At 63.5% G+C, this 57,259-nt stretch carries 52 protein-coding genes (1 of these 52 cut by a window edge); 41 read left to right on the forward strand and 11 right to left on the reverse strand.

The features are described from left to right. The 3 genes in view from rplC to rplW are tightly spaced (at most 34 nt apart) and all read left to right on the forward strand, a layout consistent with a single transcriptional unit that may run on beyond the window. A protein-coding gene (gene rplC / locus NE591_RS06400) for a 50S ribosomal protein L3 (RefSeq protein WP_256156486.1) crosses the window boundary here: on the forward strand, positions 1-91 show its 3' portion. The gene continues 530 nt to the left of window position 1, outside the view; the window shows 91 of its 621 coding nt (coding positions 531-621); its start codon lies beyond the left edge, outside the window; the stop codon is at positions 89-91. A gap of 34 nt (positions 92-125) precedes the next feature. Next, on the forward strand, positions 126-752 hold the full coding sequence (rplD, locus tag NE591_RS06405; RefSeq protein ID WP_114539968.1) for a 50S ribosomal protein L4: 627 nt from the start codon (positions 126-128) through the stop codon (positions 750-752). After that, the gene (gene rplW, locus NE591_RS06410) at positions 752-1,039 is read left to right on the forward strand and encodes a 50S ribosomal protein L23 (protein ID WP_022740348.1); all 288 of its coding nucleotides are present in this window, start codon (positions 752-754) and stop codon (positions 1,037-1,039) included. Before rplD ends, rplW begins: the two co-directional genes overlap by 1 nt. Positions 1,040-1,593: 554 nt before the next feature. Here the strand turns inward: rplW and NE591_RS06415 are convergent. Continuing rightward, entirely contained in the window at positions 1,594-2,088 is a 495-nt protein-coding gene (locus NE591_RS06415) for a hypothetical protein (protein WP_256156487.1), read from the reverse strand. A 19-nt stretch (positions 2,089-2,107) separates the two neighbouring features. Next, a complete protein-coding gene (locus NE591_RS06420; RefSeq protein ID WP_256156489.1) occupies positions 2,108-3,694 on the reverse strand; it encodes a molybdopterin-dependent oxidoreductase in 1,587 nt (528 codons plus the stop codon). Between the two features lie 326 nt (positions 3,695-4,020). Here NE591_RS06420 and NE591_RS06425 point away from each other — a divergent pair, with 326 nt between their 5' ends. Together NE591_RS06425 and NE591_RS06430 are read left to right on the forward strand one after the other, a co-directional pair. Continuing rightward, positions 4,021-5,616 (forward strand): helix-turn-helix transcriptional regulator, encoded by a 1,596-nt coding sequence (locus NE591_RS06425; RefSeq protein WP_256156513.1) that lies wholly within the window; start codon positions 4,021-4,023, stop codon positions 5,614-5,616. A gap of 14 nt (positions 5,617-5,630) precedes the next feature. Further along, positions 5,631-6,305, forward strand: a complete 675-nt coding sequence (locus tag NE591_RS06430) for a molybdopterin-dependent oxidoreductase (RefSeq protein ID WP_161127320.1) — start codon at positions 5,631-5,633, stop codon at positions 6,303-6,305. Between the two features lie 176 nt (positions 6,306-6,481). On the opposite strand, the gene NE591_RS06435 is transcribed toward NE591_RS06430, so the two are convergent. Both NE591_RS06435 and NE591_RS06440 read right to left on the reverse strand, forming a co-directional pair. Further along, positions 6,482-6,979: a hypothetical protein gene (locus NE591_RS06435; protein ID WP_147272703.1), complete on the reverse strand. Its 498-nt coding sequence runs from the start codon at positions 6,977-6,979 to the stop codon at positions 6,482-6,484. A gap of 19 nt (positions 6,980-6,998) precedes the next feature. After that, the gene (locus NE591_RS06440) at positions 6,999-8,594 is read right to left on the reverse strand and encodes a molybdopterin-dependent oxidoreductase (RefSeq protein WP_022740342.1); all 1,596 of its coding nucleotides are present in this window, start codon (positions 8,592-8,594) and stop codon (positions 6,999-7,001) included. Positions 8,595-8,874: 280 nt separating this feature from the next. On the opposite strand from NE591_RS06440, the gene NE591_RS06445 reads away from it, so the two are divergent. The 3 genes from NE591_RS06445 to NE591_RS16240 all read left to right on the forward strand — a co-directional run bounded on the left by NE591_RS06445 (position 8,875) and on the right by NE591_RS16240 (position 14,485). Beyond that, positions 8,875-10,407: a response regulator transcription factor gene (locus NE591_RS06445; RefSeq protein ID WP_022740341.1), complete on the forward strand. Its 1,533-nt coding sequence runs from the start codon at positions 8,875-8,877 to the stop codon at positions 10,405-10,407. 102 nt (positions 10,408-10,509) lie between these two features. Continuing rightward, positions 10,510-11,211 (forward strand): ABC transporter ATP-binding protein, encoded by a 702-nt coding sequence (locus tag NE591_RS06450; protein ID WP_114539963.1) that lies wholly within the window; start codon positions 10,510-10,512, stop codon positions 11,209-11,211. Position 11,212: 1 nt separating this feature from the next. Further along, positions 11,213-14,485, forward strand: a complete 3,273-nt coding sequence (locus NE591_RS16240; RefSeq protein ID WP_256156490.1) for an FtsX-like permease family protein — start codon at positions 11,213-11,215, stop codon at positions 14,483-14,485. A 76-nt stretch (positions 14,486-14,561) separates the two neighbouring features. Here the strand turns inward: NE591_RS16240 and NE591_RS06460 are convergent, their stop codons facing one another. Both NE591_RS06460 and NE591_RS06465 read right to left on the reverse strand, forming a co-directional pair. Then, positions 14,562-15,176, reverse strand: coding sequence for an IS3 family transposase (locus tag NE591_RS06460; protein WP_173112322.1), 615 nt, complete (start codon positions 15,174-15,176; stop codon positions 14,562-14,564). After that, positions 15,176-15,550, reverse strand: a complete 375-nt coding sequence (locus NE591_RS06465; protein ID WP_173112325.1) for an IS3 family transposase — start codon at positions 15,548-15,550, stop codon at positions 15,176-15,178. Before NE591_RS06465 ends, NE591_RS06460 begins: the two co-directional genes overlap by 1 nt. A gap of 992 nt (positions 15,551-16,542) precedes the next feature. Here NE591_RS06465 and NE591_RS06470 point away from each other — a divergent pair. Further along, on the forward strand, positions 16,543-17,889 hold the full coding sequence (locus NE591_RS06470; RefSeq protein WP_173112328.1) for a trigger factor: 1,347 nt from the start codon (positions 16,543-16,545) through the stop codon (positions 17,887-17,889). Between the two features lie 99 nt (positions 17,890-17,988). Next, the gene (locus NE591_RS06475) at positions 17,989-20,019 is read left to right on the forward strand and encodes a YgiQ family radical SAM protein (protein ID WP_173112331.1); all 2,031 of its coding nucleotides are present in this window, start codon (positions 17,989-17,991) and stop codon (positions 20,017-20,019) included. A gap of 121 nt (positions 20,020-20,140) precedes the next feature. Here the strand turns inward: NE591_RS06475 and NE591_RS06480 are convergent, their stop codons facing one another. Then, positions 20,141-21,013 (reverse strand): winged helix DNA-binding protein, encoded by an 873-nt coding sequence (locus NE591_RS06480; protein WP_173112334.1) that lies wholly within the window; start codon positions 21,011-21,013, stop codon positions 20,141-20,143. 313 nt (positions 21,014-21,326) lie between these two features. Between NE591_RS06480 and NE591_RS06485 the strand changes: the two genes are divergently transcribed. Together NE591_RS06485 and NE591_RS06490 are read left to right on the forward strand one after the other, a co-directional pair. After that, entirely contained in the window at positions 21,327-23,159 is a 1,833-nt protein-coding gene (locus tag NE591_RS06485; protein ID WP_173112337.1) for an FAD-binding protein, read from the forward strand. 22 nt (positions 23,160-23,181) lie between these two features. Continuing rightward, positions 23,182-23,877: a succinate dehydrogenase/fumarate reductase iron-sulfur subunit gene (locus tag NE591_RS06490; protein ID WP_173112340.1), complete on the forward strand. Its 696-nt coding sequence runs from the start codon at positions 23,182-23,184 to the stop codon at positions 23,875-23,877. 209 nt (positions 23,878-24,086) lie between these two features. Here NE591_RS06490 and NE591_RS06495 read toward each other — a convergent pair whose 3' ends face one another. Beyond that, complete coding sequence (locus NE591_RS06495; protein WP_173112343.1) at positions 24,087-24,962, reverse strand: MarR family winged helix-turn-helix transcriptional regulator; 876 nt, start codon at positions 24,960-24,962, stop codon at positions 24,087-24,089. A gap of 293 nt (positions 24,963-25,255) precedes the next feature. Here NE591_RS06495 and NE591_RS06500 point away from each other — a divergent pair, with 293 nt between their 5' ends. Together NE591_RS06500 and NE591_RS06505 are read left to right on the forward strand one after the other, a co-directional pair. Continuing rightward, complete coding sequence (locus tag NE591_RS06500; RefSeq protein ID WP_173112346.1) at positions 25,256-27,091, forward strand: FAD-binding protein; 1,836 nt, start codon at positions 25,256-25,258, stop codon at positions 27,089-27,091. Positions 27,092-27,114: 23 nt separating this feature from the next. Continuing rightward, a complete protein-coding gene (locus NE591_RS06505) occupies positions 27,115-27,810 on the forward strand; it encodes a succinate dehydrogenase/fumarate reductase iron-sulfur subunit (protein ID WP_173112349.1) in 696 nt (231 codons plus the stop codon). A 161-nt stretch (positions 27,811-27,971) separates the two neighbouring features. On the opposite strand, the gene NE591_RS06510 is transcribed toward NE591_RS06505, so the two are convergent. Continuing rightward, positions 27,972-29,084 carry an ATP-binding protein gene (locus tag NE591_RS06510; protein ID WP_173112352.1) on the reverse strand — a complete coding sequence of 371 codons (1,113 nt, stop codon included), beginning with the start codon at positions 29,082-29,084 and terminating at the stop codon, positions 27,972-27,974. Between the two features lie 172 nt (positions 29,085-29,256). Between NE591_RS06510 and NE591_RS16245 the strand changes: the two genes are divergently transcribed. Both NE591_RS16245 and NE591_RS06520 read left to right on the forward strand, forming a co-directional pair. Then, positions 29,257-29,688: a DUF3362 domain-containing protein gene (locus NE591_RS16245; RefSeq protein WP_173112355.1), complete on the forward strand. Its 432-nt coding sequence runs from the start codon at positions 29,257-29,259 to the stop codon at positions 29,686-29,688. Between the two features lie 111 nt (positions 29,689-29,799). Then, on the forward strand, positions 29,800-31,209 hold the full coding sequence (locus tag NE591_RS06520; protein ID WP_256156492.1) for a LuxR family transcriptional regulator: 1,410 nt from the start codon (positions 29,800-29,802) through the stop codon (positions 31,207-31,209). 171 nt (positions 31,210-31,380) lie between these two features. On the opposite strand, the gene NE591_RS06525 is transcribed toward NE591_RS06520, so the two are convergent. Continuing rightward, positions 31,381-33,069, reverse strand: a complete 1,689-nt coding sequence (locus NE591_RS06525) for an FAD-dependent oxidoreductase (RefSeq protein WP_173112363.1) — start codon at positions 33,067-33,069, stop codon at positions 31,381-31,383. 610 nt (positions 33,070-33,679) lie between these two features. On the opposite strand from NE591_RS06525, the gene rplB reads away from it, so the two are divergent. From rplB to NE591_RS06625, 20 genes are all read left to right on the forward strand, one after another. Beyond that, complete coding sequence (rplB, locus tag NE591_RS06530; RefSeq protein ID WP_022740333.1) at positions 33,680-34,510, forward strand: 50S ribosomal protein L2; 831 nt, start codon at positions 33,680-33,682, stop codon at positions 34,508-34,510. A gap of 20 nt (positions 34,511-34,530) precedes the next feature. Continuing rightward, positions 34,531-34,803, forward strand: a complete 273-nt coding sequence (gene rpsS / locus NE591_RS06535; protein WP_022740332.1) for a 30S ribosomal protein S19 — start codon at positions 34,531-34,533, stop codon at positions 34,801-34,803. A gap of 19 nt (positions 34,804-34,822) precedes the next feature. After that, complete coding sequence (rplV, locus tag NE591_RS06540; RefSeq protein WP_022740331.1) at positions 34,823-35,164, forward strand: 50S ribosomal protein L22; 342 nt, start codon at positions 34,823-34,825, stop codon at positions 35,162-35,164. A gap of 5 nt (positions 35,165-35,169) precedes the next feature. After that, positions 35,170-35,883, forward strand: a complete 714-nt coding sequence (rpsC, locus tag NE591_RS06545; RefSeq protein ID WP_022740330.1) for a 30S ribosomal protein S3 — start codon at positions 35,170-35,172, stop codon at positions 35,881-35,883. Further along, positions 35,884-36,306, forward strand: a complete 423-nt coding sequence (gene rplP / locus NE591_RS06550) for a 50S ribosomal protein L16 (protein ID WP_016309215.1) — start codon at positions 35,884-35,886, stop codon at positions 36,304-36,306. Beyond that, positions 36,306-36,500: a 50S ribosomal protein L29 gene (gene rpmC / locus NE591_RS06555; RefSeq protein WP_016309214.1), complete on the forward strand. Its 195-nt coding sequence runs from the start codon at positions 36,306-36,308 to the stop codon at positions 36,498-36,500. The genes rplP and rpmC overlap by 1 nt, the downstream gene beginning before the upstream one ends. A gap of 19 nt (positions 36,501-36,519) precedes the next feature. Further along, entirely contained in the window at positions 36,520-36,780 is a 261-nt protein-coding gene (gene rpsQ, locus NE591_RS06560; protein ID WP_016309213.1) for a 30S ribosomal protein S17, read from the forward strand. 50 nt (positions 36,781-36,830) lie between these two features. Next, the gene (gene rplN, locus NE591_RS06565) at positions 36,831-37,199 is read left to right on the forward strand and encodes a 50S ribosomal protein L14 (RefSeq protein WP_022740329.1); all 369 of its coding nucleotides are present in this window, start codon (positions 36,831-36,833) and stop codon (positions 37,197-37,199) included. A gap of 28 nt (positions 37,200-37,227) precedes the next feature. Further along, the gene (rplX, locus tag NE591_RS06570; RefSeq protein ID WP_084280901.1) at positions 37,228-37,548 is read left to right on the forward strand and encodes a 50S ribosomal protein L24; all 321 of its coding nucleotides are present in this window, start codon (positions 37,228-37,230) and stop codon (positions 37,546-37,548) included. Between the two features lie 191 nt (positions 37,549-37,739). Beyond that, on the forward strand, positions 37,740-38,291 hold the full coding sequence (rplE, locus tag NE591_RS06575) for a 50S ribosomal protein L5 (RefSeq protein ID WP_041714614.1): 552 nt from the start codon (positions 37,740-37,742) through the stop codon (positions 38,289-38,291). Between the two features lie 97 nt (positions 38,292-38,388). Then, a complete protein-coding gene (locus NE591_RS06580; protein WP_013980746.1) occupies positions 38,389-38,574 on the forward strand; it encodes a type Z 30S ribosomal protein S14 in 186 nt (61 codons plus the stop codon). Between the two features lie 101 nt (positions 38,575-38,675). Continuing rightward, positions 38,676-39,074, forward strand: coding sequence for a 30S ribosomal protein S8 (gene rpsH / locus NE591_RS06585; RefSeq protein WP_022740326.1), 399 nt, complete (start codon positions 38,676-38,678; stop codon positions 39,072-39,074). An 18-nt stretch (positions 39,075-39,092) separates the two neighbouring features. Further along, the gene (gene rplF, locus NE591_RS06590) at positions 39,093-39,632 is read left to right on the forward strand and encodes a 50S ribosomal protein L6 (RefSeq protein ID WP_256156500.1); all 540 of its coding nucleotides are present in this window, start codon (positions 39,093-39,095) and stop codon (positions 39,630-39,632) included. A gap of 36 nt (positions 39,633-39,668) precedes the next feature. After that, positions 39,669-40,037, forward strand: coding sequence for a 50S ribosomal protein L18 (gene rplR / locus NE591_RS06595; protein ID WP_016309207.1), 369 nt, complete (start codon positions 39,669-39,671; stop codon positions 40,035-40,037). A gap of 15 nt (positions 40,038-40,052) precedes the next feature. Further along, on the forward strand, positions 40,053-40,583 hold the full coding sequence (gene rpsE, locus NE591_RS06600) for a 30S ribosomal protein S5 (protein ID WP_256156501.1): 531 nt from the start codon (positions 40,053-40,055) through the stop codon (positions 40,581-40,583). Next, a complete protein-coding gene (rpmD, locus tag NE591_RS06605) occupies positions 40,583-40,774 on the forward strand; it encodes a 50S ribosomal protein L30 (RefSeq protein ID WP_114548596.1) in 192 nt (63 codons plus the stop codon). Before rpsE ends, rpmD begins: the two co-directional genes overlap by 1 nt. Before the next feature lie 151 nt (positions 40,775-40,925). Then, positions 40,926-41,375: a 50S ribosomal protein L15 gene (gene rplO, locus NE591_RS06610; RefSeq protein WP_022740322.1), complete on the forward strand. Its 450-nt coding sequence runs from the start codon at positions 40,926-40,928 to the stop codon at positions 41,373-41,375. Next, entirely contained in the window at positions 41,369-42,649 is a 1,281-nt protein-coding gene (secY, locus tag NE591_RS06615) for a preprotein translocase subunit SecY (protein WP_173112366.1), read from the forward strand. Before rplO ends, secY begins: the two co-directional genes overlap by 7 nt. Positions 42,650-42,686: 37 nt before the next feature. Continuing rightward, the gene (locus NE591_RS06620) at positions 42,687-43,316 is read left to right on the forward strand and encodes an adenylate kinase (RefSeq protein WP_157012270.1); all 630 of its coding nucleotides are present in this window, start codon (positions 42,687-42,689) and stop codon (positions 43,314-43,316) included. 119 nt (positions 43,317-43,435) lie between these two features. Further along, on the forward strand, positions 43,436-45,613 hold the full coding sequence (locus NE591_RS06625; RefSeq protein ID WP_173112369.1) for a cytochrome C oxidase Cbb3: 2,178 nt from the start codon (positions 43,436-43,438) through the stop codon (positions 45,611-45,613). Here NE591_RS06625 and NE591_RS06630 read toward each other — a convergent pair. Further along, positions 45,610-47,265, reverse strand: coding sequence for an ABC transporter substrate-binding protein (locus NE591_RS06630; protein WP_173112372.1), 1,656 nt, complete (start codon positions 47,263-47,265; stop codon positions 45,610-45,612). The genes NE591_RS06625 and NE591_RS06630 overlap by 4 nt on opposite strands. Positions 47,266-47,581: 316 nt before the next feature. On the opposite strand from NE591_RS06630, the gene nifJ reads away from it, so the two are divergent. The 5 genes from nifJ to NE591_RS06655 all read left to right on the forward strand — a co-directional run bounded on the left by nifJ (position 47,582) and on the right by NE591_RS06655 (position 57,112). Next, positions 47,582-51,133 carry a pyruvate:ferredoxin (flavodoxin) oxidoreductase gene (gene nifJ, locus NE591_RS06635; RefSeq protein WP_256156502.1) on the forward strand — a complete coding sequence of 1,184 codons (3,552 nt, stop codon included), beginning with the start codon at positions 47,582-47,584 and terminating at the stop codon, positions 51,131-51,133. Positions 51,134-51,346: 213 nt separating this feature from the next. After that, the gene (locus tag NE591_RS06640) at positions 51,347-53,977 is read left to right on the forward strand and encodes a molybdopterin-dependent oxidoreductase (RefSeq protein WP_173112378.1); all 2,631 of its coding nucleotides are present in this window, start codon (positions 51,347-51,349) and stop codon (positions 53,975-53,977) included. Between the two features lie 12 nt (positions 53,978-53,989). Beyond that, positions 53,990-54,565, forward strand: a complete 576-nt coding sequence (locus NE591_RS06645) for a 4Fe-4S dicluster domain-containing protein (protein WP_157012260.1) — start codon at positions 53,990-53,992, stop codon at positions 54,563-54,565. A 119-nt stretch (positions 54,566-54,684) separates the two neighbouring features. Next, positions 54,685-56,415: an ATP-binding protein gene (locus tag NE591_RS06650; protein WP_157012258.1), complete on the forward strand. Its 1,731-nt coding sequence runs from the start codon at positions 54,685-54,687 to the stop codon at positions 56,413-56,415. Next, a complete protein-coding gene (locus NE591_RS06655) occupies positions 56,396-57,112 on the forward strand; it encodes a response regulator transcription factor (RefSeq protein WP_173112383.1) in 717 nt (238 codons plus the stop codon). Before NE591_RS06650 ends, NE591_RS06655 begins: the two co-directional genes overlap by 20 nt. Positions 57,113-57,259: the final 147 nt, after the last annotated feature.

Raw genomic sequence — 57,259 nt, forward strand, 5'->3', positions numbered from 1 at the left:
TGTTCGCATCGACGAGGAGCAGAACCTCATCCTGGTCAAGGGTGCGGTGCCCGGCGGCAAGAACGGCATCGTCCGCGTCCGCATGGCTTAATTGGAACGATCGGTAACAAGGAGTTACAGCAACTATGGCAACTATTGAGATTAAGGACGTGAAGGGCGCTGCCGCCGGCACGGTCGAGCTTTCCGACGCCGTGTTCGCCATCGAGCCGAACGTGCCTGTGATGCATCGCACCGTGAAGGCGCAGCAGGCATCCTGGCGCCAGGGCACCGCCAACACGCGCACCCGCGGCATGGTTCGCGGCGGCGGCAAGAAGCCGTGGCGTCAGAAGGGCACCGGCCGTGCCCGTCAGGGTACCATTCGCGCTCCCCAGTGGGTCGGCGGCGGTACCGTGTTCGGCCCCCACACCCGCAGCTACGACCAGAAGGTCAACAAGAAGGAGATCAAGCTGGCTATGCGCTCGGCTCTCTCCGCCAAGCTGGCCGACGGCGAGCTGTTCATTGTGAAGGACATGGACTTCGAGAAGCCCTGCACCAAGGACGCCGTGGCGCTCATCAAGGCGCTGGGTCTCGAGGGCAAGCGCATCTGCGTGGTCATCGGCAACGAGGACATCGAGGCTTTCCTGTCTTTCCGCAACATCCCCGAGGTGAACATTCTGCCGGTGGGCGATATCAACACCTACGAGCTGGTCGACAACAAGGCCCTCGTTATCGCCGAGCCGTGCCTGGCCCGCATTGAGGAGGTGCTTGCATAATGGAGAAGGATCCCCGCGACGTCATCATCCGCCCCGTCATCACGGAGCACAGCTACGACGCTATGGAGAACAACGTCTACACCTTCGAGGTGGCCAAGGACGCCAACAAGGTTGAGATTCGCCAGGCTATCGAGGCTATCTTCAACGTGAAGGTGGTCAAGGTGAACACCCTGAACGTGAAGTCGAAGCCGAAGCGCGTTCGCTACCAGGAGGGTCGCACCCGCACCTGGAAGAAGGCCATGGTCACCCTGGCCGAGGGCGAGACCATCGAGATCTTCGCTTCCTAGCTTCAAGCGCTCATCGCGCCAAGGGCCGATAGCCCGAGAAACCAAGGCCGGCTCCCGCAAGGGGCCGGCCTTTTTGCTGCAATTGCGGCTTGATCTGCTTCAACGGGACTGGCCTGTGAGCTCACTGGAAGCACTTCGATTTCTCGCTAGCTTTGGCATGGCTGCATGCAAGGAGGCTTCTGAAAGCAGAGGAGGCCTTGGATGCAAAAAGCACTAATTTCGGAAATAGATGGAAGTTTCGAGCGCCGAGAGCGCTGGATTCGGAAATAGATGCGAGTTTCGAGCACGAAAGAGCTGCATTGTGCCTAAAATGACGCTCTAAACTCGTAACTGTTTCCGGGGAGGGTCGCTTCAGCGCTCTAAACTCCCATCTATTTCCGAAAGATGCTGCTTTGCCGCTCAAAATTCCTGTCTATTTCCGGGGGCGGTGTCTCAAGAGTCTGAGAACCAAGGGGATATGAGAAAGGCCCCGCAAACACGAGGGCTTGCGAGGCCGATGAGGTTTCCGCATCCAGGGTGTCGCGGGCGATGGCCTGGATGCGGGCGATGACGGCCTAGGCGCAGGCCATCTGAACGAGGGTTTCCAGAGAGACGCCCTCGACCTCGGCGTTGGCGATGGCGCCGCCGCCGGCAACGTTGGTAGCGCAGGAGCAGGCCATCACGTAGGAGGTCGCTTCCTCCTCGCCGGCCAGCTCGTCCACGGTGGTCGTGAACGAGGCGTTGGGGCCCGCCACGGTGACGGCCGCGGCCTTGACGGCCTCGCAGCCGTACGTGGGCAGCGACGCGCACAGCGTGGCGGCCGCCTTGCAGAAAACGCCGCTTATCTCGGCGTTGGAGGACACGGCGTCCTGCGTGTAGCTAAAGGTTCCCTCCACGGCGCGCGCCGGGGCCTCGGTGTCTGCGGCGTCTGCGGCAGCCAGGGTGGTCGCAGATGCCGGAGCGGCTGCCGCAGGCTCGATGGTAGCGGCCTGGGCTACGCCGGCGCCTCCGGAGATGAGGGCCACCGCGCTCATCACGCCGCCGATGGTCTTAACAGTCTGAGATTTCATGGAATGTCACCGTCCCTTTCTATTCCTCGACGTTCACGAACAGCGTGACGGGCTTCTTCATCTGGACGCCGTTCACGTCCGTGGCCTGCAGCTTCACCTGGTACTTGCCCGCCTTGCTCGGCGTCCAATCCAGGGAATAGGTGACCCACTGGAACGGATCGAAGTCGGTGACCTGATCGGCGATCTTCACGTCTTGCCAGGTCTTGCCCATGTCGAAGCTGAAGTTGACGCTGGCCAGGTCTCCCACGACGCGGTTCCAACTATACACGGCACCGGTCAGGGTCACCGGCTCGCCCACCTTGGCGGTGATGCCGTCCTCCTGGAACCACATGCCGTTGATGGGGTAGCTCGGGGAGGGCTCGTCGGATTCGGCCATCATGGGGCCCTCGAAGTAGGTCTCGTCCTGGGTGAAGTCGATGGACTGGATGTGCTTCACCTGGCGGGCACCCGGGTTGCCGAGCGTTACGAGCGTCATGGGAGCGCCGTCGTCGTCAGTCAGGTCCTCGCCGTAGTACTTCAGGGCGATATAGGCGTTCTCGGTGTAGGTGCTCGCCTCGAGGTTCATGGGCGGGAAGGCCTTCCAGCCGTCGGCGGCGGTGGCGTTCACGGCGTTCACGCCGTCGGCCAGGCCGCCGCACTGCTCGATGAGGTAGGCCACCGACACGCCGGACATGGGGATGTTGGACACGAGCGAGCCGCCGCGGCCGTTGGTGGCGCAGGCGAGCGCCATGGTGAACTCGGTCTGGGGCATGGCAAGAAGTTCGGCCTTCGTGAACGAGCGGGGGTTCTTCACGCCGGTGAGGCTTACGGTGTTCTCCTCGCTGCACACGGCATCGAAGCTGAAGGGCTCGCCGTTCTTCTCGGTGACCTCGGGGCCCCAGTTGTTCACGATGAACACGTCGTCGTGATCAGTGACGGCCTGGTCGAGCTTGACATCGGTGGCGGGCGCCTCGTCCTGGGTCATGCCGTTCACAAATCCGCCGAAGAAGCCGCGGGAGTCGACCCAAGCCTGCTCCATCTCGTTGCCGTCGATGTTCGGGTAGCCGCCCAGCGCCGGCTCATCGTAGAAGTCGTCCCACAGCACCAGCTGATAGTCGCCCTGGCCGCCGGCGGAGTTCATGGCATGGCAGCTCCAGCAGTTGCCGTTGGCCTCTTGGAAGACCTTGCTGCCATAGTGGGCCGCATGGATGAGGTCGCCCAGATACGGGCCGGTGAGCGCCGTATGGCCGCGATGGCACGGCTCGCAGTCCTGGTAGGTGAGGGCCTTGTCGTAGCCCACGTGGGTCAGGATGTGCTTGTAGCCGTCCTTCATGTTCATGACATCCCACAGATCCTCGTGGCACGCATTGCAGCCGCGGTTGCCCGCGTTCAGCATGTCGGTGGTGCTGAAGGTGTCGTTGAAGTTCCCAGAGGTCCTATCAGTGAAGTCCGGGTACATTGACGGCGCGGCCTCCTCCGTCGCCTCCGCATCTCCGCCCGTCGCGGCCATGCTCGTGGTGGCTTGGGGCGCGCACCCCCACAGCGCGAGCGCCAGGGCTGCTACGGCCGCCATCACGGCTACGGCCACGAGCAAGCGGGACGTGCCCTTGCTTTCTTGTGCCTTCATCCTCTTCTCCTTCCTTTCCGGTGAAGATGTTTGCCTTTCGCCGATCGGGGCGCATCAAGGGAGGCGTGGTGCGCCCCAGCCGGCAAGCGTCACTTTAAATGCGGGCGGCCGATTGAAAATCAGCAATGTTTGTTGAGGTTGGTCAGCCATCTCAACAACTCTTGTTGATTTCAGGGAAATGCCAGATGATATGATTGAGTCGGCTGAATAGCGCTCGGCGAGGCGCCTCGAGGGTCGCAAGAGGTTGCGTCGGCGATGGCGGCCCGCGGGCGCTTCGTGTTGCGCTGGAAAGAGAGAACCGGTTGCGAGGGGTGGGGTTGAGGAACGTGGATGAGGCAGGGAAGACGACGGCCCGCGCGCTGAGGACATTCGAGGGGGCGCCGAAGGGCTATTGGTGGATCGTCGGGGCGCTCGTGGCGCTGGCGTCGGCCGCCATGCTTCTGCACGAATCGGGAAGCTGGATGCTCGATCTCGCGCCGCTGTGGGGCGCGTCGGTCAACATCCGCGCCTTCTCCTGCGACGCCCATTCGCTCGGACTCGTCTTCGGCTATGCGGTAACGCAGATCAATGGACGGAAGTTCGCCCGCCTGGTCGGCGACGGCCTGTTCTGGCTCATCTTCTTCATCGCGCAAGTGGGCAACGTCCTTCTGTTCTATGGCTGTCTTACGGTGCTGGACGCGCCCTTCGCCATCGTTGCCGTGCAGTTTGTTGGCGCCGCCTCGGGGGCATGGTTTTTCGTGGCCGCCAGCCAGGTGGCGTGCATGGTCGGCCCCGCGCTGTTCATGGGCACCATCGTGGCCGTGGTGTCGCTGACCACCCTCATCGTCCAGGGCCTGTTCAGCATGCTGGAGGCCACCTCGCCTCTGCTGGTCTCAGAGCTTCTGCATCTGGGGCTGGTGGTGGCAGCGGGGCTGTGCCTCGTGAAGGCCATGGCGCCGGGCTCCTGCTTTCCCGAGAGCTACCGTCGCTCGTTTGCGCCCATTCGCACCCGCGAGGACGGAGGAGGGGAGACGACGGAAGAAAAAGGGGGAAGTGCTTCCAGCGACCGACGGCCGGATGACCTCGCGCCCTCGCGCCGACGGGCGCCCCTGTGCGTCCGACTCTTCGTCATCGTCGGCTCCTACGGTATAGTGTTCGGCTTTCTCCACGTCATTCCGCTGGCGCTGCCCTTGGGCGTCGTGGCGCGGGTGGCCTCGTTTCTGGTGGGGGCTGTCGTCGCGCTTGCGCTCTTCATCGTTACGCTCCGTCGCGGGCGCCCCGTGGACGTGTCGCTCATTTGGAACCGCTTCTACCGCTTCGTGTTCCCCGTGGTCTGTGTGGCGGCGCTCTTGGGTCCTCTCACCAACAGCAGCGAGTTTCTGCCGGCTCTTATCATGCAGGCCTGCGCCCTCTACTACTTCGATGCGCTGCTCGCCATGGCCTGCTCGGTCATCGGCCAGGCCATTAACGCCGCTCCGTCCCAGGTGTTCGGACGGGCCTTCCTCATTCGATCGATCGGCTTTCTGCTCGGCAATCTCGTCGGCAGCACGGTGTACGAGCGCGTAGTGCTGGATGCCGCGGCCTTCTCCGTCATCGGCACGGCGGTGTTCGTCCTGCTTGTGCTCGTCACCTTCAACATGAACTCGGAGAAGTACGCCAAGACGGTTTGGGGCCTTCTGCCCCACGAGGATCCGCGCGGCCGCTACGAGCGCACCCGCGATGAGCGCTGCGCGGCTCTGGCGGATCAGTTCGGCCTGACCGAGCGCGAGGCCGAGGCGCTGCGCCTGCTCGCCCGCAACAAGCGTCCCCGCGAGATCAGCGACGTGCTGGTGGTGTCGGTGGCCACGGTGCGCTCGCACGTTCATGCCATTTACACGAAGACGGGCGTGCACTCGGCCGCCGAGCTGGTGAAGCTTGTAGAATGTCCCCAGGACAAAAACTAGAGAAGGGGATTGCCGTGGAAAAGGAGCGTGCGGAAGGCCTGGCGGCTCGTGCGGAGGAGGCCGTGGAAGGCGCGACGGCTCGGGTTGCTGCCGAGGGAGGCGACGGTGCCGCGGTCGTTAGCGACCCGGAGAAGTGCAACACCGTCACGTTCGTGGGGGCCGACGGGATGGAGCAGAGCTTCCCTCTGGACTTTTTGCTGGAGCGCGGCGCCATCGTGGCCAACCGCGTGAACGGCGAGGACATCATGAGCGTCATGGGCGCTACCAATCAGCTGTGGGTGCCGGGGCTGCCGGCCAAGTACTTCGTGCGCGACATCCGCGAGATCCGTTTCACCAATGAGGAGGTGCCCCCGGTCATCGGGCCGTTCGTCGACGACGGCCACGACTACACCAACCGCCCCAACGTGGCGGCGAAGGCGGAGTACGTGGGGCGCGTTGGCGAACCCATGGAGTTTTCCGGCTGGGCCCACGACTTCGACAAGCGCATCATCGCCGTGGAGTTCTCGCTCGATAACGGCGAGCATTGGACGCGCTACGATTTGGGCGACACCACGGCCGACCGCTGGGTGTCCTGGACCTTCGCCTGGACGCCCGAGGCCTCTGGCGCCTACCAGATGAAGGTGCGCTCGGTGAACGAGGACGGCGACGCGTCCCCTATCGCCGCCGTGCACACCTTCGAGGTGTTGTAAGACGCGAGCTGCGTTGATCTATGCTAACGAGGGGTATCTCTCGATGACGCGACTCGATCTTTCTGCAGGGCCGCAATAGGGCCGTAATATCCGCGCAGCGCGCAAACGGGCCCCGGAAGGGGGAGGCTTCCGGGGCCCGTAGGGGAGGGGTAAGGAAAGGTTTGGTGTGAGGCGCTCTAGGCGCAGGCCATCTGCACAAGGGTCTCCAGCGAGACGCCCTCGACCTCGGCGTTGGCGATGGCGCCGCCGCCGGCGACGTTGGTGGCGCAGGAGCAGGCCATCACGTAGGAGGCCGCCCCCTCCTCGCCGGCCAGCTCGTCCGCGGTGGCCGTGAACGAGGCGCCGGGGCCCGCCACGGTGATGGCCGCGGCCTTGGCGGTCTCGCAGCCGTAGGTGGGCAGCGACGCGCACAGCGTGGCCGCCGCCTTGCAGAACACCCCGCTGATCTCGGCGTTGGCGGTCACGGCGTCCTGATCGTAGCTGAAGGAGCCCTCCACGGTGCGTGCGCCGGGGGCCTCGGGGGCCGCGGAGTCCGAGGCAGCCGTGACGACCGGCATGGCCGGCGCGGGCGCGGCCGAATCTACCGTGGCGGCCTGGGCCACGCCGGCGCCCCCGGAGATGAGGGCCACGGCGCTCATCACGCCGCCGAGTGTCTTAATCGTTTGGGATTTCATGAACGTCACCGTCCCTTTCTTACTCGGAAACATGGACGAACAGAGGCACGGAGAAGGGCATCTCGTTGCCAAGGTCGTCCGTGGCTGCCATCTTGACCAAGTAGGTACCGGCCTTTGCGGGCGTCCAGTCCATGGAGAAGTTGACCCATTGGTAGGGATCGAAATCGGGCACTTCCTTGTCCACGTCGTACTCGACCCAGGAGGTTCCCATGTCGAAGCTGAACTTGATCGTATCCAGGTTGCCCCACATGCGGTTCCAGCTGTACATGGCACCCGTGAGATTCACCGGCTCGCCAACTTTGGCCTCGACGCCGTGCTCCTGGAACCACATGCCGTTGATGGCGTAGTTGGGGGTGGGCTCGTCCGATGCGCCCATGAGTGCGGCCGTGAACGGCTCGTCATCGTGCATGAAGTCGATTTGCTCGACGTGCTTGACCTGCCATGCGCCGATATTGCCAAGGGAGATGAGTACCATGGGGGCGCCGTCGTCTTTGGAGAGCTCCTCGCCGTAGTACTTGAGGGCGATGTAAGCATCTTTGGAATAGGTGCTGGCCTCTACGGGCATTGCGAAGGACTTCCAGCCGTCGGAGGCGGTGGCCACAACGGCGTTGCTGTCGTCGAGAAGGCCGCCGCACTGTTCGATGAGGTATTCCATGGAAACACCCGACATGGGGATGTTCGACACGAGCGAGCCGCCGCGTCCGTTGGTGCCGCAGGCCAAGGCCATGGAGAACTCGGTCTGGGGCATGGCGAGCAGCTCTTCTTTCGTCCACGTCTTCGGATTCTTCACGCCGGTGATCGTCAAGGTATTGTCCTCGCTGCACACTTCGTTGAAGTCGAAGGGCTCGCCGTTCTTCTCGGTCACTTCCTCGCCCCAGTTGTTCACGATGAAGACATCCTCATGATCGGTGACGTCTTGGGCGAAGCTGACGGATATGGTGGGGTTCTGCTCGGTGTCCATGCGATTGTTGAATCCTATGGCATCGCTGGAATCCTTGCCACGAACGCTCAGCCAGTAGCGGGTGGTCTCGTCGTTGGCGATGTTGGGGTAGCCGCCCAGCGCCGGGCTGTCGTAGAAGTCGTCCCAGAGCATGAACTGGTAGTCGCCTTGGGAGCCGGCGGAATCCATGGCGTGGCAGCTCCAGCAGTTGCCGTTGGCCTCGACAAACTGCTCGCTGCCGTAATGGGCGGCATGCAGCAAGTCGCCGAGGTAGGGCCCGGTGAGCGTCGTGTGACCGCGATGGCATGGCTCGCAGTCCTGGTAGGTGAGCGCCTTGTCGTAGCCCACGTGGGTCAGGATGTGGTTGTAGCCCTCCTTCGTGTTCATGATGTCCCACAGATCCTCGTGGCACGAGTTGCATCCGCGGTTGCCGGCGTTCAGAAGCTCGGTAGTCTGATAGGTGTCGTTGAAGAGCCCCGAGCTCTTCTCGGTAAAGTCGGGGTACAATCCGACTACTGCCTCCTCGCTCGCCGCTGCTTCTTCGGCGCCTCCTGTGCTGCTGAGCTCGGCATGGGGCGCGCAGCCCCAAAGGGCCAGGGCGAGGCCGATGACGGCCGCCATGACGCCGAGGGCTGCGAGCAGGTGCCTGCGTCGCTGGTTTGCTGTCGTGTCCATCCTCTTCTCCTTCCTTGTTAGGAACCAACTCTGTCCGCCTTCGCCTGGCTGCTTGGTGGCGCAGCTGCGGGAGGCGGTGCTTAAAAGTCTAGGGAGAGGGCGCCCTCGCCGTGATCGCCAAAGAATGCGGAGATGGCAAAATCTCCTCCTCAATTTTTGAGGATATCGAGAAAAGCCTGATGAGAGCCTATGCCTGAGCCGTATTTTCGCTGGGGTTGTGTGGTAGTCTCCTCTTGTGCGATAGGGCTCGAATGCGCTGGTGACGAGGAGGGCGAGGGTTGTGGAAGCTTTGTTGGGAAAGGCGGAAGAGCGCAAGAGCGGGAAATCGTCAGCGTCGCGCCCCAAGGGCTATTGGGCCGCCTTCGGCGCTTGTGTCCTGCTCGTCTCGTCGGCCCAGCTGCTGCACGAGTCGGCGAGCTGGTCTCTGGACTACGGCACGGTGCTCGGGACGTTCATCAATCTGCGCGCCCAGTCATGCAACGCCCACGCCGTCGGACTCATCTTGGGCTACGCTTTGGCTCAGATGCGCCCCGACCGACTGAGGGCTATCGCTCTGAACGACCGCTTCTGGGTGTTTTTCTTCGCGCTGCAGACGGCCAATGTCATGGCGTTCTATTGGTCGGTGGGGACCTCCAATGTGATGACTATGATAATTGTGCAGGTGGCGGGGGCTGCTTCGGGTGCCTTCTTCTTCGCGCTGAGCTGTCAGGCGACTGCCGGAGTGGGCGCGCGAGTGTTCCTCGCGACCGTCGTAGCGCTTGTGGCTCTTACTACGCTCACGGTCCAAGGACTGTTCAGCATCTTGGAGGCCGGTGCCCCGGCTTTGGTTTCCGAAATACTCCATATGGCGCTTGTTGCCGGATCTGCCGCCTGTTTTGTTCGGGCTATGGGGGCGGGTGCCTGCTTGCGAGTGCAATTCGAACGCGAGCCCTATGCTCCGATGGGAGCGCCGCGACGCAGGGGGGAATCGCAGGGTCGTCATCGTGGAGCGCCCTCTTTCGCCCTGTTCCTCATCATAGGCGCCTACGGGGCAGTGTTCGGATTCCTCCACGTGGTACCTCTAGCTCTGTCCCTAGATGTCTCGAGCCGTGTCACGGCGTTCCTCTTCGGTGCGGTAGCGGCCCTCGGGCTGTTCTCGGCGACGCTTCGGCAAAGTGACGGCACTGATGTGGTGCGTCTCTGGAACCGTTTCTATCAATACGTTTTCCCCATCGTCACGGTGGCGGCTCTCCTCGGTCCTCTTACCATGGACACGGAGTTTCTTCCGCTTCTCATTTTGCAGGCGTGCGCCCTGTACTATTTCGATGTTCTGCTCGCCGTTGCGAGCTATACCATTGCTCGTGTCATCAAAGCCTCTCCGACGCAAGTGTTCGCCCGCGCGTTTCTCGTCAAGTCAGCGGGATTCTTTCTGGGGTGCTTAGTGGGATTCGGTGTGCATGAGAGCGTCGTTCTCGACGAGACCGCTTTCAGCGTCATCGGTGCTGCCATCTTCGTGATACTGTCCCTGGTCACTTTCCACACCAATTCGGAGAAGTTTGCCAAAACGGTTTGGGGCCTTCTTCCTCACGAGGACGCCCATGGAAAGTTGGCGAGCCGGCGGGCGGAGTGCTGCCGCCGTCTGGCCCGATCTTCTGGCTTGACCGACCGTGAGGCGGAGATACTCGAGTACCTAGTCGCAGGAAAGAGGCCGAAGGAAATCAGTGAAATGTTGGTGGTGTCCATCACCACGGTGCGGTCTCATGTGCGAGCTATTTACGCGAAGACCGGGGTTCACTCCCATGGCGAGTTGATGCACCTTCTGGACGAAAAGTAGGTGTGGAGGGTATTTGCGGGGGTGCCCTCTTGGTTCCTTATCGTGTATCTTAAGGATCGAGAGAAAAGCGCCCGGGCGGGGCGCCGGGTGTTGGGAGGAACCATGGCCTTCGTGGAATTCGCCGACGTGAGCAAGATCTACCAGATGGGCGAGGTGGAAGTGGCCGCCGTGCGCGACATGAGCTTCACTATCGAGCGGGGCGAGTTCGTGGTCATCGTGGGGCCCTCCGGCGCCGGCAAGACGACGCTTTTGAACATGCTCGGCGGCATGGACTCGGCCACCTCCGGCACCATCACGCTGGACGGCGCGCGCGTCAGCTCCTTCAACCGCAAGCAGCTCACCCAGTACCGCCGCCACGATATCGGCTTCGTCTTCCAGTTCTACAACTTGGTGCAGAATCTGACGGCCCGCGAGAACGTGGAGCTGGCAAGCCAGATCTGCCGCGACCCCCTTGATGCCGACGAGGTGCTGGCAGCGGTGGGCCTGGCCGACCGGGTGCGCAACTTCCCCGGGCAGCTGTCCGGCGGCGAGCAGCAGCGCGTCGCCATCGCCCGCGCCTTGGCGAAGAACCCCAAGCTCCTTTTGTGCGACGAGCCCACCGGTGCTCTGGACTACGAGACGGGCAAGGCCATCCTGAAGCTTCTGCAGGACACCTGCCGCGACACGGGGCGCACGGTCGTGGTCGTCACCCACAACAGCGCGTTCACCGCCATCGCCGACCGTGTCATCCACGTGCGCGAGGGCTCCGTGGCCGCCGTGGAGCTGAACGAGGCGCCCCTTTCCGCTGACGTGCTGGAGTGGTAGCGTGAAGGCGTTCAACAAAGATATTGTCCGCTCCATCCGCCACTCGCTCGGGCGCTTTGTCGCCATTGCCGCCATCGTGGCGCTGGGCTGCGGCTTCTACGCCGGGCTGCGCATGACGGCGCCGGATATGAAGCTGGCGGCCGACGCCTACTACGACAGCACCGATCTCATGGACATCCGCGTCGTCTCTACCTTGGGTCTCACGGATGAGGACATCGAGGCCCTGCGCGATGTGCCTGGCGTCTCGGGCGTGGAGGCGGCCTATTCCGCCGATGTGCTGGCCACCCTGAACGACGAGCAGTACGTGATGCGCGTGCACTCGCTGTCGCCTTCGGCGGCGACGGCGGTGAAGACGGACGCGGGCGCCATCTCCTCCGATGACGCGAATTATCTCAACCGGCTCGATCTGGTGGAAGGCCGTTGGCCCACCTCGGCCAACGAGTGCGTCATCTTCAACGACCGCGTTATGAGCGGCCCCTCCTCGTTGGGGGACACGGTGACGGTTGATCCGTCGGTGGGCAACGTGCAGGACGCGCTGGCGGAAACCGAGTTCACCGTGGTGGGACGCGTGCACTCGCCGCTCTACGTCAGCTCGACGTCCATGGGCACCTCCACCATCGGCTCGGGCACCATCGAGCAGTTCATGTACGTGCTGCCGGAGGCCTTCGATGCGGACATGCCCTACGTGGAGGCCTACGTCTCCGTGGAAGGGGCGGCAGAGCTTCCCGCCGACAGCGATGCCTACGACGATCGCGTGGCCGGCGTTGTGGCCGCCATCGAGGGCATCGCGCCGGCTCGGGAGCAGGCCCGGGTGGATGACCTGAAGGCCGAGGCCCAGGCCGATTTGGATGAGGCGCGAGCGGAATACGAAAAAGAGGAGGCCCGCGCGAAGACCGAGCTCGCCGATGCCCGCGCCGAGTTGGATGCGGCCAAGGAGGAGCTGGACGAGGGCCAGCGCAAGCTGGATGCAGCCGCTTCCACGCTTTCTGCGAGCGAGAAGAAGATCAAGGACGGCGAGAAGGAGTACGCCCAGGGCACGGCATCGCTTTCCAAGCGCAAGGCCGACGCCGAGGCGCAGTTCGCCGAGGCCGAGCAGCAGATCGCCGCCAATGAGGCGAACCTCGCCGAGGCCAATGCGGCATTGCCGACGCTGCAGGACGCCCTGGCCCAGGCCGAGGCCGCCTTGCAGGTGCCGAACCTTCCCGCCGAGCAGCGCGCGGAGCTTGAGGCGACCCGCGCCGACCTGGAGCAGAAGATCGCCGACATTGCGGCTGCGGCGACGGCCTTGGAGGAGGCGAAGACGCAGCTGGCGCAAGAGCGCGCCTCCGCCGACGCGCAGATCGCCGCGGCTCAGGCTCAGCTCGATCAGGCCAAGACGAGCGTCGAGGAGGGCAAAAAGCAGCTGGAGGAGGGCAAGGCGGAATACGAACAGGCCAAAGCCGACTTGGAGGCGGGTCGGGCCGAGTACGAGCAGGGCGTGGCCGACTACGACGCCGCTGCGGCCGAGGCTAACGAGGAGCTGGACAAAGCGGAGCAGGAACTCGCCGACGCCCAGAAGGAGATCGACGACATCGAGCCGCCGGATTGGCTCGTCATGGACCGCACGAAGAACTTCGGCGTGGTGAGCTTCGCCTCCGACGCCGACCGCATCGACGCCATCGCGTCGTTCTTCCCCTTCATCTTCTTCCTTGTGGCGGCGCTCGTGGCTCTTACCACCATGACCCGCATGGTGGAGGAGGAGCGCATGCTCATCGGTACCTTCAAAGCGCTCGGCTACTCGCGGGCGCGCATCACGTCGAAGTACCTCATCTACGCCGCCTTGGCCGCAGGGCTCGGCAGCGTCATCGGCATCGCGGTGCTCTCCCAGGTGCTGCCCTGGGTCATCATGGAGGCCTACTCCATCGTCTACTACGTGCCCCGCGCCGCCATGCCCATCGACTGGCCCATCGCGCTCGCCGCGGCCGGACTCGGCATCGGCATAACGCTATTGGCCACTTGGGCTGCCGCCGCGGCCACCCTGCGCGAGACCCCGGCCGCCCTCATGCAGCCGCCGGCGCCCAAGGCCGGCAAGCGCATTCTGCTGGAGCGCGTCGGGCCCCTGTGGCGCCGTCTCTCGTTCTCGTGGAAGGTGACGTTCCGCAACATCTTCCGCTACAAGCGCCGTCTCGTCATGACGTGCGTGGGCATTGCCGGCTGCACAGCGCTTCTGCTGACGGGCCTGGGGCTGCAGAATTCCATCAACGACATCATCGACGTGCAGTACGGCGAGCTGGTGGACTACAACGTCGTCATCTCCGAGAAGGACGATGCTGCAGATGACGAGCGCGAGGCTGCCGCCGCCCTTCTGGGCGACGCCGAGAAGCTGCCCGTGGCCGTCCGCGCCACCGAGACCTCCATGATCGCCCAGGGCGCCGACGGCACCGAGGCCATGACCACCATCGTGGCGCCGTCCGACCCCGAGGCGTTCAAGGAGCTGTGGCACTTCCGCACCCGCGAGGGCCACGATGAGGTGGGGCTGACCGATGCCGGCGCCATCGTCACCGAGAAGCTGGCGACCAAGCTGGGACTTTCGGTGGGCGACGCCATCGTGTTCGCCGAGCAGGACGATTTGGGCAACGCCACGGCGACGACCTATTCCGTGCCCGTGATGGGCATCATCGAGAACTATATCGGTGATTATGCCTTCATGACGCCGGAGACCTACGCGCGCACCTTCGGGGAAGAGCCGGACAACCTCACGGTGTACGCCCGGGCCACCACCGACGAGGGGGAGCGCTCTGCGCTCTCCGAGGCCCTGCGCGCTACGAGGGCGGTGGACACCGTGGCCTTCAACGACGAGGTCATCGACTCTTACAAGCAGATGCTGCGCTCGGTGAACATGGTCGTGGTGGTGCTTGTGGTGGCGGCGGCCGCGCTCGCGTTCATCGTGCTGTACAACCTGACGAACATCAACATCACCGAGCGGGCCCGGGAAATCGCCACGTTGAAGGTACTCGGCTTCACGCCCCGCGAGGTGAACGCCTACATCTTCCGCGAGATCGTGCTTCTGGCTATGCTGGGCGCGCTTGTGGGCCTGGGCCTCGGCGTGGTGCTGGAGGGCTTCGTCGTGGTGACGGCGGAGGTGGATCAGGTCATGTTCGGGCGCACCATTCACTGGGATAGCTTCGTCATCGCCTTCGTTCTCACCATGGTGTTCACCGCCGTCGTCATGCTCGTCATGCGCCCCAAGCTCGCCCATATCGACATGGTGGAGAGTCTGAAGTCCAACGAGTAGCTCTTTTGCCGCAAAAACCATGCATTTGTACGGTTTTTGTGCGTGAAACGGGGGTGCGGACGTTTTTTCGTACCTCCTAGACGGCGTAGCCGAGCGACGCGCGGTACTCGTCGGGGCTCAGCCACCCCAGGGACCTCTTGATCCTGCCCGAGCAATAGTAGCGCAGGTAGGCGTCGAGCCGGCGGCCGAACTCGGCCACGGGCACGCCCTCCCAGTCCCTGCAGTGGAAGAACTCGTTCTTCAGGCGCCCGAAGAACCCCTCGCAGGCGGCGTTGTCGGGGCTGCAGCCCTTGGCGGACATGGAGCGGACCAGGCCGGCCCCCTCGCACAGCGCGACCCAGCCGGGCCAGCGGTAGTGGCCGCCCCGGTCGCTGTGCACCACGGTGCGGGCGCCCGCGCGCCTGGCGGCGACCGCGTCCGCGAGCGAGCCGTTGGCCAGGGCCGCCGTGGGCGACGGCCCGATCCTCCACCCGGCCGGCCTGCCGTCGAAGCAGTCCACGACGGCGCTCAGGTACGCCTTGCCGGCCGGGATGCGGAACTCGGTGATGTCGGTGACCCACAGCTCGTCGGGGGCCGGCGCCGAGAAGTCGCGGGCCACGAGGTTGGGAGGGGCGGCCGACACCTCGCCGGCGTAGGAGCTCCAGCGCCTGCGGCGGCGGTTGTAGACGACCTCGAGGCCCTCCTCCCGCATCAGGCGGCGCACCACCTTCTCCGAGACCCGCTAACACCCTCGCGGCGCAGGCGCGCCCACACGGTGCGGTAGCCCCAGTTGCGCGAGCCCTCCTCGAACAGCTCCCGCACCCGCGCCCTGAGCGCGGCGTACTTGTCGGGGCGGCCCAGCCGCGCCCGCCGGTACTCATAGGAGCTCGAGATCCTCAAGAAAGCGGTGATCTCGCGGAGGGGCAGGCCTGTCGCCGCGCGCAATCTCTCGCCCAGCTCGCACTTTCTCCTGTTCGACATCGAACCCGGGTGCGAGCCTGCCCCTTTTAGGTCGTCCAACACCGCCCTGAGCAGCTGGTTCTCGGTCATGGCGGCCTCGTAGGCCGCCCTCTCCGCCTCGTTCAACGGCTCCTCCTTCGCGTCCGGAGGGGCCATCCTAGCACGCCGGCGTGGAGGCCGGGCGGAGGGGGCGCGCCTCCCGTGCGGGAGCCGCCCCCGGGCCCAGTACCCCACCGTGCCGCGGCTGGCCCCGCAGAGCTCGGCGGCCTCCTGCTGCGACATGCCCTCCTCCAGGGCGAGGAGGGCGAGCTCGACCACATCCCTGTCGTACATGCGGACTCCTTCCCGGACCATTCCTCGGTCCAAGTTTTTGTCCGCACCCCCAACCGTACACGAACCCATAAAACGTGGCGTTTGCGCCAAGAAAGCCATGCAAAAGTACGGTTTTTGTGGCGGCGGGATAAGACTTGCAGAAAAGGTGTCATCCCGGAGTTGCCCCGTAGGGAAAGGGCCATGCCCTTTCCGCCTTTTGTCGTGGAGTGAAACAGTGCCCCGGAGGGGTGTCTCATCTTCGGGGGCCGTCCCTGCGCGAATGCGCCTAATGGCTATCGGAAGATGAGACACCCCTCCGGGGCACTGTCTCATGCGGGCAGAGCCTTTGCCCACGGGCCCCTGAGACTCCAAGCTCCCGTAGGGAGGGGGCTCTGTTCCTTCCGCTCAACCAGGAACGCCTCTCTTCCTCGGTCGGGCGGCAAGGGCATGGCCCTTGCCCTACGAGAGGGATGCCGCACCGATGCACATTTGGGCACCCTCGCGTCCGCGATGCCGTGACGATGCACAAATGCGCATTCTCGCGTTCCGAATCCGCCCTTTGGAGGCTTCTCGCGTCCGTTCGATGCCGCACCGATGCACATTTGGGCATTCCCGCGTCCGCGATGCCGCGACGATGCACATTTGGGCACCCTCGCGTCCGTGGCTCGGAGCGTTCCTGTCGGAAGGGCGGGAATTATGGGCTTCGGAACGCGTGGCGGGGGTGGGGGCGGTGCTGTGCTACCATTACGGCCGAGAAAAGGGCGGCCCGGGGCCGTCAAGACCATCCGATAGGAGAAAACCGAACCATGCATGTTGTCGAAAGCAAGCCGGTCAACGGCGTCATCAAGCTGGACTGCGAGGCCACGGCCATCGAGGTGAACAACGCCCTGCGCGAGGCCGGCGAGGCCTTCGCCGCTTCCATGGGCGTGCGCCCGCTGCCGGGCAAGTCGCTCGAGGACTCCGTGAAGGAGACCCTCGGCATCGCCGATCTGGACAAGATCATCGAGGCTCAGGCCATCGAGGTGCTCGTGCCCCGCGCCCTCGACCGCCGCAACCTCGTGCCGGCCTTCCCGCCGAAGGCCACGCCCACCACGAAGTTCGAGCGCGGCAAGAAGTTCTCGTTCTCGCTGAACGTCACCGTGAAGCCCACCTACGAGCTTTCCAGCTACGAGCCGGTGGAGATCACTGTGGATCCCTTCTTCTTCGACGAGACGCCCGTCAAGCAGCAGCTGGACGAGCTGGCGAAGAACTCGGTCATCTACGAGGCCACCGACGCCAAGCCGCTCACGGCGGGAGACGCCTGCTCCATCGCCATGAAGTGCTACGACGACGGTGAGGAGATCAAGGCGCTCACCTGCGAGGATCGCACCTACATCATGGGCCGCGGCTACATGCCCGAAGGCTTCGACGAGAACCTGCTCGGCATGGAGCCGGGCCAGACCAAGGAGTTCACCTTCGAGGCGCCGCTCGGCATGGAAAACGGCGAGGTGGTGAACAAGCCCATCAACTGCACTGTCACCGTGAAGGAAGTGCAGAAGGAGGTCGTGCCGATCATCGACGACGCCTGGGTGAAGGCGAACATGCCCATGTTCGCGAGCCTGGAGGCCCTGAAGGCTGACATGCGCCGCGTCTTCGAGGCCCAGCAGCGCGAGAACTACGAGGGCTACGTGCAGCAGATGGCCGTGGGCGCGCTCACCCGCCGTTTCGAGGGCCGCATCGCCGACGAGATCTACGAGGCCACGCGCGATCAGCTGATGAACAACCTGCGCATGGAGTTGCAGCAGGCCGGCATGACCTGGGAGCAGTTCGTTGAGGCCAACGGCGGCGAGCAGCAGTTCGGCATGATGCTCATGATGCAGACCCGCGAGGTGCTCGTGCAGGGCTTCTGCCTCGATGCGGTGTTCCGTCACGAGAAGATGACGCTCACGGACAAGGACCTGGAAGACGCCTGCCTGGGCATGAACCCCCAGGGCAACGCGGCCATGATGCTCAAGCAGCTTGAGGACTCGGGCCGCGGCTTCGCCCTGCGCGAGACCGCCGAGCGCCTGAAGGCCGCCCGCTTCGTGCAGAAGAACGCGAAGATCACCGTCCGCGAGGCCGCTCCGGCCCCGGCTGCCGAGCCCGCCGCCGACTCCGACACCTCGGCCGAATAACCCGTAGGGCAAGGGCCATGCCCTTGCCGCACGGGCGGAGCGGAGAACGGAAAGGGCATGGCCCTTTCCCTACGGGCGGCACCCGAAGAGAAAGCTTCTATGGCGAAAAAGAACACACGCAATAACTCGAAAGCGGCCGGCGAGACTGCCGTGCCGCTTTCGGCGTTTCTGCCCACGACGCGGGCCGAGGCCGACGCCCGGGGCTGGGGCCAGCTCGACTTCGTCTACGTGTCCGGCGACGCTTACGTGGACCACTCCTCCTTCGGGCCGGCCATCATCACCCGGGTGCTGGAATCCCACGGCTACAAGGTGGGCATCATCGCCCAGCCCGATTGGAACGACCCGGAAAGCGTGGCCGTCTTCGGCGAGCCGCGCCTGGGCTTCCTCGTGTCCGCCGGCAACATGGATTCCATGGTGAACCACTACACGGTGAACAAGAAGCACCGCCACGAAGACGCCTACAGCCCGGGCGGCGAAGCGGGCCGGCGCCCGAACCACGCGGCCGTGGTCTATTCCAACCTCATCCGCCGCACCTTCAAGAAGACGCCCATCATCCTGGGGGGCATCGAGGCCAGCCTGCGGCGCCTGGCCCACTACGACTACTGGTCGGACACGCTGAAGCGATCCATCCTCATGGATTCCGGGGCCGACCTTGTGTCCTACGGCATGGGGGAGCGCTCCATCGTGGAGATCGCCGATGCCCTGGCCTCGGGTCTTTCCGTCGCCGACCTCACCTTCATCGACGGCACGGTGTACCGCACGCGCTCGCTGGACCATGTGGTCGACTACGTCATGCTGCCCAGTTGGGAGGAGGTGTCGGCCAGCAAGCGCGCCTTCGCGGAAAGCTTCGCCGAGCAGTACCGGGCGAGCGACCCCATCACGGGAAAGCGGCTGGTGGAGGCCTACCCCCATGGCGTCTATGTGGTGCAGAATCCCCCAGCGCTGCCTCTTTCCACCGCCGAGCTGGACGCGGTCTACCGGCTGCCCTTCACGGGCCGGTGGCATCCCTCCTACGACGCATCCGGCGGCGTGCCGGCGCTTTCCGAGATGCGCTTCTCGCTCACCAGCTGCCGGGGCTGCTTCGGCGAGTGCTCGTTCTGCGCGCTCACGTTCCACCAGGGCCGCATCGTGACGGCCCGGTCCCAGGAGTCCATCGTCGAAGAGGCGGAAAGGATGACGGCCGAGCCCGACTTCAAGGGCTACATCAACGACGTCGGCGGCCCCACGGCGAACTTCCGCGCCCCGGCCTGCGCCAAGCAGCTGAAGGCCGGCGCCTGCACCGACAAGCGCTGCCTGGGCAGCGAGCCCTGCCGTGCCCTGCGCGCCGACCACCGCGACTACGTGGGGCTTCTGCGCCGCTTGCGGAAACTGCCCGGTGTGAAGAAGGTGTTCGTACGGTCCGGCATCCGCTTCGACTACGTGCTGGCCGACCGCGAAGGTGGCGAGACGTTTTTGCGCGAGCTGGTGGATCACCACGTCTCCGGCCAGCTGCGCGTGGCTCCCGAGCACGTGTCCGACACGGTGCTCGCCGCCATGGGCAAGCCGCCGCGGGCCGTCTACGACCGCTTCTGCGAGGCCTTCGACGACCTCAACCGCGAGGCGGGCAAGAAACAGTACATCGTGCCCTACCTCATGTCCTCGCACCCCGGATCCACCCTGAAGGAGGCAGTGGAGCTGGCCGAGTACGTGCGCGACATGGGCTTCAACCCCGAGCAGGTGCAGGACTTCTACCCCACGCCGTCCACCATTTCCACCTGCATGTACTACACGGGCCTCGACCCGCTGACCATGGAGGAAGCCTACGTCCCGCGCACGCCTCACGAGAAGGCCCTGCAGCGCGCCCTCATCCAGTACCGCAACCCCGCCAACTACGATCTGGTGCGCGAGGCCCTGGTGAAGGCCGGCCGCAGCGACCTCATCGGCTGGGACGAGAAGGCCCTCATCCGCCCCAAGCGACCCAAGGCAACGGGGGAGGGCGGCAATGGAAAGCGTGCTGGCAAGGGCCCGAAGCGCGATCAGCGCGGCGGCGCCTCCGCCGCCAAGGGCGCCCCGCGCCCGGCCCAATCCCAGCGTCCCGGCAAGCCCCCGAAGGCCAACGGCCGCAAGGGCGGTATCCGCAAGGGTCGGTGAGGTGGGCCGCACTCGTTTGCCGCTATGAGCGTTAGCAAAGTTAGCATTTGTTAGCATAGTTAGCTTTTGTTAGCAAAGTTAGCAAGTGCGATCCCCTAAGGGTCGGAGACCGGTCGGTGCTTTACCGCTGGCGCGCGGCAAGGTCGTCGTGAAGGCTGCGGCGCAGGGCGGCGATGGTCTGGCGGTAGGTCTCGGTGCCGTAGTCGTCGCCGAACAGCTGCCGCAGCATCTCCTCGGTGCCCTCGGCGATGAGCGAGGCGCACTGCAGGCCGAGGGACGTCACCGTGATCTGCCTCTCGCGCTTCGTCGCGCCGGTCGCGCGGGTGACGAGGCCGGCGGACTCCGAACGGGCCAGGGTGCGCGAGAGGGTGGGGGCGTCGAAGGCGAGAAGGCGGCGGGCCTCCTTGGCCGAAATCGGCTCGTCGCTGCTGGCCGCCGCCAGCAGCAGGTGGCCCTGCTGGGCGGTGACGAGGTTCTGCTTGCAGATGGTGGCGAAGTTCGAGGCCACTTGCTGGCAGATGATGAGGAAGGCGCTGTCGCCGCGGGCGAGGTGGCCCACGGTGCGGTTCTTGTTCAATCGTACGCAAGCGCTGTAGAGCAGCGCCATGGCCTGGATGCGCAGCTGTCCTGAAAGAGGGGCGAGGGCCCGCTTCGCCACTTGGACGAGCGCGTGGTCGAGCCGCCCGAGCAGCGCGCGCCCCTCGGGGGTGAGGGCGACCATGGTGGCGCGCCGATCGTCCTCCGACTCGGCCTTCGCCACGGTGCCGTCGGCCGCCATGCGTGCCACGCCCTCGGCCACGGTCGTGTAGTTGAGCTCAAGCGTCTCAACGACGGCGGAGAGCGGGACGGGATCGGGCCGGTCGAGCATGAGGAGAATCCAGTACTGGTTGATCGTCGTGCTGCCCTCGCGGCGCAGCGCGCCGATGGCAGTGCTCCGCCACCGATCGAGCACCATTTCCGCTTCGATGGCGCCCCCTCGTTCCGTTGATGACATGGCCCCTCCTTGCCTTGCATGCGTACCCATAATAAAACTTTCCTGGCAAAGCGGCGGATTAGTCCAATTGCGCAAGCTTTTGCCCTGAATCGAAAATCGCTGAGGAAAAAACGCGGAATTTCGCCGCATGACGGCGAATGCGCGGCCCTGATCAGGTGAAAGAGCGCGACCAATCTCCCGTCGCCTTCGCCGGCGTCCCCGCTCTGCACCCAGGTGCCGTGTCAACAATTGCTCCAATGACGCAAGTTTTGTTTCCCGTGGCCGCCGATTCTATGATTTTCGCCGTTGTAACCCCACACGAAAGGAGAGAGGGATGGGGAACTACGAAGAGGAGAAGGTGCGGGGCGGCATGGACCGTCGCTCGTTCTTCAAGCTCGGCGGGCTGACCGCCGGCATGGCCGCGTTCGCCGGCATGGCCGGCTGCGCGCCCCAGCAGGAGATGGCCGACACCGGTGGCGACAACGAGACGGTCGCGGCCCGGGTGCCGTACTCCGTGTTCGAGACCGACATCCTGATCATCGGCGCCGGCTTCGGTGCGAGCTACGCGGTGGATGCGGCGCGCAAGGCCGGCAAGAACGTGATCATGGTTGACAAGGGCCCCTACGGCTACAGCGGAGCCTTCGGCATGAGCTTCGACATCATGCACACCTGGGATCCGAACTCGCCGACCTATAAGAGCGAGGACGACATCCCGAACAGCGGCTTCTTGCGCGATGAATCCCTGTACCGCGCCGCCTTCATGGAAAGCGAGCTGGGGGACACCCCCGATGTCTGCATCGCCAATTTCGGCGAGGTCTGGTCGGCCCGCAACGAGGACGGGACGCCGTTCTACCTGTACGACTTTCCGAACATCCGCGGCATCGAGCACTCCATGGCGCGCCAGTGGTCGGATCACTTCCGCGCCCTTGACTACGTGATGATTCATGACCGCACTATCATCACCGACCTCATCATCGAGGACGGCCGCTGCCTGGGCGCCATGGGCGTGCATGTTCCCACCGGCGAGTACCGCGTGTTCCGCGCCAAGGCCACGCTGGCGGCCACGGGCGGCTCCACCCAGTTCTATGGCTGGAACTCCACGTCCTGCACGTCGAACAACGTGTGCGACAACACCGGCGACGTGGAGATGTCGCTTCTGCGCCACGGCGGCAAGGTGGCCAACGCCGAGTTCTGCACCTACGACATGATGGGCGCCTTCCCCCGCAGCTTCGTTGCCTCCGAGGGCTCCATGGTGGGCGCCGACAGCGTGCATTCTGGCGACCTCATGGACAAGGACGGCAACTACCTGAAGGACGACCCGGAGCTGGCCGAGCTGCTCGGTTCCCAGGAGGGCGTTATCCAGGCGGCCTGCATTGTCGTCGATCGCGGTCAGGGTTCCGAGAACGGCGGCATCTACCTCGATTGCAAGCCCGAGTCCCTGTCCACCATGCGCTGGATGTACCAGCGCAACGCGGCGCTGCTGAAGGAGAAGTTCGGCTTCGACTTCACCGAGCAGCCCGTGGAGGTCGTGCCCGAGATGTACGAGCACAGCGGCGAGATGCTGGTCGACGAGAACGCCATGTGCATCGATGTCGAAGGCCTGTTCGGCGTCCGTTCCAACACCGGCGCCGAGGGCGGCAACAACAACACCGCCAACCGCCGTATGGGCCGCTACGCCATGAAGAAGGCGCTGGAGTACATCGACTCCTACGAGGAGCCCGCGGCCGTGACCTATGAGTCCGTGGCCGCCGAGATCGAGCGTTTGGAGGATCTGCGCACCCGTCAGACCGACGACCCCATCCGCCCCATCACCGTGCGCCGCAGCATCCAGTACGCCTGCGCCCAGGCCGCTCGCCCCTCCCGTCCCACGGAGGTGCTCGAGGAGGCCAAGGCCGAGCTCGATCGCATCATGACCGAGGACGTGCCCCGCATGGCCTGCGCCGACGACAGCCTGGTGTACAACGCCGACTGGAAGGACGCCATCGAGACCCTCAACTTGCTCGATCTGGCCCGCCTGTTCGTGTACGCCTCCCTGGAGCGCCAGGAGAGCCGTGCCTCCCTCATCCGCCCGGAGTACCCGGAGACCGACGATGAGAACTGGGCGTGCGCTCTGGCCTACACCCGCGCCGAGGACGGCACCCTGTCCTACGAGAAGATCGCCTACTAGTTCATAAGAAGGAGCCTACGCTATGAAGATCACTGTCAAGCGCTACGATCCCTCGAAGGACAACGCGCCCTACGAGACCACCTACGAGGTGCCCCACGACGACGAGTACATGACCCTGCTGCAGGCCCTCGTGTACATCCACGAGAACGAGGAGCCGCTGGCCTTCGACTTCTCCTGCCGCGGACGCATGTGCGGCCGCTGCGCCATGATGCTCGACGGCAAGCCGGTGCTGGCCTGCGTCGAGCCCCTCTCCGACGGCTCCCACACCGTCGAGCCTCTGGAGGGCGTGCCGGTGGTGAAGGACCTCATCGTGGACAAGAGCCAGGTGCAGGCCCGCATCGCCGAGACCTACAAGCGCGTGCGTGTCGCCCCGCTTAAGGCCGAGGACCTCAACGAGTACAACATGGAGCACGAGGCGGAGCTGTTCGGCATCAACTACTGCGCCCGCTGCCAGGTGTGCACGGCCGGCTGCCCGGCCCGCGCCATGGACCCCGAGTACATCGGCCCCTCCCACATGCTAGCCGTGGCCTTCCGCCACTTCGACGCCTACGACCAGGCCGACCGCATCGTCGAGGCCGTCCAGGGCGGCCTGTGGGACTGCACCATGTGCGGCACCTGCACCTCGCTGTGCAACCAGCTGGAGATCGACCACCTGACCATCTGGCAGAAGCTGCGCGACGCCGCCACCGAGCGCGGCCTCATCAAGCAGGAAGCCTAAGCCATCCCTCCGGGGCCTTCCGACCCTCCCTCCCACCGGAAGGCCCCCTCTTGCCTGCAACGGCGGCCGCGACCACCCAGTCGTGCCCGCCGTTTTTTTGCGTTGGGGGACAATGGCGAGTTCTTGATCCAGGATGTTTGAGGGAGTGCGTTCGGATTCGTCTTGCGCGGCGACCCGTCGTCTGCGGAGGGCTTACCGTGCCTGGACGCCTACTGCTGGCGCGCGGGAAGGTCGTCGCGGAGGCTGCGGCCCAGGGCGGCGATGGTCTGGCGGTAGGTCTCGGTGCCGTAGTCGTCGCCGAACAGCTGCCGCAGCATCTCCTCGGTGCCCTCGGCGATGAGCGAGGCGCACTGCAGGCCGAGGGACGTCAAGGCGTAGAGCCTTTCTCGCCTGTTGTTGCCGATCTCTTTCGTGATAAGCCCGGCGTCGGACAGCTTCGCCGCGATTTTCGATAGCATCGGCGCGTCGTAGTCGAGGGCGTCGCGAATCTCCCTTCCCGTCATCGGGCCCGTGCGGCCAAGGGCTAGAAGGAGATGCCCCTGCTGGGGCGTTACGAGACTCTGCCTGCAGATGCGGGAGAATTCCAGTGAGACCTGCTGGCACACGATGAAGAAGGCGCTGTCGCCCCGCACGAGGTTGCCCGCCAGCCGCTTTTTGTTGAGGCGGAGGCAGGCGTCATAGAGGAGGTGCATGGCCTGCGTCCTTGAGGTGCCGGAAAGAAGGGAAAGGGCCTGTTTGGCCACGGCGATCAGCTCCCGATCAATGCTCTCTGTGAGCCGCCGGCCTTGGGGGGTGACGGAAAGCCTCGTGGCGCGCCGGTCGTCCTCGTCGGTTGTCTTGCTCAAGGCTCCGGCTCGGCACAGCTCGTCGATGCATTCGGCGAGGGTGGTGTAGCTGATCTCCAGCCGGTCTGCCACCGAACGAATGGATACATCGTGATGAATGTCGACGAGCAGCAAGACCCAAAATTGGTTGAGCGTGGCGACGCGGCTCGCGCGAAGGCGGTGCACAACGCGTCCTAGCCATCGGTCGAAGACAACCTCCGCGGCGAAGGCGTCCGCCATGGCCGTGCCCCCATGTTCCATTGCCCCTCCTTGTTCTTGGACGGGATCATGGTATCGCGGATGGGACGGACGTGTCGAGTTGTTCCGAAATTGCAACTGTTGTGGGAAGCCACAAGTTGCTGGGGTTGCCCCGAGCTCTTTCGTCCACTTCCAATGTCGCGGTGCTCTTAAGGGCGCCGCGACAAGGGGGAGGGAGTCCCCGCAAGGTGCCTCTTCGCCTTGTCAACAATTACTCCGGCAAACCAACTTTTGCTGCCGCCGGTCGCAGCCCCTAATCTTTTCCCCGTTAAGACCCCACACGAAAGGAGAGAGGGATGGGGAACTACGAAGAGGAGAAGGTGAGCGGCGGCATGGATCGTCGCTCGTTCTTCAAGCTCGGCGGGCTCACCGCCGGCGTGGTCGCGTTCGCCGGCATGGCCGGCTGCGCGCCCCAGCAGGAGATGGCCAACACCGGCGGCGACAATGAGACGGTCGCGGCCCGGGTGCCCTACGCGGTCTACGACACCGACATCCTTATGATCGGCGGTGGCTACGGAGCCAGCTTCGCCATGAACGAGGCGTGCAAGGTGGGTCAGAACGTGCTCGTGGTCGACAAAGCTCCCTACGGCTTCGGCGGTGCCTTCGGCATGAATTTCGACATCATGAACACTTGGGTGCCCGGTGCGTACTACGAGACGGAGGAGGAGGTGCCTGGCACAAAGAAGATCCGCAACGAGGCCCTCTACGCGAAGACCGGCGTCCAGAACGAGGTTGAGGTGAATCCCGATGTGGTGTGCGCTAACTGGGGTGAGATCCTCTCGGACCGCAAGGAAGACGGCACGCCGAACTACATCTACGACTTCCCGACGACTCGCGGTTTCGAGCACTCCATGACGCGTCACTGGTCCGACCACTTCCGCGCCAAGGACTACGTGACCGTGCACGATCGCACGATGATCACCGACCTCATCATCGAGGACGGCCGCTGCCTGGGCGCCGTGGGCCTGCATCTTCCCACGGGCGAGTACCGCGTCTACCGCGCCAAGGTAACGCTGACTGCCGCGGGCGGCTGCACCCAGTTCTACGGTTGGAACTCCACCTCGCCCACGACGAACAACGTGTGCGACAACACGGCTGACGTTGAGATGGCACTCCTGCGCCACGGCGGCAAGATCGCCAACGCCGAGTTCGGCAGCTACGACATGATGGGCGTCTTCCCCCGCAGCTTCACCGCCTCCGAGGGCTCCATGGTGGGTGCCGACAGCGTGCACTCCGGCGACCTCATGGATGTGGACGGCACCTATCTGAAGGACTACCCGGAGATCGCCGAAAAGGAGCTTTTGGGTACCCAGGCCGGTGTTATCCAGGCTGTGAGCATCGTCGTGGACGCCGGCAAAGGCACGGAAAACGGCGGAGTGTACCTGGACTGCAAGCCCGAGTCGCTTTCCACCATGCGCTGGATGTACCAGCGCAACGCGGCCCTGCTGAAGGAGAAGTTCGGCTTCGACTTCACCGAGCAGCCCGTGGAGGTCGTGCCCGAGATGTACGAGCATGGCGGAGAGCCCATCACCGACGAGAACGCCATGTGCGTCGATGCCGAGGGCCTGTTCTGCGTGCGTGCCAACGCCGGCAGCGAGGGCGGCATGATGAACATCACCAACCGCCGTATGGGCCGCTACGCCATGAAGAAGGCGCTCGAGTACCTGGCGACCTACGAGGAGTCCGAGGCCGTAACCTACGAGGGCGTTGCCGCTGAGATCGAGCGCTTGGAGGATCTGCGCACCCGCCAGATCGAGGGTTCGCTGCGTCCCATCACGGTGCGCCGCAACATCCAGCACGCCTGCGCCGAGTCGGGGCGTCCGAGCCGATCTGTCGAGGTGCTTGAGACGGCCAAGGCCGAGCTCGACCGCATCATGAACGAGGACATTCCCAAGATGGCCTGCGCCGATGACAGCCTCGTCAGCAATGCCGACTGGAAGGACGCCATCGAGGTTGTCAACCTGCTCGACATCGCGCGCCTTTCCGTGGAGGCTTCCCTTGCCCGCGAGGAAAGCCGCGACGCGCTGATTCGCCCCGAATACCCCGAGACCGACGATGCGAACTGGAAGTGCGCGCTGGCCTACACTCGCGCCGAGGACGGCACCCTGTCCTACGAGAAGATTCCCTACTAGTTAAGTAAGAAGGAGAATACGCTATGAAGCTCACTATCAAGCGCTACGATCCCTCGAAGGACAACGCGCCCTACGACGTGACCTACGAGGTGCCCCACGACGACGAGTACATGACTCTTCTGCAGGCGTTGGTGTACGTGCACGAGAACGAAGAACCGCTGGCCTTCGACTTCTCCTGCCGCGGGCGCATGTGCGGCCGCTGTGCCATGATGATGGACGGCAAGCCGGTGCTGGCCTGCGTCGAGCCCATCGATGACGGCAACCACACCGTCGAGCCCTTGGAGGGTGTGCCGGTTATCAAGGACCTCATCGTGGACAAGAGCCAGGTGCAGGCCCGCATCGCCGAGACCTACAAGCGTGTGCGCGTCGCCCCGCTGACCGAGGCCGACCTCCAGGAGTACAACATGGAGCACGAGGCGGAGCTGTTCGGCATCAACTACTGCGCCCGCTGCCAGGTGTGCACCGCCGGCTGCCCGGCCCGCGCCACCAACCCCGAGTACATCGGCCCCTCGCACATGCTGGCCGTGGCCTTCCGCCACTTCGACGCCTACGACCAGGCCGACCGCGTCGTCGAGGCCGTCCAGGGCGGCCTGTGGGACTGCACCATGTGCGGCACCTGCACGACGCTGTGCAACCAGCTGGAGATCGACCACCTGACCATCTGGCAGAAGCTGCGCGACGCCGCCACCGAGCGCGGCCTCATCGTCGAGGAAGCCTAAGCCATCCCCTCCGGGGCCTTCCGACCCTCCCTCCCGCCGGAAGGCCCCCTCTTGCTTGCAGCGGCGGGCGCGACCACACGGCCGCGCCCGCCGCTTTTCGATTGGCGTATCGAAAAGCTCTGTGCCAGCGGTTCTTAAGCGAGCGCTCTCCGCACGCTCTGTTAATCTACCTCGGCTTCGCGAGCGGCGAAGAACTCTCGGAAGCCTGGCAGACAGAATTCGAGCTGCCCTTTGGCCCTCTCGCTAATAATGCCCTGCTTCAATAGGCGCTTCTTGTACCGGGACACGTGGCCAGACTGCTTACCGAGCCTCTTGGCGAGGGCGGCTTGCTTCGTCGTCCGAGAGTCTTCCAGCATGGCCGTTAGGAATGCTCGGTCGGCCTCGGTTAGCTCGTAATAAGTCGCCTCGTAAACGCGCTCTTCCAGTTCCCGCTGGGCGATGGCCGCAGCGCTGCGAATATCGGCTGCCGTGACCTGGGTCCGATCCGAGGCGAGATTCCAGGCTCGATAGCCGAGGAGCTGGAACATGTAGGGAAAGCCACCGATGGCCTCAACAGCAACAGTCAAGGCCTCGTCGTCAAGAGCTTTCCCTCCCTTCTCCATGGTAATGCGGAAAGCCTCTGCCACTTCGTAGTCGCTGATCGAAGCGAGATCGTGCCGGGTCGCGCGACGTAAAAACGATGTGGTCTTCCCAGCCAAGAGTGCGGTGAGGCCATAGGGGAGGCCAGCCATCAGAAGGGCGACTTTGCGGTTTTCATCGAGAAAATGCTGGAAGGCCGTTACGAGGGTGGTCATTTCGTCAAGATCGGGATCGACCTCATCGATAGTCACAACGAGTCCGACTCCAGCTTCCTCAAGCTGGTCGAGTACATCGTCCATCCTTGTGCGCCAACTGGTTTTGGCATCTTCTCGGTTATCCCAAGATAGAGATCCGATAGGAGCAATGCTCACCGAGGCAAGTTTGCGCTTGGGGGTGCCATCGATAAGGTGAGAAGCGCCCCGGTTGATACGTAAGAGGATTTCCTCAAGCATATCAGGAGAGGATGTTACCCTGGCGGACACCCAGCCGTTCTCTTCGGCCATATTTGCGAAGAGCGAGAGAAGCGCTGTCTTGCCGGCGCCTCGAGCACCCACGAAAACAGAGACAAGAGCTGGATCGTTGCCGCTGCCCTTGAGGGCGAAATCCATCTCGTCCACCAAGTCGGTGCGGCCGGCCATATAGGCGGGAATCTTGCCGAAGATGGGCGTGAAGGGGTTTTCAGCTGGTTCATCCATGGGTATCTCCTTGCGCTGTGTTAGCAAAGTTAGCAATTTTTAGTAAAGTTAGCATTTGTTAGGAAAGTTAGCAAGTAGAAGTCCGAACGAGGACGGCAGGGGCGACGGCGTTTCGGTTCAGCGAACGCAAGGCGGCCGAGCCCTGGGCCGTCACGTTTCTGGCCGGCTTCGCATGGCCCCCGAGCAGGTGCAGGACTTTCACCCCACGCCGCCCGCCATTTCCACCTGCATGTACTACACGGGCCTCGAAAGAGCAGCCTGTTGTCGAGATAGTCGGAGTGAAGAACGCGAGAATCGCAAGCCGCCCCTGTTCGTATTCGTCCGTGTCAACGGTAAAATAGGTTCGGCTTTCACCGAGGATCTCGTTGTCGATAGCGTAGTTCTTGGGGAAGAAGGCGACGTCGTTGTCGCGCAAGCAATAGTGTCGGCCATTTTGTCATCCAGCTTTACGACTTGGCCAATGCCCAACGTAGCTATGGCGAACCTCCCTTCATGCTCTCTCGCGTTATTGTCGGTACATCATAGCCGCTGCTCTGCATTGCAGCGAGAAAATGTGGTAGCAGTTGGGGTAGCGTTGTGGGCGCGCGCGGGAGTTGCTGCGTAGGCTTATCGAAAAGTGCCGCCTACGCCCGAGCACGTCTTTTCTTTCGAGAACGCGTCAGCTCTTGACGTGAGCGCTATACTGAGAATACTTAATCAAGGGAGGTGCTGACGGATGGGCTCAAATTTGCGCAAATGGCAGCTGCCCGCCTTGATATCATTGGGAATGAGCTTCTTTTGGCTGTTGCTCAGGCGTGGTCACATTGCTCTTTTTTTCGCTCCTGTGGAAACTGGAGCTGGGCTGCCTGGCCCCTATCTTGCGGCCGTGGTGCTAGCGCTCGCCGTTGCGCTTGCTGATGCTCTTGCGCAAGGCTTTTTTTCCAGAATCGTGGTTAGGCATGCCTGGATACTCGTTTTTGTAGGCGGCATCTCCGCGGTACTGGGGCTGGTCGCTGGCATCTTGGGTTCTGAGAGTCCTCCTGCCGTCGCTCTCGGAAAGGCGGTTTGCTACGCCGCTCTGCTTTGTGGGCTTGCGTGGGGATGGGGGACGCTCGTTTCCGAGAGGTTGTCTCGGCGCGTCATTGTCAGCGTGGCGATTTCTTTTGCCCTCGCAACCTTGGTTTCTCTGGTCGATCTATCTCCCGAGCCGTTTTGCTTTGTGCTGCCTTTTGCGGGGCCGCTCGTATCCTCTTTGGCACTATGGAAGGCGGCTGATATGCTTTCCGCCTCCGACAAACCGTCGGCTGACGAAGCTGTCTTGCATGAAAAAGGTCGCTTTATGGCTCTCGTGATTGCCTACTTGCTTGTTGGCGGTCTCGTTCGGGGCATGAGTTATGCGGAAGGTGCGAGTTCGACTCCATCCGTGGGCGGCTCGCTATCCGTTACCCTTGCATCCTTTGGGTGCGCGGCCGTTGTGGTGGCGATCTTCATCGCCATGAGAAACGATGAATTGGCGCTTAATCTTCTCTGGGCTGTCGTATCGCTTTTATATTTCATGGGATTGTTCGGGATGGTGTCTGCTTCTGGTTTTCTTGGATCGGGCCTGTTCGTTGCAGCGAGGACTTGTTTCATCTTGCTGCTTTTCCTATCCTTGGCGGATTTAGCCGCCTCTAAAGGGCAACCAAGTCGCTACATGCTGCTCTTCATTGCTACTGAAACGCTTTCGTCGGCCGTTACTTACGTATTTGTCCCTTGGGTGGCTGCTGTTTTTCCATCCCTGTTTCAAGTTGCACGCGAGTCGATGCTACTCATGGCTGCGCTTGCTCTTATCGGTCTGACGTTAATTGTTCTTACCTATGAAAAGTACTATTCTCAATTAAAGAAGCAGGGCAAAGGAGGACAACAGTCGCTTTTGCTCGATCCGCAAGCTGCGTTAGACGAACTGTCCTGTACCTACCTCCTCACGCAGCGCGAGCGAGAGGTATGCGCGTTGCTGTATAAGGGAAACAACTATAAAAAGATTGCCGAGGTCTTGGTCATCTCTCCGCAAACCGTGCTCTCACACACGCGCAATATTTACGCGAAGCTGAACGTGCATTCAAAGCAGGAGCTTATTGACCTCGTGAACTGTCGTATTGGCGAATAAGCTCGCAATATCACGAGACGAGACGTTCGATCGCTGAGCGCGGGGGATCGTAAGTGGTTAACTGCGAGCGCGGAAATGCTCAATGTGCTCTATAGGCTCTATCCTGCGTTGTGCCTCGAGACAGAACAGAGGGAGCCTCTGAGAGGCTCCCTCTGCAAAGGGGAGGGTATTCTACTTGGACGCCGTGTATGTTTCTTTAAACTCGTCCCACTCTGCTGGGTGGGAAGGTTCAAGGGCGCCCGTAATGGCATGCAGCGCCGCAACGCGTCCTGAGTTCATGCATGAGCCGACCGACATGCCCGCCCAATAAATGCTCCAGTCGGCGGCTCCGCAGAGATCTCCTGCGCCGAAGCCCGTGGCGTACAATCCAGGGATGGGCTCGTTCTGGCTGTCGATGACTTGGTAGTTTCCATTTACGGCAATGCCACCACAGGTGGCAGTAATGCGAATCCAGCGATGACGGCCCCAGAACGGAGGGGTATCGATGGGCTTCAAATAGGCCTGATCTTTGCCGAAGTCGACATCAACGCCGGATTTTGCCAGCTCGTTGTATCGCTCGACAGATGCTATGAGGTTGGCAGCTGGAATCCCTAATTTATCTGCTAGTTCATCAAGGGTATCGGCGTAGTGAGTATCAATGAGGCTCTCCACTACCCCTTCACCGCCGCCTTCGCCTGGAACATATTGACGCAATTTGGCTTCGTCGGCTGGACGGCCGCCCCAGTCAGTCACCTGGGTTTGATAGTTGCTGTCGAAGATCATGGAATACTTTCCTGGATCTGCAGCGTCTTGGAAGCGCAGGATATTGACGGCGCTCGTTGATGGCATTGATTCATCCATAAAGCGGTCGCCGTTTTCGTTGACGCACAGGAAGGGCTCATCGGGCATAGGGCCCGAATCGAAATCATGCATCTGGCGGCTGTGATGCACGGGAGTAATGTGTCCGCCTGCCATTGCTGACATCAAAATGCCGTCGCCCGTTTTGTTGACTTGCTTTCGCGCGAAGCGGGAAAGGTCAGGCGAGAACCGATCGACCATGCTCGAGTTGTTCTGATAATCGCCTGTGGCCAAGATGACTGCTTTAGTGGCGTTAAAAAGTTCGAACCCGTCAGACGTTTGACCGACTACGCCGGTCACGGAGCCTTCACTGTCTTTTATGAGCTGTACGCCGGGGGTTGAATAATAGAAGTCGGCTCCTCTGTCTTCAGCCATGGCTGCAAGCGCCTGAATTAACTGCAGGTTGCTTTCGGGTTTTACGGCCGAGTCGTTCTTAATATAGAGAACCTGTGCGCCCTCGCCATATTCGAACACCTCTGAGGAGTTTTTGGCATTAGGGTAACCCGCCTCTTGCGCCTGCCTGCTGATCCACATAATCGTCTCGCCGGAATGCTCGACATAGGTCTTCAAGAGCTCGTAGTTGACGCGATACTCGCATAGCTCGGCATAGGTTGACATGAATCGCTTGATGCCCAGTTCGGTACTTTCCTGCAGGCAGGCTCCCGCTCCAGCGCAGCCTTGCGAGATGGCGGTAGACTCCTTCTGGAGACAGGCAACAGTGGCGCCCTCCTCCAAAGCGGTCAGCACGGCAGGTAGGCCTGCGGTACCGGCTCCTACGACCACGATATCGTAAGTGTGCTCTTTGACGAAATCGGTGATAGGCTCGAGGATAACGGCAGATTCCTCGAAGTCTTCGGCAGCAAAGCCTTGAGGAATTTCCGCGCCCCCGCTGGTCGCGGTATCCGTGCCCGTGTCGGACATGCTAGTAGATGGCCCCGTAGCGCAACCAGTAAGGCTTGCCACAAGCGCGCCAGCCCCCAATGCTGCCGCTCCTTGGATGAATTGTCGACGCTGCATTTCCATAGTTCCTCCTTCAGGTGGGATATTGAGCAGGTCTTCGAACGACCTTTGATAAGACTGCTGCATCGATTAATGAGAGAACACCCCAAAAATTAGGTATCATTGAGGAAGTTTTTGCTAGGCAATTATTGGGTAGATCTCAGTAAGCCCAGGTAAAGAGTCGTGGCACGCTGCTCGAAGGTTGTCTGCGTTCTACCGTGCCCCCATGCAGCAGCACCGATAAGAGAGGCTGGGGCGTGAGTCGTGTGGTGTGCATTGCTGCGCGTGGATTAGGCGCTTGCGGTTGATGCGAGCAGCAATCTCTTCTCCCCGTATGTGCGGGAAATGTGGCGTTTGCCGACTTCGAAAAAAACTTCTTGAGGCGCCCTTCTTCCAAACCTATAATGCTTCTTTGCGTCTGTGTGCCTATGGATACACCCGGGCGCGTGGCAAGACGGCGTCGCAGCGTAGAGCCTCCATCTGCGCCGATACGGCAATCGTCCATGCCACTTTCGTAGGGGATACCCGGTGTGCGGAGAGGCGCGCGAGCGGGCATCCGAAGTAAGGGGCGATTCGCCCCGGGCTGCCGTTACCAGCCCGGCCGCGGAGAGTCCGAAGAAGAAAGGTTGTTACTGTGGGAATCAAACAGTACAAGCCGACGAGCCCCGGCCGACGTTTCCAGACGGTCTCCGATTTCTCGGAGATCACCACGTCCAAGCCGGAGAAGTCTCTTCTGGCCCCGAAGCCGAAGAAGGCCGGTCGCAACTGCTATGGCCGCATCACCACCCGTCACCAGGGCGGCGGCAACAAGCAGCGCTACCGCATCATCGACTTCAAGCGCAACAAGGACGGCGTGCCCGCCAAGGTTGCCACCATCGAGTACGATCCCAACCGCTCGGCCCGTATCGCTCTGCTGCACTACGTTGATGGCGAGAAGCGCTACATCATTCACCCGAAGGGCCTGAAGGTGGGCGACATCGTGGTCTCCGGTCCGGAAGCCGACATCAAGCCGGGCAATGCTCTGCCTTTGGCGAACATCCCCGTCGGTACGCTGATCCACAACGTGGAGCTGCAGCCGGGCAAGGGCGCCGCTATCGCCCGTTCCGCCGGTACCTCCATTCAGCTCATGGGCAAGGAGGGCAACTACGCCATCCTGCGCATGCCCTCTTCCGAGATGCGCCGCGTGCTCATCACCTGCCGCGCCACCATCGGCGAGGTGGGCAACGCCGAGCACTCCAACATCAAGATCGGCAAGGCCGGCCGCAAGCGCTGGATGGGCGTTCGCCCCTCTGTCCGCGGTACGGTTATGAACCCGGTCGACCATCCGCACGGCGGCGGCGAGGGCAAGAACAAGTCCGCTGGTCGTCACCCGGTCACCCCCTGGGGCGTGCCGACCAAGGGCCATCGCACCCGCAACAAGAAGAAGGCCTCGAGCCGTCTCATCATCCGTCGTCGCAAGAAGTAGCGGAATCGTAAGGAGTCATAGTGAGCAGAAGTTTGAAAAAGGGTCCTTTCGTAGAACCGCGCCTTCTTGCCCGCATCGAGGCAATGAACGCGGCCGGCGAAAAGGAAGTCATCAAGACGTGGTCCCGCGCGAGCACCATCTTCCCGGAAATGGTGGGTCACACCATCGCCGTGTACGATGGCCGCAAGCACGTGCCGGTCTACGTTACCGAGTCCATGGTTGGTCACAAGCTGGGCGAGTTCTCGCCGACCCGTACCTTCAAGGGTCATGCGGCCGACAAGAAGAAGCGATAGGGCATAGGTGAGAAGTTACATGGAAACTAAAGCAGTATCGCGTTACGTCCGCATCGCTCCCCGCAAGGCCCGCATCGTGGTCGACCTGGTTCGCGGCAAGTCCGTGCCCCAGGCCCGCGAGATCCTGGCTTTCTGCGAGCGCGCCGCCGCTGAGACCGTCGCAAAGACGCTGAACTCCGCCGTGGCCAACGCCGAGCACAACAATCACCTTCGCGGCGACAACCTGGTGGTCAAGGCCGCCTACGTCGACGAAGGCCCGACCCTGAAGCGCATTCGTCCCCGCGCCAAGGGCTCCGCGTCGCGCATCAACAAGCGCACGTGCCACATCACCATTGTCGTCGCACCCCGAGAGGAGGCATAAGGTCCATGGGTCAGAAAGTCAGCCCTACCGGATTCCGCCTCGGTATCACCGAGGATTGGCGCAGCCGCTGGTACGCCGGTAAGGATTACGCCAAGACGCTCGAGAACGATATCGCCATCCGCAAGTTTCTCGACAAGCAGCTCGCCCGTGCCTCCGTGTCTCGCGTGGACATCGAGCGCGCCGGCGACAAGATCAAGGTGACCATCACCACGGCCCGCCCCGGCGTGGTCATCGGCAAGAAGGGCGCCGAGATCGACGCTCTGCGCAAGAAGCTCGAGAAGGTCGCCGACGGCCCGGTCTCCATCGACGTGGTCGAGGTGAAGCGTCCCGAGCTGGACGCCGAGCTCATCGCCCAGTCCGTGGCCGAGCAGCTCGAGGGCCGCGTGGCCTTCCGCCGTGCCATGCGCAAGGCCGTGCAGTCCGCCATGAAGTCCGGTGCCAAGGGTATCCGCATCCAGTGCTCCGGTCGTCTGGGCGGCGCCGAGATGAGCCGCCGCGAGTGGTACCGCGAGGGTCGCGTGCCGCTGCACACCCTCCGCGCGAAGATCGACTACGGCTTCGCCACCGCCGCCACCACCATGGGCTCCATCGGCGTACAGGTGTGGGTGTACCACGGCGAGGTGCTGCCGGGCCAGAAGGCTCCCCAGCCCGCGCTCGAGGGTTCGTCCCGCCCGAACCGTTCCCGTCGTAATGATCGCCGCGAGAGGGGTGACAAGTAAATGCTCGTACCTAAGCGCGTAAAGCACCGCAAGGTGCAGCGTGGTTCCATGAAGGGCAAGGCCAAAGGTGGCACCCGTCTGAACCACGGCGAGTATGGCATCCAGGCCCTCGAGGCCCACTGGATCACCAACCGTCAGATCGAGGCAGCTCGTATTGCCATGACCCGTCACATGAAGCGTGGCGGCAAGGTCTGGATCACGATCTTCCCCGACAAGCCCATCACCTCCAAGCCCGCCGAGACCCGCATGGGTTCCGGTAAGGGCAACCCCGAGGGCTGGGTCGCTGTCGTGAAGCCCGGCCGCATCATGTTCGAGATCGCCGGCGTCGATGACGAGACCGCCCGCGAGGCTCTGCGTCTGGCCATCAACAAGCTGCCCATCAAGTGCAAGATCGTCACTCGTGAAACGGAGGGGCAGCAATAATGAAAGCAGCAGAGATTCGTGAACTTTCTGCCGAAGACCTGCAGGTGAAGCTGAAGGAGGCCAAGGCGGAGCTGTTCAACCTTCGCTTCCAGATGGCCACCAGCCAGCTGGACAACACTGCCCGCGTCAAGCAGGTTAAGAAGGACATCGCGCGCATCATGACTGAGATGCGGGCTCGCGAGCTGAGCGCGTAGCTTAAGGAAGGTGCAAGAAATGACTGAAGAGCGCAATCTGCGTAAAGTACGTCAGGGCGTCGTCGTCAGCGATGCCAACGACAAGACCATCGTGGTGGCCGTCGAGGAGCGCAAGCCCCATCCCATCTACAAGAAGATGATCACCTCCACCAAGAAGTTCCATGCCCATGACGAGAACAACGAGGCCGGCGTCGGCGACACCGTTCAGATCATGGAGACGCGCCCGCTGTCCAAGATGAAGCGCTGGCGTTTGCTGAAGATCGTCGAGAAGGCCAAATAGTTTGAGTGCTCCGGCACGAGGACTATTGATAAGGAAAGTAGGAACATCACATGATTCAGATGCAATCCATGCTCGCCGTGGCCGACAACTCCGGCGCTCGCAAGGTGCAGTGCATCAAGGTCCTGGGCGGCTCGAAGCGCCGCTATGCGGGCCTCGGTGACGTGATCATCTGCAGCGTCAAGGAAGCGATGCCCAACGGCAACGTCAAGAAGGGCGAGGTCGTGCGTTGCGTGATCGTGCGCGTGAAGAAGGAAGTCCGTCGCGCCGACGGCTCCTACATCCGCTTCGATCAGAACGCCGCCGTGCTCATCAACAACGACGGCTCTCCGCGCGGCACCCGTATCTTCGGGCCCGTCGCCCGCGAGCTGCGCGACAAGAAGTACATGAAGATCGTGTCTCTGGCACCGGAAACGCTGTAGGGGAGGTGTCAGAATGGCTCAGAACAAGATGACGATCCGCAAGGGCGACACCGTCAAGGTCATCGCCGGCAAGGACCGCGGCAAGACCGGCAAGGTGCTGCGCTCGGTGCCCGAGAAGTCCCGCGTTGTCGTGGAGAAGGTGAACATGGTCAAGAAGGCCATGCGCCCGACCCAGGCCAACCCCCAGGGCGGCATTTCTACCGTCGAGGCGCCCATCCACGTGTCCAACGTGATGCTCGTGTGCCCCAGCTGCGGCGAGGCCACCCGCGTGGCCCGTCGCCGCGAGGACGGCAAGCTCGTCCGCGTCTGCAAGAAGTGCGGCAAGGACATCCCCGCCGTCGAGGCCTAAGATAAGGCACTCAAGGCTCTGAACAGACCGCCTGCTACCGAATTTGTGTAGCGGGCGGTTTTTACTTGGAAAGTATCTCGTTTTGTGGGACAATTTCCAATCGCGCGCAAGCGCCATGGCCCTGGGAAGGTCCCAGGGACGCCGGGTCGGAAATCCGGCGTTTAATCCATCGGAGAAAGGTTTGAAGAAAGATGGCTGATACCCCCCGCCTCAAGGTGAAGTACCAGACCGAGATCGTCCCCGCGCTCGTCGAGCAGCTCGGCATCAAGAACATCAACTGCGTGCCGAAGCTGGAGAAGATCGTCGTGAACATGGGCGTCGGCGCTGCCGCCGGCGATTCCAAGCTGCTTGATGCCGCCATGAACGACATGCGCATCATCACCGGCCAGCAGCCCTGCGTGACCCGCGCCAAGAAGTCCATCGCCGGCTTCCATGTGCGCGAGGGCCAGGCCATCGGCTGCAAGGTGACCCTGCGCGGCGACCGCATGTGGGAGTTCCTCGATCGCCTGCTGGCTACCGCCCTTCCGCGCGTCCGCGACTTCCGCGGCATCTCGCCGAAGAGCTTCGACGGCCGCGGCAACTACACCCTGGGCATCACCGAGCAGCTCATCTTCCCGGAGATCGAGTACGACAAGATCGATCGCACCCGCGGCATGGACATCACCTTCGTGACCAATGCCGGCGACAACGATTCCGCGTTCGCTCTTCTGTCCGCCCTCGGGTTCCCGTTCAAGAGCAAGTAAACCGACCGGGGCCCACTTATGCCCCGCGTCGCGCAACCTCGGTCACAAGTCCGCGATAAGGCTGCGGGCTTAAGGACATAAAGAAAGAAGGACATGCATGGCTAAGAAATCGATGATCGCCAAAGCCAAGCGCGAGCCGAAGTTCTCTACGCGTCAGCACAACCGCTGCACCCGTTGCGGACGTCCCCGCGCCTACTATCGCAAGTTCGGCCTGTGCCGTATTTGCGTGCGTGAGTTGGCTAACAAAGGCGAGCTGCCCGGCGTGACCAAGGCTTCCTGGTAGAAGACGCGGACGCTAAGGGTGTGCCGACGTTAAAGGCGGAGGCGCTATGGGCGCCGACGAACCGAACGCCGGTTCATCACGGATCAAAGGAGAAAACAAACATGACAATGACCGACCCCATCGCAGACATGCTTACGCGTGTGCGTAACGCCCAGTCTGCCGGCAAGGACACCGTGTCCATGCCGACGAGCAAGAAGCTCGTCGAGATCGTGCGCATTATGGAGCAGGAAGGCTACATCCAGCGCTTCGATGTCATCGACGGCGAGCCCCGCGGCACCCTTGAGATCACCCTCAAGTACGGCCCGAAGAAGGCCAAGACCATCCGCGGCATCAAGCGCATCTCCAAGCCGGGTCTGCGCATCTATGCCGGCAAGGACGATCTGCCCCGCGTGCTCGGCGGCCTCGGCACGGCAATTATCTCGACCAGTCGCGGCGTCATGACCGACCGCGATGCCCGCAAGCAGGGCATCGGCGGCGAGGTCATCGCCTATCTGTGGTAGGAAAGGAAGGTATCTAGTATGTCTCGTATCGGCAAGATGCCCATCCCCGTTCCTGCCGGCGTCGATGTGACCATCGACGGCCAGACGGTGACGGTGAAGGGCCCCAAGGGGGAGCTTACCCGCACGTTCCTGCCGTCCATGACCATCACCCGCGACGGCGATGAGCTTATCGTCACCCGTCCCGACGACACCCGTGAGTCCAAGAGCGCCCACGGCCTGACCCGCACCCTTCTCGCCAACATGGTGGAGGGCGTGTCGAACGGCTTCTCCAAGAAGCTGCAGCTCGTCGGCGTTGGCTATCGTGCCGCACTCAAGGGCAAGGATCTCGAGATGCAGCTCGGCTACTCCCATCCCGTGCTGGTGGAGGCTCCCGAGGACATCACCTTCGAGGTGCCCTCTCAGACCGAGATCGTCGTGTCCGGTCCGAGCAAGGAGCAGGTCGGCCAGGTTGCCGCGAACATCCGCAAGTGGCGCAAGCCGGAGCCCTACAAGGGCAAGGGCATTCGCTACGAGGGCGAGCATGTCCGCCGCAAGGCTGGCAAGGCCGGCAAAGACTAAGTGCCTATTCGGTAGCTGATTGAAGGGATTAAACCTATGAATAAGCAACAGGAGAAGCAGGCCCGTCTTGCCCGTCGCCATCGTCGCGTGCGCGGCAAGATCTCCGGCACTGCAGCTCGCCCGCGTCTGTGCGTGACGCGGAGCAACAGCAACATGTACGTGCAGGTCATCGATGACGTGGCCCACACCACCATCTGCGGCGTCTCTACCCTCGGGGAGGCCTTCAAGGCCACCGGCAAGAGCGGCGCGACCGTCGAGGGCGCAGCCGAGCTCGGCACCATCGTTGGCAAGTTGGCTCAGGAAAACGGCGTGACGGAAGTTGTGTTCGACCGTGGCGGCCACCTGTATCATGGGCGCGTGAAGGCTCTGGCCGAAGCTGCCCGTGAAGCAGGATTGAAATTCTAGAAGGGGTTTTAGCTTATGGCTCGTAACAACAACCGTCAGCAGGAGAGCACGACTCCTGAGCTTCAGGAGCGCGTGGTCTTCATCAATCGCGTCGCGAAGACCGTCAAGGGCGGCCGTCGCATGCAGCTCTCGGCCCTGGTCGTCGTCGGCGACGGCAACGGCCGCGTGGGCGTGGGCATGGGCAAGTCCGCCGAGGTGCCCACCGCCATCAAGAAGGGCGTCGAGGACGCGAAGAAGAACATGTTCACCGTCCCTGTGACCGTCGAGGGCTCGGTGCCCCACGAGATCATGGGCGAGTACGGTGCCGGCCGCGTGCTGATCAAGCCCGCTGTTCCCGGTACCGGTGTGCTCGCCGGTGGCCCGGTTCGCGCCATCATGGAGCTGGCCGGCGTTCAGAACGTGATCACCAAGTCGCTGGGCACGGACAACGCCATGAACATCGTGAAGGCTGCCGCCGAGGGTCTCAAGAACATGGAGAGCCCCGTCCAGGTCGCCGAGCGCCGCGGCATCTCCGTGGCCGAGATGTTCGGCGGGAAGGAGAACTAATGGCTGAGACGAACAAGACGCTGCGCCTCACCCAGGTGAAGAGCGCCATCGGCCGCAAGCCGAACCAGGGTCGCACCCTGCGCGCGCTGGGCCTGCACGGCATCGGCAGCACCACCGAGCAGGTGGACAACGAGAGCGTCCGTGGCATGATTTTCACGGTTAAGCATCTCATCACCGTCGAGGAAATTTAAGCCTCGTCACACTTTTGATGGACTCCGGCGTGTTCCCAGAGGGGAGCACGCCGTTGCCATGATAGATGGAAGTTTGCTAGCGGCGAGCTGCTAGCACTGACTGAGGGAAGAGGAATTCCCCGTTCAGAGAGCGAAAAGGAGATTTACTTACATGGAACTCAAGGATCTGCGCCCGGCCGAGGGCTCGACGAAGAACCGCAAGCGCGTGGGCCGCGGCCCCGCTTCCGGCACCGGTAAGACCGCCGGTCGCGGCATGAACGGCCAGAAGTCCCGTGCCGGTGGCGGCAAGGGTGCCGGCTTCGAGGGCGGCCAGACGCCGCTCGCCCGTCGTCTGCCGAAGCTGCCCGGCTTCCGCAACTTCAACCGTGTGGAGTACCTGCCCGTGAACGTCAGCCGTCTCGATGCCAAGTTCGAGGCCGGCGACGTGGTGGATGGCGAGTCCCTGAAGGCCAAGGGCATCATCAAGCATGCCGACGCGCTGGTGAAGGTGCTCGGCGACGGCGAGATCACCAAGGCTCTCACTGTCCGCGTCGATAAGGTGTCCGCTTCCGCCAAGGCGAAGATCGAGGCGGCCGGAGGAAAGGTCGAAGAGCCTTGCTAAGCTCAATCATTGACGCATTCAAGGTTCCGGAGCTGCGCAAGAAGATCCTCTTCACCTTGGCTATTCTTGCGCTGTACCGCTTCGGTGCCTACGTGCCGGTGCCGGGCATTCCCTTCCATGAGTTTGCCACGGCCTTCCAGGACACGGGCGTGGCTATGACCATGCTCGACCTGTTCACCGGTGGCGCGCTGTCGAACTTCTCGGTGTTCTCGCTCGGCATCATGCCCTACATCACCGCATCCATCATCATGCAGCTGATGCAGGGCGTCATCCCCGCCGTGGGCCGCTGGGCTCGCGAGGGGGACACGGGCCGTCGCAAGATCACCCAGGTGACCCGCTACCTGACGCTGGGTCTCGGCCTCATCAACGCGGTGGGCTACCTGCTGCTGTTCAAGTCGCCGGCCTACGGTGTGCAGTTCTCCACGGAGGTGCCCGAGGCGCTCACGAACATCATCATCGTGTTCACCTTGGTCGCCGGTACCGCCTTCATCATGTGGATGGGCGAGCTTATCACCCAGCGCGGCATCGGCAACGGCATGTCGCTCATCATCTTCGTGAGCATCGTGTCCCGCGTGCCGTCGGCCATCTTCTCGTCGGCTACCCTGACGAGCGATCTGGGCACGGGCATCGCGCTCACCATCGTGATTTTGGCCGTGGTGCTCGTCTGCATCCCGCTGATCATTTTCGTGGAGCGCGCCCAGCGCCGCATTCCGGTCAACTACGCCAAGCGCGTCCAGGGCCGCAAGATGATGGGTGGCCAGTCCACCTACATTCCGCTGAAGGTGAACGCGGCCGGCGTTATCCCGATCATCTTCGCGAGCTGCATCATCTACTTCCCGGCGCAGCTGGCGGCGATCTTCAACGTCGATTGGTTGACCACCTTCGCGAACTGGTGCTCCACCGGCTGGCTGAACTGGCTGCTCACCGTTGCACTCATCGTGTTCTTCGCGTACTTCTACACCTCCATGGTGTTCAATCCGGAGGAGACGGCGGACAACATCCGCAAGCAGGGCGGCTTCATCCCCGGCGTGCGTCCGGGCACGGCCACGGTGCAGTACATCAAGAACGTGATCAACCGCGTGACGCTGCCCGGCGGCATCTTCATCGCGCTGATCGCGGTTGTGCCCACCATCATCTTCTACTTCACCAACAACCAGCTCATCCAGGCCTTCGGCGGTACGTCCATCCTCATTATGATCGGCGTGGCGCTTGACACCATGAGCAAGGTGGAGAGCCAGTTGAAGATGTACAACTACGAAGGCTTCTTTAAGTAAGGCGGACGCGCAGTCCGAATAGGAAAGGATGTTTGCTATGAACATCGTGCTTTTGGGGGCGCCGGGTGCCGGCAAGGGTACTCAGGCCGCCAAGCTGGTGGAGGAGTTCTCCACGCCCCATATCTCCACGGGCGACATGCTGCGCGCCGCCGTGGCCGCCGGCACCGAGCTGGGCCAGAAGGCCAAGTCCTACATGGACGCCGGCGACTTGGTGCCCGACGACGTCATCATCGGCCTGGTGACCGAGCGCCTGCAGGACGACGACACGGCCGCTGGCTTCATCCTGGACGGCTTCCCGCGCACCTCGGCTCAGGCTGTGGCGCTGGACGCGGAGCTCTCCAAGTTGGGCCGTCCGCTGGACGCCGCCCTGCTCATCGATGTGGATCCCGAGGTCATTGTGGCCCGTCTCACCTCTCGTCGCATGTGCCGCGACTGCGGCTACATCGGCAGCGCCGCCGACGGCGACGCCTGCCCCAAGTGCGGCGGCGAGATGTACCAGCGCGACGACGACAACGAGGCCACGGTGCGCAACCGTCTCGACGTGTACGAGACGTCCACGAGCCCGCTGATCGACTACTACCGCGGCTGCGAGCTGCTCGTCACCATCGACGGCGACCGCGACCCGAACGTGGTGTACGCCGACGTCAAGGAGGCCCTCGACCTGTAGGCCGGAGAACGCGCAGCCAAACCCGTAGGGGGCGACCTTGGTCGCCCCTTTTTTGTCGTGCGCTGTCGTTCTGCTTGCGAGGGCTGACCAAGGTCAGCCCCTACGGTATAATCTCCCTCATGCCCACTGTGCGCGAGAACATAGCCTACACCTTCGAGCATTTCATGCTCGTCTACCGCGGTACCTTGTTGAAGGTGGCCCGGGCGGTGGCGATCATTGCTCTTATCGCCCTGGCGTTGGAGGTCTTCGTCTTCAATATCAACTTCTTCACTTCGTCGGGCTATCGAACCATCAACTTGGACGACCGTATTCAGCTCCAGCGCAACGACGAGGGTGCCTTTCTGCTCACTGATGTGGATCACACGCTCGAGTTCTCCAGCCTGAACACCGAGGTGCGCAACATCCGCATCGATTTCAACGCCGATCAGCCGGCCCAGAACATCGCCGTGAAGATCCAGTTCACCGACTCGGCCCACCAGACCTATTTCGACACCACGGAGTACACCGTCGGCATCCCCGATGCGAGCGTGTCCACGGTGGTGGATCCGAGCAAGTTCATCAACCTGCAGACCGCCGGGTATGTGGAGAACTTGCGCATCGAGGTAGTGGGGGAGGACGTCTCCTACCCCATCCTCTTGAACGGCGTTTCCCTGAATGCCCACCGCCCCTTCGCCTTCAACCCGTTGCGCTTTGTGGCCGTTTTCGGGCTGCTGCTTTTGGGCTACGCGTTCCGTCCCAAGTCGGCCATCTACCGCATTCGCATTGTCGAGAACCCGCGCAAGTCGAAGGCGGGCATCATCTTCGCCGTGGCCATCGAGCTGGCGCTTACGACGACGTTCCTCTTCTACGGCTCGAACCTCGTGGGCGTGGCCACCTCTTCCTACAACTACGGCGCTTGGAACGGCACGTCGCTCGTGAACACCTTCGAGGTGGGCGGCGACAACGCCCAGCAGTACGCCATGCTGGCCCAGGCCATGGCCAAAGGCCAGCTGTATCTGGAGGAGGAGCCGCCCCAGTGGCTCAAGGACATGGAGGATCCCTACGACAAGGGCGCCCGCGACGAGGCCCAGAAGGAGACCGGCGAGCCCTACCTGTTCGATGTGGCCTACCACGACGGGCACTACTACGTCTACTTCGGCGTGGTGCCGGTGCTGCTGTTCTACCTGCCCTTCTATCTGCTCACCGGGGCCAATTTCCCCACGGCCATCGGCGTGCTCGTCATGGCGCTGCTGTTCATCTTGGGGGCCACGGCCCTTCTCGACCGATTCGCCCGCTACCATTTCCGCTCGGTGAGCCTCGGCGTGTACCTGCTGCTTCAGATACCGCTCGTGTTCTGTTGCGGCATCATGTACCTCGTGAAGTTCCCGACCTTCTACTCCCTGCCCATCATGTGCGGCCTGGCGTTCTCGGTGTGGGGCCTGTATTGCTGGATGCGCTCGCGGCTCGCCGCGCACAAGTGCGGCTGGCTGTTCGCCGGGTCGCTGTGCATGGCGCTCGTGGCTGGCTGCCGTCCCCAGCTGCTCGTGCTGTCACTTCTGGCCTTCCCGCTGTTCTGGCGCACCTACATCACCGAGCGCCGGCTGGCCACCCGCCGGGGTATCGTGGAGTTCGCCTGCCTGGCGGCCCCCTACGTTTTGGTGGCCGCGGGCATCATGGCCTACAACTACGCGCGCTTCGGCTCGCTGACCGATTTCGGCGCGAACTACAACCTGACGGTGAACGACATGACCAAGCGCGGCATGAACGTCGGTCGCCTGGCCCCGGCGTTCTTCACCTACTTCCTACAGCCGCCCTGCATGACCGGCGTCTTCCCGTTTTTGCAGCCGGCGCTCTTCGAGACCACCTACATGGGACAGACCATCAAGGAAGTGACCTTCGGCGGCATTCTCGCCTGCCTGCCCATTTTGTGGGTGCTCGCCTTCACGCGGCGCATTCTGGGGATGCGGGCGCGTCAGGCCGAGACGCGTACCATCTTCGGCATCATCGTGGTGCTGGTGGCCTCCGGCGTGCTCGTGGCGCTGCTCGATGCGGAGCTAGCGGGCATCCTGCAGCGGTACTATGCCGATTTCAGCTTCATGTTCCTGGCCGCCGCCGTGCTTCTGTGCTTCGTGGTGAACGAGTCGCTGGCCGACCGGGCGGCCCTTCACGATCTCATGCTGAAGCTTCTGCTCGTGCTCGTCGGCGTATCGGTGGCCTACAGCGCCCTGCTCTGCCTTGCCCCGGAAACCGGCTGGTACTCGGATGTGTACCCGTGGGCCTACCAGGGGCTGCTCGACGCGGTGGTCTTCTGGCGCTAAATGGGATCGGCGTCGCGCATGGGCGTCGTGCCGAGGAAGTTGAGTCCCGTGGCCGAGATGGGGTCGTAGTCGTCCAGCTGGGCCGTCCACCAGGCCGTGGCCGTCTCGCGATGAAACAGCGGATAGAGGGGCACCTCGGCGGCGATGATGTCGAAGCATTGGTTCCACAGGGGCTGCTGCTCGTCCTCGGAGGTCTTCGACCGCGCCTCGGCCAGAAGTTCTGCCATCTCCGCGAAGGCCGGGGTGGTGGCCCAGCGGCTGCGGGCGCGCGTCCACACGTTGTCGCCGTACCACCAGCTGATGATGAGGTCGGCGTCGTTTCCGAAGCACGACGGGTCGCCGGGGGAGAGCACGACGTCGAAGGGCAGAAGCGTGCCCGGCTCCGGTTCCGTGGATAGGTCCGCAAACAGGGCCGTCGTGTCCAGGAGCACCACCTCGGCGGTGACGCCCACGGCCTTCCAGTCCTCTGCGATGGCGGGGGCGAGCGTGCTCACCCAGTTGTCGTTCGCACGCAGGGTCAGGGCCAGCTCATCGACGCCGGCCTCGGCCAGAAGTTTGCGCGCTTTCTCCGGGTCGTAGCTGTAGACCGTGGCCGCGCGGTGGTAATGCCGGAAGTAATCGGGCAGAAGGGACGTGGCCGCCCGCGCGTGGCCCGCCATGTACGTGCCGATGAGCGAGTCGACGTCGATGGCGTACAGCAGCGCCTGGCGCACGCGCACGTCGTCGAAGGGCGGCTTCTCGCAGTTGAACATGAGGAAGGGGAGGTTGAACCCGGGCACCCATTCCACCGTGGCCCCCGCATCGGCCAGCTCCTCGGCGCGCACGACCGGGGCGGCCTCCATGACCATGACGTCTTTGTCGATAAGCTCGTCAGTGCGGCGCGTATCGTCCAGCAGCACCGACCATTCCATGCGCTCGCAGGTGGCTGGCCAAGGGCCGGTGTAGCGGTGGTTCGCCGTGAAGGAGATGCGGCCCCCGTCGGCGGCGTTGATGGTCTCGTAGCACCACGGACCCGAGCCGACGGGTTTGCTTGCCAGCTCCTCGTCGGTGATCGTCGCCGGGAACACGCGAACGAGGGCCAGGCGCTCCTGCAGCACCGAGCCCATGGGGGCGTTCAGTTTGAAGTGCACCGTGCGCTCGTCGGGGGCCGACACTGCCGTGATGAACGAGAGGAACGCGCCGTACAGGTCGCTTTCGCCGTTGCGCTCGAAGGCGTTCACGACATCGGCGGAGGTGAGCGGCGAGCCGTCGGAGAAGACGGTGTCCTCGCGCAGGGTCACCTCGTATTCCAAGTCGTCTATCTGAACGGGCGCGTCGGCTGCCAGGCCGCACTCGGCCCGATAGGTATGCATGTTCAGCTCGTAGAGCCCCTCGAAGACGTGCCAGCCGGCCGCGAGAAAGACGCCGGAGCTCGTGCCGATGGGGTTCGGATCGCTCCCCTCGTAGGCCATGGCGGCCGTGAGCGTTCGGGCCACGCCGCTCTGCGCGGCCACGGGCTCGGTGGGCGCGTTGTCGTCGGCCGGATCTGCCGGTGCGGGCCCGGGCTCGATGGGCTGCTCCACCGAGCAGCCGGCCAGCGTCAACGCGCCTCCGGCCGCCAGCGCCGCCGTCCCGGCCACAAAGGCCCGCCGCGTGAGGGGGAAGTTCAGCATCGTAAAGGCTCCTTCTTTGTTTTCCGCAGCCTATTATATAGAAAGTTGGAGCAGCTCGAAGAAAGCCCATGACAAAGATGCAGGTGCCCCGCCGACCGACGGGGATAAGCCTAGCGCGGCCCGCCCGTGCGTTGACGGCGCGTTGGCGCGCGCGGGCTGCTAATATCGGACAGGTATTTCTGTTCGCAGAGCAAATCCGACCCGCATCGTCGGACGCGCTTCGTCCCTCCGACCTCTCCGCGACAGTACCACCCGCGCGTTGAGCGACGAGGCCGCAAGCCGGCCGATGCCGTGCGGGCCAGATAAGGAGAGGAACATGACGAGAGAACTCAAGTCGATGGACGGCAACAACGCCGCAGCGCATGTCTCGTATGCGTTCACGGAGGTTGCCGGCATCTACCCGATCACGCCTTCCAGCCCCATGGCCGACTTCGTCGACATCTGGGCCGCCCAGGGCCGCAAGAACATCTTCGGCACCACGGTGAAGGTGTGCGAGATGCAGTCCGAGGGCGGTGCGGCCGGCGCGGTTCACGGCTCTCTGGCCACCGGCGCGCTGACCACCACCTACACGGCCAGTCAGGGCCTGCTCCTCATGATCCCCAACATGTACAAGATCGCCGCCGAGCAGTTGCCGACCGTCTTCCACGTGTCGGCCCGCACCGTCTCCACCCAGGCGCTCAACATCTTCGGCGACCACTCCGACGTCATGGCCTGCCGCCAGACCGGTTTCGCGATGCTGGCCGAGGGCAACGTGCAGGAGGTCATGGACCTGTCCGCCGTGGCCCACTTGGCTGCCATCAAGGGCCGCGTTCCCTTCCTGAACTTCTTCGACGGCTTCCGCACCTCCCATGAGATCCAGAAGATCCAGGTGTGGGACTACGAGGATCTGGCCGAGATGTGCGACATGGATGCCGTGCGCGCCTTCCGCGAGCACTCCCTGAACCCGGAGCGCCCGGCCATGCGCGGTTCCCACGAGAACGGCGACATCTTCTTCCAGCACCGCGAGTCCTGCAACCCCATCTACAACGACCTGCCGGCCGTGGTGGAGGAGTACATGGAGAAGGTGAACGCGAAGCTGGGCACCAACTACCAGCTGTTCAACTACTACGGTGCCCCGGATGCCGAGCGCGTCATCGTGGCCATGGGCTCCATCTGCGACGTGGCCGAGGAGGTCATCGACTACCTCACCGCCCAGGGCGAGAAGGTGGGCCTCGTGAAGGTGCGCTTGTACCGCCCCTTCGTCACCGAGAAGTTCGTGGCCGCCCTGCCCGAGACGGTGAAGAAGATCGCCGTGCTCGACCGCACCAAGGAGCCCGGCTCCATTGGAGAGCCCCTGTACATGGACGTCGTGAACGCGCTGTCCGTGGAAGGCCGCGAGGGCATCACCGTCATCGGCGGCCGCTACGGCCTCGGTTCCAAGGACACTCCGCCGTCCTCCGTGTTCGCCGTGTACACCGAGCTTGAGAAGGACGCGCCGCGCCGCCAGTTCACCATCGGCATCGTCGACGACGTGACGAACTTGTCGCTGCCGGAGGTTCCCGCCCCCAACACCGCCGCCCCCGGCACCATCGAGTGCAAGTTCTGGGGCCTCGGCGGCGACGGCACCGTGGGCGCGAACAAGAACTCCATCAAGATCATCGGCGACCACACCGACAAGTACGTTCAGGCCTACTTCCAGTACGACTCGAAGAAGACCGGCGGCGTGACCATCTCGCACCTGCGCTTCGGCGACAGCCCCATCCGCAGCCCCTACTACGTGAACAAGGCCGACTTCGTGGCCTGCCACAACCCCTCCTACATCACCAAGGACTTCCCCATCGTGCGCGATGTGAAGCCCGGCGGCGCCCTGCTCATCAACTGCCAGTGGACGCCCGAGGAGTTGGAGGAGCACCTGTCGGCCGCCGCTAAGCGCTACATCGCCGAGAACGACATCAAGCTCTGCCTCATCAACGCCATCGATTTGGCCATCGAGATCGGCATGGGCAAGCGCACCAACACCATCCTGCAGTCCGCCTTCTTCACTCTGGCGAAGGTCATGCCGCAGGAGGAGGCCATCCAGTACATGAAGGATGCCGCCACGAAGTCCTACGCCAAGAAGGGCGCCGACATCGTGGACATGAACCACAAGGCCATTGACGCCGGCGCCACTGCCTTCGTGCAGGTGGACGTGCCCGAGGCGTGGAAGACGGCCGAAGCGGCGCCAAAGACCTCCGACATCGATGGCCGTCCCGAGACGGTGGCGCTCGTCACCAACGTCATGGAGCCCGTGGCCCGCATGGACGGCGACTCGCTGCCCGTGTCCGCCTTCGTCGGCTACGAGGACGGCCAGTTCCCGCTGGGTGCTTCGGCCTATGAGAAGCGCGGCGTGGCCGTGTCGGTGCCTGAGTGGAACCCCGATACCTGCATCCAGTGCAACCAGTGCTCCTTCGTCTGCCCCCACGCCACCATCCGTCCCTTCGCGCTGACCGACGCCGAGATGGCGCAGGCTCCGGCCCAGACCAAGCACGTGCCGGTGAAGGGCAAGGTGGGCGCTGACATGCAGTACGTGCTGGCCGTGTCGCCGCTGGATTGCATGGGCTGCGGCCTGTGCGTCATCCAGTGCCCGACCGACTCGCTCACCATGATGCCCATCGCCGATGAGCTGGACGAGCAGCCGGTGTTCGACTACTGCGTGAACAAGGTGGCGGCCAAGCCTGAGCTCGAGGGCACGTCGGTGAAGGCGAGCCAGTTTAAGAAGCCGCTGCTTGAGTTCTCCGGCTCCTGTGCCGGTTGCGCCCAGACCTCCTATGCGCGCCTGGTCACCCAGCTGTTCGGCGACCGCATGTACATTGCCAACGCCACGGGATGCTCCTCCATTTGGGGCGGTCCGGCGGCCACCTCTCCTTACACGGTGAACGCCGACGGCCACGGCCCGGCCTGGTCCAACTCGCTGTTCGAGGACAACGCGGAGCACGGCATGGGCATGCTTCTGGGTTATGAGGCTGTGCAGGACAAGGTCGTGGTCGATTCCGAGGCGCTCATCGAGTGCGCCGGAGCGGCCGGTGAGCTGGCCGACGCGGCCCGCGCGTGGCTTGAGGCCCGCACGGATGCCGAGGCCTCCAAGACGACGGCTGCGGCTTATGTGGCGGCCTTGACGACGGCGGCCGAGGGCACCGGCGAGGTGGCCGAGCTGGCGGCAGGCATCCTGGCCAACAAGGAGTACCTGACCAAGAAGTCCGTGTGGATCTTCGGCGGCGACGGCTGGGCCTACGACATCGGCTACGGCGGACTCGACCACGTGCTCGCCTCCGGCAAGGACGTGAACGTGTTCGTGTTCGACACCGAGGTGTACTCCAACACCGGCGGCCAGGCCTCCAAGGCCTCCAATCTCGGCCAGGTGGCGCAGTTCGCCGCCGCTGGCAAGGACGTGAAGAAGAAGTCGCTGGCCGAGATCGCCATGACCTACGGCTATGTGTACGTGGCCCAGGTGGCCATGGGCGCGAACCTCAACCAGACCATCAAGGCTATCACCGAGGCCGAAGCCTACCCGGGCCCCTCTCTCATCATCGGCTACAGCCCGTGCGAGATGCACTCCATCAAGGGCGGCATGACCAACTGCCAGACCGAGATGAAGAAGGCCGTCGATTGCGGCTATTGGAACCTGCTGCGCTTCAACCCCGAGGGCGCTCCGGGCAAGAAGCTCGTCATCGACTCGAAGGACCCGGCCGAGGGCGAGTACCAGAACTTCCTCATGAACGAGGCCCGCTACAGCCGCCTGACCCGCGAGTTCCCCGAGCGCGCCGAGGAGCTGTTCGCCGAGAACGAGCAGGCCGCCATGGCCCGCTGGTCGCACCTGCAGAAGCTTAAGGACCTCTACGCCGCCGAGTAGGTGCTCGCGGACAGATCGCCTCACCCGAAGGGAGTCGGCCTTTGCGCCGGCTCCCTTTTTCTACCCTTACCAGCTGGTAATCTTCCTTACTGAATTACCAGGGCGGTTACCTTCATGGTATCTTGTTGACCGCAGAACCGCTCCGTATATTTGTCCTTGCAAGAGCCAGGGCGCGGCCTTGGCTGAGTCGAGCAAGGAAAGTAGGGGGACGCAATGGACGATTCTCAGAACGTGTTCGAGCCGGGCGCTCTTTCGCGTCGCGGGTTTTTGAAGGGCAGTGCCGTCGCCGCTGTTTCGGCGGGGGCCCTGTCGTCTCTGGTCGCTTGCGCGCCGAGCTCTCCGGCCCCGAAGGAAGGCCTGGCCGGTACCGCCGGCGCCACATCGGTGGACGAGGGTACCTGGATTGCTGCAGCATGCTGGGACAACTGCGGCGGCCGCTGCGTGAACCGCGTGCTCGTGCGCGACGGCGAAGTGGTGCGCCAGGGCAGCGAGACTTCCCATGAGGACAGCTTCGAGTGGCTGCAGCAGCGCGGATGCCCGCGCGGGCGGGCACGGGCCCAGCAGGTCTTCGGCGAAGATCGGGTGAAGTTCCCCATGAAGCGCAAGAGCTGGCAGCCCGGCGGCGGTGCCAATGCCCACGGTGAGCTGCGCGGGCGCGACCAATGGGAGCAGATCAGCTGGGAAGAGGCCATCGACTACATTGCCCAAGAGGCCGAGCGCATCTACGGCGAGTTCGGCCCTGCGGCCGTCATCGGCACCAAGGCCTTGGCCGTGGGCAAGATTCTCCACCAGCTCGGCGGCCACATCTCCCTTTCCGATACGAGCTCCATCGGAACCTACGCCTTCAACATCGTAGCGCTCGGGCTTCCCTCCCAGGATCTGGGCGAGCTGAACGACCGCTTCGACAACAAGAACGCCGACACCATCGTGATCATGGGCGGCAACCCCGCCTGGTCCTCGGGCGGCTCCACCATGAACAACTTCAACGAGGCCCGCGATGCCGGCGTGCAGTTCGTCTACGTCGGGCCCTCTTACAACGCCACGGCAGCGTACTTCGAGGCCCGCTGGGTGCCGGTGCTGCCCGGCACCGATACGGCCTTCATGCTGGGCGTGTGCTACGAGATGATCGAGCAGGACGTGGTGGACTACGACTTCCTGAACACCTACTGCGTCGGCTTCGACGGCGATCACATGCCCGCCGACGCCACCCTGCAGGAGAACTTCCGCGGCTACCTGGTGGGCGACTACGACGGCACCCCGAAGACGGCCGAATGGGCCAGCGCCATTTGCGGAACTCCCGTAGAGGACATCCGCTGGTTCGCCGAGACCGTCGGTAAGGATCACAAGGTCATGCTCATGCACAACTACGCCTTGGCCCGCTGCGCCTCGGCCGACAACATCCCCCAGCTCTTCATGACCATGGGGGCCATGGGCGGGCACATGGGCAAGTCGGGCCATGCCTGCGGCGGTGCCTACAAGACCTACGCCGGCGCCGGCGGCCCCGCGCTGGTGAAGTTCGGCGAGACGGGCCTGCCGGCCACGAAGAACGCGCTGGCGGACACCATGCCCGAGCCGCTCATGTGGCAGTGCATCCGGGAGGGGCGCTACAACTCCACCGGTGCCGCCTACGGCGTGAACTTCAACGCCGAGGACATCAAGGAAACTGAGTTCAAGTGGCTCAACATCGAGGGGCGCAACACGTTGCAGACGGCGGTGGGCCTAAGCGATGCGCGGGAGGCCATCCAGAAACTCGATTTCGTCACCGACCTCGCCTACACCTTCGACACGTCCGCGGCCTATGCCGACATCGTGCTGCCCTGCGCCACGGAATGGGAGCGCGTGGGCGGCTTTGCGGGACACCAGCGCTCGCGCGAGACGGTGGTCGTCTACAGCCGCGTCACCGAGCCTCTGTGGGAGGCCAAGACCGAGTTCGAGATCGGGCGCATGCTCGCCGCGCGTTTGGGCATGGACCCCGACGAGCTGTGGCCCATCACCGAGGAGCAGGCGTTCTTCAACCAGATCGTCGGGTGCACCTATGTGGATGCCGCCGGCGAGGAGAAGCCCCTGGTGACGATCACCGCCGACGATATCGCGAAGTGGGGCGTGGACGCTGAGCCCCAGGAGGGCGACATCGCCCTGGACGACTTCCTCTCAGCGGGCTGCTACACGGTCAAGCGCGCCGAGGGCGACGGCTATTCCTACATCGGCTACAAGGACTTCGTGGACGACCCGGAAGCCAATCCCCGCGAGAGCGCCTCGGGCAAGCTGGAGATCTACTGCCAGTACAAGGGCGACATGCTGAACTCCATGGGCTACAGCCCCGCCGGTACCTTCAAGCCCTATCCCACCTATGTTGCCTCCCCCGAGGGCCGCGAGGGCATGTTCGCTGACCGCCAGATCGGCGGGGCGGCCAGCGAGTACCCGCTCATCGTGTACAACCCCCATTACCTGCGTCGTGCCCATGGCGTCATGGACAACGTGCCGTGGCTGCGCGAGGCATGGTCGGCGCCGGTGTTCGTGAGCGCCGCCGATGCGGCCGCGCGCGGCGTGGCCGACGGCGATACCGTGCGGGTGTACAGCGCCCACGGCTCGGTGCTGCGCACGGCCTCGGTGGTGGAGATGCTCATGCCCGGCTGCGTCGGCCTTCCCCATGGGGCCTGGGCCGATTTCAGCAAGGACGACGGCATCGACGTCGCCGGTATGGACAACGTGCTGTGCGGCTCGGTGACCAGCGGCATGGGCACCTCGGGCTACAACAATTACAACTGCAACTTCGAGAAGTACGAGGGCGAGGCGCTCGTGGCCGACTGCGAGCTGCCCTGCCGCACCGTCGCCATGGCGTAGGAGGGGACACTCATGACTCAGATAGGTTTTTACTACGATCAGACCCGTTGCGCCGGCTGCAAGACCTGCCAGGTGGCCTGCAAGGACAAGAACCGCCTGGGCGTGGGCCCGGTGCTGCGCAAGGTGGCGAGCCGCCAGGTGGGAACCTACCCGGCCGTGAAGCTGTACCATCTTTCCGCCTCCTGCAATCATTGCGAGAGCCCGGCCTGCATGGCGAAGTGCCCTACCGGGGCGCTCTCCAAGACCGACGAGGGAGCGGTAGTGCGCGACGCCGAGGCCTGCATCGGCTGCTCCAGCTGCGTGAACGCCTGCCCCTACGGGCACCCGCAGATCGATGAGACCACGGGGCTGTCGGTCAAGTGCGACGCCTGCTCCGAGTGGCGCGCCGCCGGCTACCTTCCCGCCTGCGTGGAGGCGTGCCCCTACCGGGCGCTCGATTTCGGCGACGTGGAGGAGCTGCGCGCCAAGTACGGCGCGGAGGCAGTGAGCTCCATTCCCGCCCTGGGCGAGGACACCACCGGCTCGCACACGCTCATCAAGGCGCGTGCCGCGGCCTTGGAAGACGAGGGCACGCCCGTGACCCTGTAGCCTTTCCCGTTCCCGAGCGATGCCGCAAGTCCGAGGTGGGCTTGCGGCTCGCCGGGGTTTCGGGATAAGCTGGCACGGGGCGCGGGAAGCGTGGGAAGAAGAAAGTTCGGAGGCATCTTATGGGGGATGGGGCAAAGCCGCGCCGCAGCCGGCCTTTGGTGGTGCGCTATATCGCTCTCATGACCGCGGTGGCGGTGGTGCTCGTAGCGCTGTTCGGCTGGATGTCCTATCAGGAGCAGTCGCGCCATATGGAGGAGCAGATGCTCGCCGAGGCCCGGATTCTGGAGAAATCGGTGCGGGCGACGTGGGATTTCATCGACTACGAACAGCCCAATATCAACTATGACCGCGACGGGACCTACAACTTCAAGGGGCTCTACTGCTCGCTGGTGGGAAAATCGGTGGGCAAGCTGTTCACCTTGAGCACCGACGGCCGCTACACGCTCCGCTATACGCGGCTCGATCCCCGCAACGCCCTCGATGCCCCCGACGAGTTCGAGCAGCGGGCCCTCGACGCGTTCTACCACGAGGGCGCCTCCGAGTACACGGGCTTTGTCAATGCCGCGGACGGTTCCCGGGAGTACCGCTATGTGGGGGCCATCTACCTCACGGACAGCTGCCTTGAGTGCCACGGTGCCCCGGCCGGCGAGCTGGATGTGACGGGCTTTCCGAAAGAGGGGCTTTCCGCCGGCGATATCGGCGGTGCGGTGAGCATTAGCATGCCGACGGATCTGTACCAGGCGGGCATCAACCGGAACACGGTGCTCATCATCGGCTTTTTCGTGCTCTTCCTCACGATCACATTTTTGGCGAGCCTGCTGTTCTTCCGCCGCCGCGTGACCGAGCCGCTCACGTCTCTGGAGGCCGCCGTGGAGCAGATGGGTCAGGGGAATTTCAGCACGCCTGTGCCGGAGGGCGGTTATTCCCGCGAAGTCGACGAGCTCGTGCAGGGTGTGAAGGCCATGGCCGGCGAGCTCGATTCGCTGTACACCACCCTTGAGGAGAAGGTGGGCTCGCGCACGCGGCTCTATCGCGAGGCCAACGAGATGCTGGAAGAACAGCGGGCCGCCCTGGCGCGCACCAACGAGCTTCTGGAGCAGACCAACGGCAAGCTCGCCCAGGAAAACGAGTACCGCACCAACATCGTGGCCATCTTGAGCCACGAGCTGCGGACGCCTTTGACCTCCATCCTCGCCTTCGTTGATCTGTGGGAGGCGTCGGGGGAGGAGCACAGCCCGGAGAGCCGCGAGTGCCTCGAGAAGATCAAGACCCAAAGCCAGGTGCTCCTCGAGATGGTGAACAACGCCCTCGATATGGTGCGGGTGGAATCCGGTGCGCTTGAGTTCGCCCGGGACCCCGTCGACGTGACCGACCTGGCGGCCGTGACCGTCGGCGCGGTCGGGCCCATTGCCGAGCAGAAGGGCGTGGGGGTCGACTTCGCCATCGCGCGCGAGGTCCCCCTCATCCGCGGCGACTGGGCGCAGCTGGAGAAAATCCTCACCAACCTGCTGAGCAACGCCGTGAAGTTCACCGGCGCCGGGGGCATGGTGTGGTTGAAGGCAAGTTATGACGGGCGGAGGCGGGAACTCACGCTTGCCGTCGAGGATGAGGGCATCGGCATCGCGAAGGAGCGGCAGGAGGGCATATTCGACCGCTTCGTGCAGGCCGACGCCTCCATTTCCCGGAAATACCGGGGCAGCGGCCTGGGGCTTTCCCTTGTGAAGAAGACGGCGGAGGCCCTGGGCGGGTCGGTATCGGTGGAAAGCGAGCCGGGGCGGGGGAGCACCTTCACCGTCACGCTGCCCGTCACCCCCATCGAGGAGGATGAAGATGAAGATTCTCATTGCTGACGACGAGCGGGACATCTGCGAGGCGGTGTGCAAAATCGTCGAGCGCGCGGGGCACACCTGCCTGTGCGTCTACGACGGCGCCCTGGCCCTCGCGGCCTTCGAGCGCGAGCAGCCCGATGTGGTCATCCTCGATGTGATGATGCCTGAGGTGAACGGGTTCGATTTGTGCCGCGATCTGCGCGCCCGCGACCCGCATGTGCCCATCATGATGCTCTCGGCGAAAAGCGACATCGTCGACAAGGGCGTCGGGTTCGCCGCCGGCTGCGACGATTACGTGGCAAAGCCCTTCAACAGCCAGGAGCTGGCCATGCGCATCGAGGCTTTGCTGCGCCGCGCCCGGCTGGCCGACGAGGGGCGCGAGCCGCGCCGGAGCCGTGCGGTGGTGCGCCTGGGCGACATGGAGATTCGCCTCAAGCGCAACGAGGTGCTCGTCCACGGCCGCTACGTCAACCTCACACCGAAGGAGTTCCAGATCATCGCGTTTCTCGCCAATCATGTGGGGGAGGTGTTCTCGGCCCAGGACATCATGGCCAACGTGTGGGGCGAGGCCTATCGGCCCGAGTCGGCGAGCATCGCCGTGTTCGTGCGCAAGATTCGCAACAAGATAGAGGACGACCCCAGCAAGCCCCGCTACCTGCAAACCATCTGGCGCGAGGGCTACCGCCTCGGCGACGCCTCGATGATCGAGGGAGACTGACGAAGGAATCGCCGCGGCGCACGGCTTCGAAGCGCGGCGTGTCTGCGTTAGCATCTCGGGGCGCCTCAGCTCGAGAATGGGGTGCACCCACATTTCTACTCTCCTCGACAGCACTACAAAAATTTCCTGGGAGGTTTTCGGCAACGT

The sequence above is a fragment of the Adlercreutzia sp. DFI.6.23 genome (assembly GCF_024462535.1).
Taxonomy (GTDB): Bacteria; Actinomycetota; Coriobacteriia; order Coriobacteriales; family Eggerthellaceae; genus Adlercreutzia; species Adlercreutzia rubneri.

Bases quoted from the DNA above. Each gene is read 5' to 3' on its own strand.
- rplD (WP_114539968.1), top strand. From the start codon at position 126: ATGGCAACTATTGAGATTAAGGACGTGAAGGGCGCTGCCGCCGGCACG.
- rplW (WP_022740348.1), top strand. From the start codon at position 752: ATGGAGAAGGATCCCCGCGACGTCATCATCCGCCCCGTCATCACGGAG.
- NE591_RS06415 (WP_256156487.1), bottom strand. From the start codon at position 2,088: ATGAAATCTCAGACTGTTAAGACCATCGGCGGCGTGATGAGCGCGGTG.
- NE591_RS06420 (WP_256156489.1), bottom strand. From the start codon at position 3,694: ATGAAGGCACAAGAAAGCAAGGGCACGTCCCGCTTGCTCGTGGCCGTA.
- NE591_RS06435 (WP_147272703.1), bottom strand. From the start codon at position 6,979: ATGAAATCCCAAACGATTAAGACACTCGGCGGCGTGATGAGCGCCGTG.
- NE591_RS06440 (WP_022740342.1), bottom strand. From the start codon at position 8,594: ATGGACACGACAGCAAACCAGCGACGCAGGCACCTGCTCGCAGCCCTC.
- NE591_RS06450 (WP_114539963.1), top strand. From the start codon at position 10,510: ATGGCCTTCGTGGAATTCGCCGACGTGAGCAAGATCTACCAGATGGGC.
- NE591_RS06460 (WP_173112322.1), bottom strand. From the start codon at position 15,176: ATGCGGGAGGAGGGCCTCGAGGTCGTCTACAACCGCCGCCGCAGGCGC.
- NE591_RS06470 (WP_173112328.1), top strand. From the start codon at position 16,543: ATGCATGTTGTCGAAAGCAAGCCGGTCAACGGCGTCATCAAGCTGGAC.
- NE591_RS06475 (WP_173112331.1), top strand. From the start codon at position 17,989: ATGGCGAAAAAGAACACACGCAATAACTCGAAAGCGGCCGGCGAGACT.
- NE591_RS06480 (WP_173112334.1), bottom strand. From the start codon at position 21,013: ATGTCATCAACGGAACGAGGGGGCGCCATCGAAGCGGAAATGGTGCTC.
- NE591_RS06485 (WP_173112337.1), top strand. From the start codon at position 21,327: ATGGGGAACTACGAAGAGGAGAAGGTGCGGGGCGGCATGGACCGTCGC.
- NE591_RS06490 (WP_173112340.1), top strand. From the start codon at position 23,182: ATGAAGATCACTGTCAAGCGCTACGATCCCTCGAAGGACAACGCGCCC.
- NE591_RS06495 (WP_173112343.1), bottom strand. From the start codon at position 24,962: ATGGAACATGGGGGCACGGCCATGGCGGACGCCTTCGCCGCGGAGGTT.
- NE591_RS06500 (WP_173112346.1), top strand. From the start codon at position 25,256: ATGGGGAACTACGAAGAGGAGAAGGTGAGCGGCGGCATGGATCGTCGC.
- NE591_RS06505 (WP_173112349.1), top strand. From the start codon at position 27,115: ATGAAGCTCACTATCAAGCGCTACGATCCCTCGAAGGACAACGCGCCC.
- NE591_RS06510 (WP_173112352.1), bottom strand. From the start codon at position 29,084: ATGGATGAACCAGCTGAAAACCCCTTCACGCCCATCTTCGGCAAGATT.
- NE591_RS16245 (WP_173112355.1), top strand. From the start codon at position 29,257: ATGGCCCCCGAGCAGGTGCAGGACTTTCACCCCACGCCGCCCGCCATT.
- NE591_RS06520 (WP_256156492.1), top strand. From the start codon at position 29,800: ATGGGCTCAAATTTGCGCAAATGGCAGCTGCCCGCCTTGATATCATTG.
- NE591_RS06525 (WP_173112363.1), bottom strand. From the start codon at position 33,069: ATGGAAATGCAGCGTCGACAATTCATCCAAGGAGCGGCAGCATTGGGG.
- rplV (WP_022740331.1), top strand. From the start codon at position 34,823: ATGGAAACTAAAGCAGTATCGCGTTACGTCCGCATCGCTCCCCGCAAG.
- rpsC (WP_022740330.1), top strand. From the start codon at position 35,170: ATGGGTCAGAAAGTCAGCCCTACCGGATTCCGCCTCGGTATCACCGAG.
- rplP (WP_016309215.1), top strand. From the start codon at position 35,884: ATGCTCGTACCTAAGCGCGTAAAGCACCGCAAGGTGCAGCGTGGTTCC.
- rpmC (WP_016309214.1), top strand. From the start codon at position 36,306: ATGAAAGCAGCAGAGATTCGTGAACTTTCTGCCGAAGACCTGCAGGTG.
- rpsQ (WP_016309213.1), top strand. From the start codon at position 36,520: ATGACTGAAGAGCGCAATCTGCGTAAAGTACGTCAGGGCGTCGTCGTC.
- rplN (WP_022740329.1), top strand. From the start codon at position 36,831: ATGATTCAGATGCAATCCATGCTCGCCGTGGCCGACAACTCCGGCGCT.
- rplX (WP_084280901.1), top strand. From the start codon at position 37,228: ATGACGATCCGCAAGGGCGACACCGTCAAGGTCATCGCCGGCAAGGAC.
- rplE (WP_041714614.1), top strand. From the start codon at position 37,740: ATGGCTGATACCCCCCGCCTCAAGGTGAAGTACCAGACCGAGATCGTC.
- NE591_RS06580 (WP_013980746.1), top strand. From the start codon at position 38,389: ATGGCTAAGAAATCGATGATCGCCAAAGCCAAGCGCGAGCCGAAGTTC.
- rpsH (WP_022740326.1), top strand. From the start codon at position 38,676: ATGACAATGACCGACCCCATCGCAGACATGCTTACGCGTGTGCGTAAC.
- rplF (WP_256156500.1), top strand. From the start codon at position 39,093: ATGTCTCGTATCGGCAAGATGCCCATCCCCGTTCCTGCCGGCGTCGAT.
- rplR (WP_016309207.1), top strand. From the start codon at position 39,669: ATGAATAAGCAACAGGAGAAGCAGGCCCGTCTTGCCCGTCGCCATCGT.
- rpsE (WP_256156501.1), top strand. From the start codon at position 40,053: ATGGCTCGTAACAACAACCGTCAGCAGGAGAGCACGACTCCTGAGCTT.
- rpmD (WP_114548596.1), top strand. From the start codon at position 40,583: ATGGCTGAGACGAACAAGACGCTGCGCCTCACCCAGGTGAAGAGCGCC.
- rplO (WP_022740322.1), top strand. From the start codon at position 40,926: ATGGAACTCAAGGATCTGCGCCCGGCCGAGGGCTCGACGAAGAACCGC.
- NE591_RS06620 (WP_157012270.1), top strand. From the start codon at position 42,687: ATGAACATCGTGCTTTTGGGGGCGCCGGGTGCCGGCAAGGGTACTCAG.
- NE591_RS06625 (WP_173112369.1), top strand. From the start codon at position 43,436: ATGCCCACTGTGCGCGAGAACATAGCCTACACCTTCGAGCATTTCATG.
- NE591_RS06630 (WP_173112372.1), bottom strand. From the start codon at position 47,265: ATGCTGAACTTCCCCCTCACGCGGCGGGCCTTTGTGGCCGGGACGGCG.
- nifJ (WP_256156502.1), top strand. From the start codon at position 47,582: ATGACGAGAGAACTCAAGTCGATGGACGGCAACAACGCCGCAGCGCAT.
- NE591_RS06640 (WP_173112378.1), top strand. From the start codon at position 51,347: ATGGACGATTCTCAGAACGTGTTCGAGCCGGGCGCTCTTTCGCGTCGC.
- NE591_RS06645 (WP_157012260.1), top strand. From the start codon at position 53,990: ATGACTCAGATAGGTTTTTACTACGATCAGACCCGTTGCGCCGGCTGC.
- NE591_RS06650 (WP_157012258.1), top strand. From the start codon at position 54,685: ATGGGGGATGGGGCAAAGCCGCGCCGCAGCCGGCCTTTGGTGGTGCGC.
- NE591_RS06655 (WP_173112383.1), top strand. From the start codon at position 56,396: ATGAAGATTCTCATTGCTGACGACGAGCGGGACATCTGCGAGGCGGTG.